This window comes from Bifidobacterium aesculapii (assembly GCF_001417815.1).
Lineage (GTDB): Bacteria > Actinomycetota > Actinomycetes > Actinomycetales > Bifidobacteriaceae > Bifidobacterium > Bifidobacterium aesculapii.
This window is the reverse complement of record NZ_BCFK01000010.1, coordinates 1-43,980: the sequence shown is the minus strand read 5'-3', so window position 1 is coordinate 43,980 and position 43,980 is coordinate 1. Positions and strand designations below refer to the sequence as shown.

Sequence of the window (43,980 nt, the reverse complement as noted above, 5' to 3'; positions counted from 1 at the left end):
TGCGCTCCAAGTAATCCTCCATCGAGCGGTCCGAGCTGAAGTAGCCGGAGTTCGCGACGTTGAGGAGGGCCTTGCGGTTCCACTCGAGCGGATCCTTGTAGAGCTTCTCAATCTCGGCCTGGATGTCGGCGTAGGCGGAGAAGTCGGCGAAGGTCATGAACCAGTCCTTGGTCAGCCAATCGGCGACGAGCGGCGCGTAGGCGTTGCGGTCGCCGTTGGAGAAGGTGCCGTTGGCGACGAGTTCGACGGCCTGCTTGAGGCGCGGGTCGGCCTCGTAGTACTTGGCCGGATCGTAGCCTTCGGCGTAGAGCTTCTCGACCTCGTCGACGGTCATGCCGAAGAGGAAGAAGTTCTCGGCGCCGACCTTCTCGCGGATCTCGACGTTCGCGCCGTCGAGGGTGCCGACGGTGAGGGCGCCGTTGAGGGCGAACTTCATGTTGCCGGTGCCGGAGGCTTCCTTGCCGGCCTGGGAGATCTGCTCGTCGAGCTCGGTGGCCGGGATGAGGTTCTGGGCCATCTCGACGTTGTAGTTCGGGAGCATGTAGACGGCGAGCTTGCCCTTGAGGTCCGGGTCGTTGTTGACGACGCGGGAGACGTTGTTGATGAGCTCGATGGTCATCTTGGCGAGGTAGTAGCCCGGGGCGGCCTTGGCGCCGAAGAACACGGTGCGCGGCTGGAGGTCGGCGAGCTTGGCGGTGCCGTTCTTGATGGCGGCGTACTGGGAGATGACGGCCAGGATCTTGAGGCTCTGGCGCTTGTACTCGTGCAGACGCTTGACCATCGTGTTGAACAGGGTGTTCTCGTCGATGTCGATGCCGTAGTGGCGCTTGGCGAAGGCGACGAAGTCGTGCTTGTTGGCGTTCTTGACGGCGGCGAACTTCTTGACGAACTCATCGTCCTGCGCGAGCGGGACGAGGCCCTGGAGCTTCTCGAGGTCCGCGACCCACGTGTCGGTGCCGAGGCCCTCGGTGATGAGGTCGGACAGACGCGGGTTGGCGAGCTTGACGAAACGACGCGGGGTGACGCCGTTGGTCACGTTGGTGAACTTGTCCGGGTAGACGTCGGAGAAGTTCTTCAGGGTGACGTCCTTGAGGAGCTGGGAGTGCAGCTCGGCCACGCCGTTGACGTGGGAGCCGCCGTAGGTGGCGAGGTAGGCCATGCGGACGGCGTCACCGGTGTAGATGCGCATGTCTTCGATGGTCTCGTCGGCCACGCCCTTGTCCTTGAGCTCGTCCTCGAACTGCTCGTTGATCTTCTTGATGATCTCAAGGTGACGCGGCAGCAGTTCGCCGATGAGGCTGGCCGGCCAGACCTCGAGGGCCTCCGGCAGCAGCGTGTGGCAGGTGTAGTTGAAGGTCTTCTGGGTGATGGACCACGCCTCGTCCCACTCGTAGCCGTACTCATCGATGAGGATGCGCATGAGCTCCGGGATGCCGATGACCGGGTGGGTGTCGTTGAGCTGGAACGTGATCTTGTTCGGGAAGGTGGTGAGGTCCGGCTTGTCCTGGCCCGGGTAGAAGACGCGGATGGCGTCGTGCAGGGAGGCGGAGACGAAGAAGTACTGCTGCTCGAGGCGCAGCTCCTTGCCGACCTTGGTGGAGTCTTCCGGGTAGAGGATCTTGGAGATGTTCTCGGCCTTGACCTGCGGCTTGACGGCGTCGAGGTACTCGCTCTTGTTGAAGGTGAGCAGGTCGAACTCGTCGTAGGACTTGGCGGTCCACAGGCGCAGCGTGTTCACGCGCTGGGACTTGTAGCCGGGCACCAAGTAGTCGACCGGCACGGCGCGCACGGACCACGCCGGCTTCCAGACCTTCTTGCCGTTCTCGGTGACGACCTCGCCGCCGAAGGAGACCTTCTGGGAGCGGTTGTAGTCGATGTGGCCCCACGGCTCCTCGTTGGTCAGCCAGTAGTCCGGAGTCTCCACCTGCTTGCCGTTCTCGTCGAACGTCTGCTTGAAGATGCCGTACTTGTACTGGATGCCGTAGCCGAAGGCCGGCACGCCGAGGGAGGCGAGGGAGTCGATGAAGCAGGCGGCGAGACGGCCGAGGCCGCCGTTGCCGAGGCCCGGCTCGTATTCGGCGTCGACGACGTCCTTGGGCTCGAAGCCGAGCGCTTCGACGGCGGCGTCGAACTGGTCGGTCAGGCCGGCGTTGAGCAGGGCGTTCTCGAGCTGCTTGCCCATGAGGAATTCGGCGGACAGGTAGCCGACGGCCTTGGTGTTGCCGTTGACGGTGTCGGCCTGAGTGGTGAACCAAGCGTCCTGCAGGTGGTTGCGCACGGCCTTGGAAACAGCGACGTACACGTCGGCCGCAGTGGCCTGCTCGACGGTGACGCCCTGGGTGTACTTGAGTTGTTCACGAATCTCGTCGGCGAACTGCTCTGCCGTGACGGGAGACTTCGGAGCGGTGATCTCGGTCATATTTCTCGTTTTCCTTCCGGGGAGGGACTTCCCTGACCATATTAGAGCTCGTCAACAGACGGAACCCAACCCACACATGAACAGTGCGTTACATTCGCACTGCATCGTGCATACGTTTTCATGGTCAACGATTCTCACCATACTACGTAGCCTGCACGAACGGAACTGCGCAAGGCTCGTCGCGGCACGACGCGGTGCGCCGGCGCACCGGCGACGCACGCGACAATGCCTCACGCGTGCATAATGGCGGTATGGCAGTGATTCTGGAGAAAGACCTGGCGCGCGGTCGCCACGCATACGACGCGTGGCGCGACGCGGCGCACGAGATGCTGGCCGAGGCCGGGACAGACGGCACGGACGCGGCGGCAATCGACCATGACGAGCGAACCGTTTCCGCACGACTGGCCATCGCGCCGCAACTCCCCCGCCCCACCATGGCGATGGCGGTACGCTACTCGCTGTTCCTGTTGGAACGCAAAGCGCCCGGACCGGGCGTGGAGGTGCGCGTGGCGCCATGGGGCGCCGTCAAGATTCTCGACGGGCCGGCGTCCGACCCGCACAACCTCACACCGCCGGACGTCGTCGAACTCGAGCCGAGCGTATGGCTACGCGTCGCCACGGGCGTGACTACGTGGGTGGAAGAGAAGGAGGCCGGGCATATCAGCGCGGTCGGAGAACGCGACGACTTGGGCTGGTTGCTTCCCCTGCACGATTGATGCGCGTTCAATCAGCACGCGTTCAATCAGCACGATCACACGTAATCGGAACGAGCGCACGACGCGATCAATCGGCACGTGCGAGAGGCAGCGGAACCGTCAGTCCTTCTTGCGCTTGAGCGCGCTGGGAACCGGCATCGGAATCGGCTTGTGCGGTTTCGGTGCCGCAGCGGCAGCCGGCTTGGCCGCGGGGAATTCGCCGCTGGTCGCCTTCGCCGCGGCTTCGGCCGCCCACTTGGCGTATTCGTCGAGATCATCTTCGGCAGGGGCGCCGGACACGGCCTCGGGCTGGCTCGCTTCATGGTCGTCGCCCGCTGCGGCGCCCACGTAGTGGCCTTCATAGTGGTCATCAAGATCGGCGAAAGGATCGACGGAACCAGTGCCCGGCTCCTGACCGCTTAATTCCTTGGCAAGCTCGTCGTAATCGGTGTCGGTTGTCAGATACTTGAGCTTACGGGCTATTTTCTGCTGTTTGGCTTTCTGACGTCCGCGGCCCATGTGACCCCCTGAAAATAATGCTTGCTATCAATTCATCAACTAAGTAGCGTACCACTTATCCATCCCCATGGGCTTGTCGGCTCGCGCTTTTACGATAAAAGCGATATTTTGCACGGTTTTGACACAACCCGCCCAGCCGGCCGTACGGCGAACCAACGCGACGGCGGCACCGGGCGGACTGCCACATCAAGTTCGAAAAGGACGACGAGTATGACGGACGAAACGCAGGAGCCGCAGATCACCGCGGCCGGCAACGAGATGAGCGCAAGCTTCCTGGCGGCGAAGAAACGCTCCGATGCGACGCTCGCCAAGCTTGAGGCCGACCCGGGCAAGTTCACGATGCTCACCGGCGACCGCCCGACCGGCCGTCTGCACCTCGGCCACTACTTCGGCTCCATCAAGGAGCGCGTGGCCATGCAGAACAAGGGCGTCCACTCGAACATCATCATCGCCGACTACCAGGTCATCACCGACCGCGACACCACCGAGCACATCCAGGACAACGTCCTCAACCTCGTGCTCGACTACATGGCCGCCGGCATCGACCCGAACAAGACGATGATCTACGCGCATTCCGCCGTGCCCGCCGAGAACCAGCTGCTGCTGCCGTTCCTCTCGCTCGTCACCGAAGCCGAGCTGCACCGCAACCCGACCGTCAAGTCCGAGATGGAGGCCTCCGGCCACGCGCTGACCGGCCTGCTGCTCACCTACCCGGTGCATCAGGCGTGCGACATCCTCTTCTGCAAGGCGAACGTCGTGCCGATCGGCAAGGACAACCTGCCGCACATCGAGATCACGCGCACCATCGCCCGCCGCTTCAACGAGCGCTATGCGAAGAAGCACCCGGTGTTCCCTGAGCCGGCCGCGATCCTCTCGGACGCCCCGGAGATCCCGGGTCTCGACGGCCGCAAGATGAGCAAGTCGTACGGCAACTCCATCATGCTGGGCGCCACGGCCGAGGAGACCGCGAAGCTCATCAGGAAGAGCCCCACCGATTCCGAGCGCACCATCACCTTCGATCCCGTGAACCGTCCTAAGGTCTCCGCGCTGCTCACCACCGCCGGCCTCGTCACCGGCCGTGATCCGAAGGAGATCGCCGCCGAGATCGGCTCCGCCGGTGCCGGCGCGCTCAAGGCGTACGTCATCGAATCGGTCAACGAGTTCCTCGCCCCGCATCGCGAGCGTCGTGCCGAACTCGCCAAGGACATGGATGCCATCCGCGACGTGCTGCACGACGGCAACAAGCGCGCCAACGCCATCGCCGAGGAGACCCTCGACCAGGTGCGCGAAGCCATGGGCATGAAGTACTGAGCGAAGTACTGAGCGAAGTACTGAAACACTGAACGCGGGCCGCCGCAGCGCCGATTCTTCGGCCGGTCTTCGATTCCGAAGGCCCGGTGTCGTCTGCACCCACGCTGATGACGGGTGCACACGACACCGGGCCTTGTCCGTTCGCTGCACGGAACGCCTTCGGCGCTCCCCCGGCACCGGTTCCCCGTTCCATCATCCCGGCCCTGATCATGAGGCCGGTTGCAGTAGCCCGTCTCGGGGCCGTCTCGGGGCCATCTCAACTTGAAGGGGTACATCGGAGGTCCGGTGAACACCCATCTGCGTTACAAGGGGTGCCGAGCGGGTCGTATCCCGGTGGAATATGCCGTTTATGAGCCCAATAGGGGCAAGTTCACCCCAGAGGGGAACCCCTCGAAGGCCACATAGAGGTTCGGAGCCGAGACGATGTACCCCTCCGAACGCAGTTAGCGACATGCAAGCTCGCCCTCGCCCGCTATACGCACCGTTTGCATCCGCACAAACGATACGGGCCACACAAGCCACACCCTGTACCGCCCCCGCACACACCAGGCCAACACATACGAACCACATGGCCGCCCCACGCGTCACACGCCGTACAAGCCATACACGCCACGCACGCATCATGTGCTTCGCACCCCGTACGGCCAAGCTATGCGTATTCATAGGCCACACCCTCGGAATCGGGCTCGACGGGCGAGACCGGCGCCAACGGTCTGAAGCCCATCCGCTCATACAACGGTCTGCGCCTCGTCGATCGGGCATCGCATACCTGCCGGATGGTCCTGCGCTTCGTCAACATGACTTCCCTGCCGGTTACTTCCCGCACATGTTTCGCAACCCTCCCGGCAAGGCGCTCCTCTTCGTCCGCTCCGCCGATGTCCAGCTTCGTCACCTGCACATACCGCCATCCGGCGTCCTCGATCAGTTGCCGTCTCGTCACATCGTTGAGCCACTGCCCCGCATGGTGCGAGCCCTCGTATTCGATGCAGATCATGAACTCGGGGTACGCGAGATCCAAATACAGGCGCCGCCCGTTGACGACGACCGGGTAATTCACCTGCGGCATGTCCAACCCATACCGCGGCATCACCAGTCGCGTTCGCGTCTCCATCGAGGAATCGGTGCCGCTTCTCGCCAGCCGCAATGCGCGGCGGCAATTCGCATAGCCTCGGAACAATCTACCGCTGCCGGCTTCGAACGCCGAATCCTGCGCATAGGATCGGGCGCCGTCGAGATAGGCGATCAGCTCCTCCACCGTCGTCCGGCGGAGACGACGGTCACGTCGCATCATAGAATCCGCGAGCACGATCAGTTCCTCCAGATCCAAGTACGCCGCGAACATCGCCCACGTGCAGGCCGGAGCGACGCAGACGAACCGCCGATCGATGCAGACCGTGTCCATCGGGAACGGCCATACCACAGCGGCGACACCGTCGACCCGGTATTTCCGATTCGCATGAGGCACTGCGACCATGATGCGCCGGTTCAATCTCGTATGACCGTACGGCAACCGGGGCATCTCTATGGCTTCGAGCTCCAATGCCGTCGTCAGCGCATACGGAGGGCGCCATGTGCTGCGCTTCTGCAGATCGGCGCATTGCCGCATCCGCTGATGTTTCACCTCGGCCAATGCCGCAACGGCCTTCGACTCGCCCATACGTCCACCCTTCGCCGTTCATCCATCGTCGCCGGGCACTCCGTCATGCCCGGGCTTGCCCTTCAGTGTATGCGGCATTCGCATTGTTGAGGAACCGGCTCACCTTCCGGCCGCTGATTGTGGATAATCCCGTGGATAACCGCTGAACCTGTGCTGGGACGCTCCGCCCGGGGCCGTACGCCAACCGACCGGATTGAGGTTCCCTGCCCGGTGCCGCGAGGGCCAGCCTACGCCCGACTCAAGTGCGGACTACGCCGGAGCCGAGCCAAGTGCGCATACACCAGAAGCCGCGGGCACCCCCTACCGCCCGCAGAATCATCGGGCCGCATATCGGTATCGGGCACGTCCGAGACAGCGCGACGGCAGGAATCGTGCCCATGGAACGAAAAACGCATGTGAACGCGCACAGTGCGGTGGCATGATATCCGGTATGACTACCGTACGTATCGCCAACGCCGGGATTCCCGGCACGTCGGAACGTGTGGACCTGCTTGTCCGTGACGGGGTCATCGCCTCCGTCACGCCGGCGGCCCCCGCGCCGACGACCCCCGCACCAGCCGCCGCGCCCGCCACCAACAACACCCAGCCCGCCACCAACAACACCAACGCCTCCCACCCCGGCACCAACACCATCGACGCCTCCGACCTGTGGGTCATCCCCGGCCTCATGGACTGCCACACGCATTTCACGCAATGGTCGAAAACCCTCGGCCGCCTCGACCTCATCGACGCGCGTTCCGCCGCCGAGGCGATGGCGATGCTGCGGGCGCATCTCGACGCCCGCCGCGCGGCCGGCACCCTCGATCCGAACACGTTCGTGGTGGGCATGCGCTTCCGCCACTCCCTGTGGGCGGATGACGCGCAGCCCACGCTCGCCGCGATCGACGCCGTGGCCGGTGAGCAGCCGGTGGCGCTGTCCAGCGCGGACATGCACTGCGGTTGGGTGAATTCCGCTGCGGCCCGCCGTCTCGGCGTGTATGCGGACTCGCACACCGGGCTCGTCGGCGAGCTCGAATGGTTCGACGCCTACACGAAGTTCGACAAGGCGCCGGGCGCCGCCGAGGAGACGAATCGGCTGCTGCGCGAGGCCGAGCGTGACGCCGCGTCCAAGGGCGTCACGGGCATCCGCGACTACGAGATGGCGGAGAACGTCGACACGTGGACGGCTCGGTTCGCCGCCGGCATCGACCGGCTGCGCGTGGCCGCCGGTGTCTACCCGGAACGGTTGGAGGCGGCGGTCCGCGCCGGCTGGCGCACCGGCATGCCTCTGCCCGGCAGCCGAGGCCTGGGCACGGTCGGCGCGATGAAGCTCATCGCCGACGGCTCGCTCAACACGCGCTCCGCCTACTGTTCGACACCGTATTCGGGCATCACCCCGGCGACGTACGGCAGGCTCAGCTACACGCCGAGCCAAATCGCGCGGTATATGCGTCTCGCCACGCAGCACGGTTTCGCCATCGCCTGCCACGCGATCGGCGACGAGGCGAACGCGATCGTGCTCGATGCGGCGGCGCTCACGCATGCGCATGGCTCCATCGAGCACGCGCAGATGCTGCGCCGCGAGGATATTCCGCGTCTGGCCGCGCTCGGCCTGGAGGCGAGCGTCCAGCCGCAGCATGCGGTGGATGATCGCGATGTGATCGGCCGGTTCTGGGCGCATCCGGCGGGCGTGCCGTACGCGTTCGGCGCGTTGCACGCGGCCGGAACGCGTCTGCGGTTGGGTTCGGACGCGCCGGTTGCGCCGCTTGACCCGTGGATGGCGATTGCGGCGGCGGTGTTCGGCACGGAGAGTTCCGCGCGCGAGCCGTTCCAGCCGGAGCAGCGTCTGCCGGTGCGCGTCGCGTTGGCCGCGTCGACGGCCGTCGGCCGCGACCGGCTGCGCGTGGGCGATGCGGCCGATTTCGCGTTGCTCGACGCCGATCCGTATGCGGCGCATACGCCGGAGGCGATGCGGGCGATGGCGCGGCATGTCGCGATGACGTTCCTCGCAGGGCGACGCACGTACTGACGCCGCCTGGCGCAGCCTGGCGCCACCGGGGCGACGCGGCTACTTGCCGCGCACCTCGGATTCCATGGCTTCCATCGGCTCGTCGACGAGGACGGAGCCGGAGGGCAGTGTGCCGGGCAGCGGGTCGTCCATGTAATGGTCGAATTCGTAGAGCATCTCGTCGCTCGGCCGGCGGGTGAGCAGCGAGACCACGACGATGCACAGCAGCGAGATGAGGAACGCGGGCAGCAGCTCGTAGATCGCGAACACACCGCCAAGCGGCTTGATGAGGTTGTGCCACACGAGCACGGTGGCGGTGCCGGAGATCATGCCGGCGACGGCACCTGCCTTGTTCGCGCGACGCCAGTACAGCGCGCACAGCATGAGCGGGCCGAAGGACGCGCCGAGGCCGGCCCACGCGTAGGAGACGACTTGGAAGATCGACGAATTCTGGTCGTAGGCGACGAGGATGCCGAACAGGAACATGACGATGAGCGTCAGGCGCGCGACGATCATCACCTGGCGGTCGGTGGCCTTCCGGTGGAAGAGCCCGCGGAAGATGTTCTCGCCCATCGCGGAGGCGCCGATGATCATGTACGAGGAACTGGAGCTCATCGACGCGGCGAAGATGCCGGAGACGACGATGCCGCACACGAAGCTCGGCAGCAAGGTCTGCGCGAGCACGATGAAGATGGTCTCGGCGTCGGTGGCGGTAAGCAGGTGCGTGGGCATCATCGCGCGGCCGACGAGGCCGATGCACACGGCGCTGCCGAGCGAGAGCACGCACCAGCCGGTGGCGATGATGCGCGACTTGCGCACCTCCTCGACGCTGCGGATCGACAGGAAGCGCACGAGCACCTGCGGCATGCCGAAGTAGCCGAGGCCCCACGCGAGCATCGAGACGATGGTGATGATGCCGTAGTCGGAAGGGGTTCCGAAGACCGCACGCCCGGCTTCGACGAGCTGCTGCCCCGAGGTCGGGTCGAGCTGCGGCGCGGCGACCTGCGTGCCGGACAGGAAGCCCGGAATCGAGCGCAGGAACGCGACGGTGTTGCCGATGCCGCCAGCGTTGGCGACGGTGCCGATGAACACGACGGCGAGCGCGAAGAACATGAGCACGCCTTGGATGAAGTCGGTCATCACGACGGACAGGTAGCCGCCGACGATGGTGTACACGAACACGACGAGCGCGCCGAGGATCATCATCAGGTGATAGTCGAAACCGAAGAGCGCGTGGAACAGTTTGCCGACGGTCACGAAGCAGCTGCCGACGTACACGCAGAAGAAGACGAGGATGATGAGCGCGGCGATCGTGGAGATGACGCCGCACTTGTCGTGGAAGCGCTTGGCGAAGAAGTCGGGGATGGTGATCGCGTCGCCGGCGACGACCGAGTAGCGGCGCAGGCGGCGGGCGACGATCTTCCAGTTGAGGTAGGTGCCGATGGCGAGGCCCAGCGCGGTCCACAGCGGGTCGGCGGCGCCGGTGAAGTAGGCGAGGCCGGGCAGTCCCATGAGCAGCCAGCCGGACATGTCGGAGGCTTCGGCGGAGAGGGCTGTGAGCCACGGTCCGACGCCGCGGCCGCCCGCGAAGTACTCCTTGGACGAGGAGTTGGACCGTTTCGAGTAGATGAATCCGATGGATAGCATGGCCGCGAAATAGATGACCATGGCCAGGAGGATCCAGAAATCGTTCGCCACCGCTAACCGCCTTCAATCGTGCATGCCGGGGCATGCCGTGCAAATCACATGGGGATGTCAGACATTCGACGTTCCACGGGAGTGCGGACAATCTCGCGAATCCGTCTCAGATGTTGGTCGGTCGGGGCCGCGCGCGACCGGCCGTGGCGGCGCCGTGCCGGCCGTGCGCGACGCGCCCACGGGCGTCCGTCAGATGCCCGTCAGATGACCGTCAGATGTCGTACCGCCACGATTTGTCGGTGAGGACGCGCGCCATCGCGAGACCGATCGGCAGGCAGATGATCACCATGAACGCGCGGAACGCCCAGTCGAGCGCGGTCTGGGTGTCGAAGGATCCGAGGTGGAACATGGCCTGGTACATGTACAGTCCGGGCACCATGATCACGATGGACGGCACAGTCAGGCAGATGCGCGGGTAGCCGAGGTGCGGGGGCAGCCAGCCCTTGCGCACCGAGGAGCGCCACGCGGTGGCGAGCAGGCCGGCGAGGAGCGCGCCGATGAACGCGGCGGCTTCGGCGGGCACGCCGCGGTCGACAATCTCCAACCGCAGCGTGTCGGTGATGGCGCCGATCATGGCGGCGGTCAGGCACATGCGCTGCGGCGAGTTGAACATCACGGAGAAGCCCCAGACGCCGAGGAACGCGAACAGGAACCGCAGCACGCCGTTCACCCACACGTTGAGGCCGAGCGGCTCGAATCCGGTGGGGTTGAGATGCACGATCGAGGCGACCATCCAGCCGGCGAGCGTGGCCATGAGCACGATGCAGAAGAAGTAGGCCAGTCGTTGGATGCCGGAGGGGAAGTCGATCTTCGCCATGTCGAGACCGCTGGTGATGAGCGGGAATCCGGGGATGACGAACAGCATCGCGCCGATGTACGCGGTGTCGTGGTTCAACGCGACCGGATCGTACAGTCCGATGAGGCGCAGCGTGCCGGTGCACACGAGCGCGGCGACCGCCACGCACACGAACGTGACGAAGAACTGGTTGAGATGGTGTTTGAACAGGCGGCGGCGCAGCCAGTGGCCGAGTCCGGCGCCGAAGAACGCGCCGACCATGTCGTACGGGCCGCCGCCGAGCAGGAACACGAAGGACGCGCACGCGATCGCGGAGGCAAGTCCGGCGAACGCGGGCGTGTAGAGCGGCTTGCGGTGTTCGATCATGTCGAGGCGGTGATGCGCCTGACGCACGGTGATGCCGTGGCTGCCGGACTTGCGGGGTTTCGCCGCCGCGGCACCCACATGGTCGAAATGCTCGGCGTATTCGCCTTTCGGGGGCTTGTGCGCGCGGACGCGCGGGCCGGAGGCCTTGGTGACGAATCCTTCGGCGTCCGCGGCGGCGGCCTTGCGCTCCTCGCGCGCGGACTTCGTGCGCAGGCGGTCGCGCAATTGTTCGAAATCGGGGCCCATCACCTCGGCCGTCTCCGGGCGCTCTTCGGCGTCCTCGCCGTCGCGCCGGTGACGTTCGCGGCGCTCCTGTTCGTCCTGTTTCTCCTGTTCGGCGCGGGCTGCGAGGGATTGCGTCATGGCGGACTGCGACCAGTCGGTCTCGTGCACGGACAGTTGCGCGGCGGTAGGCATGCCGGGATCGGTGTGTCGGCTGGCGATCTCGAGCGCGTCGAGCACGGCGTCCCGCCCCGCCTTGCCTTGTGCTTTCTCCGCTTTCTCCGCTTTTTCCGCCTGACGCAGCTGCTTGGAGAGGTCGGCGGACATCTGCGAGGCGTCCTTCGCGTCGAGGTGCTGCATGAGCCCGGATGACACTTCGGACGTGCTGTGGTACATGCTTTCCTCGCCGAGGTTCACGCTGAACCAGTCGGCGAAGTGCTCGAGCAGCCAGATGCGTTCGGTGTTGACGCCGGTGGTCGGCAGGTCGATGACCTCGGTGATGCGGTTCTTGCCGTCCGTGCAGGCGGCTTCGATGTCGGTGAGGTTCACGTCGGCGCGCACGTGCACGCCGAGCGGGTAGGCGATGCGGTGCATCATCTCGCGCACGCGGAACGATCCGGTGCCGGCGGACAGGTCGAGCAGGCCGACGCGCACGATGACGCTCGCCTTCGCGGCGATACCCGCTTCCGCGATGGGCTTGTCCCAGTCGCGTTCGATGTCCTCCATGTCCAGCGGAATGGAGTGCGTGTGGTAGTGCTGGACGGCGATGGCGCCATGCTCCTTGGCGTTCTTCAGGTCCGCATGACCTTGCGTCGGATGCGGATGGTCTTGCGCCGTTTCCGCGGACTGTTGCGATTGTTGCTGCGATTGTTGCGACTGCCGCGCCGGCTGTTGCGCCGGACGCTGCGACTGGCTTTCCTGCTGGCTCTCACTCACGCTGTCCATTACTACCCCGCACCCTGCCCGCCATACATGGCGCCCATACGTCGTCTCACCATTCGGACACCAAGCCGTCATAACCGCCGCCCCCACATCCCCCACCTCCTTCTCTGCGCGATTATGGTGCGCATATCCTGCGGATAGCGCACCATAATCGCGCAGAGGACGACGGCCGCGCGGCGACGTGCGCGCGGCGTGCGCGGGGCGACGCCGTCCGCATACGGAACCCGTAACGTAAATGGCGATTTCACGACGTTACAATGGCGACCACAACCACACAGCCACGCAGGGCTCTGGGTCCGCAACGGCCGGCCTCAACAACCATGGAGGAGCCATGGACGACCGGCAGACCGGACAACCCTCACCGTGGCAGAAGGAGGTCTGATGACAGATAACGATCAGCAGATCACGCCCGCCGACGCGACGATAGTCTCGACCGGCACCGGAACCAAAGGTCCCGAAGAGCGCCAACTGCCTGAATCCCTCGCCAGCGACATGGATCTGTGCCTGCGCATTCTGCGCGACGTGCTCGGCGAGTTCGACACCAAACTGCTCGCCACGTTCGACGAAGTGCGCCAGTACGCCGTCGAAGCCAGCGCCGAGCATTTCGAAGGCGTGATGGTCGATCCCGACCCCGATCACGACGGTCTGAAGAAGGCCGTGGAGACCATCGACAAGATGACCCTCCACGACGCCCAGCTGCTGGCCCGCGCGTTCGCCACCTACTTCCACCTCGCCAACCTGTGCGAGGAGGACTACCGCGTCTCCGTGCTGCACGCGCGCGAGGCCAAGGTGACCGAAGACAGCGCCGTGGACCCGATCAACGAGCTCACCGTCGCCTACCACCAGCTCATCAACGAGATGGGCCCGGCGAAGGCCAAGGAGCTGCTCGACCGCCTCGAGTTCCACCCCGTATTCACCGCGCACCCGACCGAGGCCCGCCGCAAGGCCGTCGAAGGCAAGATCCGCCGCATCTCCGAACTGCTCACGGCGAACAAGCTGCTGGGCGGATCGGACAAGAAGGAGAACCTGCGCCGCCTCTACAACGAGATCGACGCGCTGTTCCGCACCTCGCCGATCGCGCTGAAGAAGCCGACGCCGGTCGAAGAGGCGGACACCATCCTCGACATCTTCGACAACACGCTGTTCCACACGATCCCGGCCGTCTACCGTCGTTTCGACGATTGGGTGCTGGGCGACAAGGCCGGACTCGTCGAGCCCGTCTGCCCCGCGTTCTTCCACCCGGGCAGCTGGATCGGCTCCGACCGCGACGGCAACCCGAACGTCACCGCGAAGGTGAGCCGCCAGGTGGCTCGCAAGTTCTCCGACCACGTGCTGGGCGCGCTGGAAGAGGCCACCCGCACCGTCGGCAAGAACCTCACGATGGAGGCCGAGACCACGCCGCCGAGCGCCGAGCTCAAGGTGCTGTGGAGCCACCAGAAGGAGATGAGCGAGCGCCTGACCGACAAGGCCGCCCTGATCTCCACCAAGGAGCTGCACCGCGCCGTCATGCTGGTGATCGCCGACCGCCTGCACTACACGATCGAACGCGACGCCGACCTCATGTACCACACCTGCGACGACTTCATCGCCGACCTCAAGACCGTGCAGAAGTCGCTCGCCGACGCGGGCGCCAAGCGCTCCGCCTACGGCCCGCTGCAGGACCTCATCTGGCAGGCCCAGACCTTCGGCTTCCACATGGTCGAGATGGAGTTCCGCCAGCACTCCGTCGTGCACTCCCGCGCCCTCGCGGACATCCGCGAGCACGGCCTGCACGGCGAGCGCGGCGAACTGCAGCCGATGACCCAGGAGGTGCTCGACACCTTCCGCGCCCTCGGCTCGATCCAGAAGCGCAACGGTCTCAAGGCCGCGCGCCGCTACATCATCTCGTTCACGAAGAGCGCGCAGAACATCAAGGATGTCTACGAGCTCAACCGTCTCGCCTTCGCCCACCCGGAGGACGTGCCGACCATCGATGTGATCCCGCTGTTCGAGCAGCTCGAGGATCTCCAGAACTCGGTGGACGTGCTCGAGGACATGATCAAGATCCCGGAGGTCCAGGCCCGTCTGAAGGCCACCGGCAACAAGCTCGAGGTCATGCTCGGCTACTCCGACTCCTCGAAGGACGCCGGCCCGACCTCCGCCACGCTGGCCCTGCACTCCGCGCAGGAGCGCATCGCCAAGTGGGCGGAATCGCACGACATCGACCTGACCCTGTTCCATGGCCGCGGCGGCGCCGTCGGTCGTGGCGGCGGCCCCGCCAACCGCGCGGTGCTCGCCCAGCCGGTCGGATCGGTCAAGTGCCGCTTCAAGCTCACCGAACAGGGCGAGGTCATCTTCGCCCGCTACGGCAACCCGGTGCTGGCCATCCGCCACGTCGAGTCCGTCGCGGCCGCGACCCTGCTGCAGTCCGCGCCGAGCGTCGAGAAGCGCAACACCGACATGACCGCCAAGTACGCCGACATGGCGCACGAGCTCGACGAGGCCGCGCACGAGCGCTTCCTCGACCTGCTCCACACGCCCGATTTCGCGCAGTGGTTCTCCACCGTGACGCCGCTGACGGAGATCGGCCTGCTGCCGATCGGCTCCCGCCCGGCCAAGCGTGGTCTCGGCGCGAAGTCGCTCGACGATCTGCGTACCATCCCGTGGATCTTCTCCTGGGCGCAGGCGCGCATCAACCTGGCCGCATGGTACGGTCTCGGCACCGCGTGCGAGCAGTTCGGCGATCTGGAGACGATGCGTCAGGCCTACGAGGAATGGCCGCTGTTCTCCACGTTCATCGACAACATCGAGATGTCGCTGGCGAAGACCGACGAGCGCATCGCCAAGATGTACTTGGCGCTTGACGACCGTACGGATTTGCCGGAGAAGGTCATGCACGAGATGGAGCTCACCCGCAAGTGGGTGCTCGACATCGTCGGCGACAAGTGGCCGCTCCAGCACCGTCACGTGCTCGGCCAGGCCATCCGCATCCGCTCGCCGTACGTGGACGCGCTGTCCGTCACCCAGGTGCTGGCGCTGCGTTCGCTGCGTAAGAAGGTGGACAAGGAAGAGCTTTCCAAGAGCCAGCAGGCCGGGTTCATCTATCTCATCCTCTGCACGGTTTCCGGCGTCGCCGCAGGCCTGCAGAACACGGGCTGATTCCGGCCCGCGCCGCGATCATCGGGAAGCCCCGCAACCGTCATCAGGTTGCGGGGCTTCCCCGTTCAGCACGTCTTGGCGCGCGAAACCCCCGTAACGCGGAAAAGACCTCCGGACTTTGCAGAGTTTGTCATTTCCCGTCCGCCCGACCGGTGCAATCCCGCACTCCGCCTCCCATCCAACCGTCCGATGTGAACCATCTCACCGAAATTCCCCATCCCAGCCGCGAGTACCGAAACGCCACCCCGCTAGAATGCTGCATTGTCGGCTCCGACGAGAGCCAGCAGCGCCGATGAACCTTACACCAACGATGTTCGCATGTGCGGGCAGTACCGTCATGTGCCACGTAGGTTGGTGCGGATTCGGGTGAGGCGTCTCTTGCGGAATCGTCGGGCAACCGGCATCGGCAGTGAAAGGGGACATCCGCTTATGGCACGAATCGCTTCCGCCGGGAACCGCTGGACCAGCGCGATCATCCCGGCTCTTCTCATCCACATTCCAATCGGCACGGTCTACTGTTGGAGCGTCTTCAAACAGCTCATCGCCGACCGTCTCCACGCCGCGCCCGCCTCGGTGGAGTGGGCGTTCTCCCTCGCCATCTTCTTCCTCGGCATGTCCGCCGCGTTCGCGGGCCCGATGGTGGAGAGGAACATCAAGCGGTCCGCCTTCGTCTCCATGGTCTGCTTCGTGGTCGGCTTCGCCGGCACGGGCGTGAGCATCGCCGCCGGATTCCTGCCGGGCGTGTTCATCTGCTACGGCGCGATCATGGGCGTCGGACTTGGCGTGGGCTACCTCACCCCGGTCAAGAACCTGATGCTGTGGTTCTCCGACAACAAGGGCCTCGCCACCGGCATCGCGGTCGCCGGGTTCGGACTCGCCAAGGCCATAGCCAGTCCGCTGATGGAATACCTGATCGGCACGGTCGGTCTGGTGAGCATGTTCTTCGTGCTCGCCGCGGTCTACGCGGTCATGATGCTGGTCGGATTCCTGTTCATCCGCCGTCCGGCCGGCTGGACCTACGATCCGGCCACCTCGCACGTCAGCCGCGTCTCGATCTTGAAGAAGCCGGTGTTCTGGGGCATCTGGATCGCCTTCTATCTCAACATCACCTGCGGCCTGGCACTCATCAGCCAGGAAAAGGACATCCTGCACGACGTGCTGGCCGCCCTCCCGCAGTATGCCGCGTTGGCTCCGTCCGATTTCGCCGCCGCCACTGCAGGCGTAATCGGGCTGGTGCTCGCCATCGACTCCGTGTTCAACACGGCCGGACGTGTGGGCTTCTCAACGCTGTCCGATCACCTCAAGCGCCGTGAGACCGTGTATCAGGTGATCTTCATCATGTCGATTCTGGTATGTCTGCTGCAGGTCGCGCTCAACAGCATCGGCAACGCGCTGCTGTGGGCGGTGCTAGCCATGCTGTTCCTCATCAACGCGGGCTACGGCGGCGGATTCTCCACGCTGCCGGTGCTGCTCGACCAGCATTTCGGTACGAAAACCGTCTCCACCACGCATGGGCTGACGTTGAGCGCGTGGGCGTTCGCCGGCCTGTCCGGCAACCAGCTCGCCTCGTTCGTGGTCACCCACTCCCCCGACCAGACGCATCGTTACTCCGCACTGATTCCGGTGCTCGCCGTGCTGTTCACAGTGGCGCTGCTGTGCGCGACGCTCGTCACAGTCGCCGGCAAGCACGCAGGCCACGAACCAGACGCGCCACGAGTCTGATCAGCAGGGTCGCGGCGAGGCCGATGCAGCCGGAAGCGGCGAACAGCTCCATGAACCACCACACCTGCCCCAGACTGATCCAGTTCAGTATCCACGGGCCGACCTGCGTGCACGCGGAATTCACCGCGCAGAAATCACTCGCCACGGCAAGCATGAATATCAGCGGGAACGCGGGAAGCGCGGAGATCAGGGGGAACAGGAACGCACGCAAGGCACCGCGGACCGTCGCCCAGTCGGCCACGCGATGCGACGCCCCGGATTGTGGATTCGGCAGCGGCTCTGATTCCGGTTCCGGCAGGGATTGCGGTCTCAATCCGTATACGGCGCCCACGCCCAACAGCACCGGTGGAAACAGGAAGTTAATCATCAAGGCGGCGGCCATGGAGAATCCGCCGCGAGTCTCGTACGAGGCCCATGGCAACTCGCCCGCCGCCACGCACACCAGCAGCAGCGCATACAGGGCGCACACGGCCGCCGCGCATCCGATGCGGATCTGGTCCCGGTCATCATGCATGCGAGCAGTGTTCTTACGCAAGCCGGCCGCACTGCCCATCGCATCGTCGCGCATGTGAAGCTCCCTCCGCAGAGCCGTCGCCATTGATACACACCATGGTATCCGCAATCCTGGTTCGCAGGGGTACATCCGCCGTCCATCCGACACCCATCTGCGTTACGAGGGGTTGCCAACGGGACGTATCCGGCGAGTAAACGGCACATTCCGCCCCAATCATGGCGTGTCTACGCGAAACGGGCACCCCTCGTAAGCAGGATGGATATCCGGAGGCGGGAATATCCACCCCTGCAAACGCAGTTGGCAGCCGGAAACAGCCCTCGTCCTCCGACAGTCCCTCCTCCAACCTCCGCCAGCCCCTCCTCCGGCAGTAAAACCACAGCGAATCTTCCGCCGCCGAACCGGAAACGCCCGGTCGCCGGAATCCGAACCTCCGGCGACCGGGCGTGACCTGCGGAGTGCGGGCTACGCGCCGAGCAGGGCGAGCATCTGGGGGATGCTCTTCTTGCCGAATTCGACCTTCTGCTCGCCGTCACCATCCGCACCGGCACCCGCACCACGGTTGATGACGATGCAGGGCACGCTCATCGCACCATACTGGTCCTTGAGCTCCGGGAAGTGCGAGACGTCGTAGGCCTCGGCGCGTACGTTCGGATTCAGCGAGGCAATGCGCTGCGCGGACAACACGGTCTCCGGGCACATCGTGCAGGTGAGCGACACGAGGATCATCACATCGGTCGGCTCCGTGATGGCCTCCGCGCGCGAGCGCAGATCGTCGTCCAGAGGCTGGCCGGGGCCGGCCGCGTTGTACAGGCCCAGCACGAACGAGTTGAACTCGTGGCCGGATGGCACGCCGTGGAACGCGAGGCCGGTGAACACCAGCCGCCCGTCATCACCGGCGACGCACAGGCGCGCGGCCGGACGGGCGCCGGGCAGCAACCCGGCCGCATCGAATTCGGCGCGTCCAGTGTCGTCCAGCGTGCCGTACGTCGGCAGCGCGACGGCATCGCCGTCGGCCTGAGCCGGCAGCACGATTTGAGCCGGTTCGCCGACGACCAGCGATTCCGGCGCGGACGAACCGTCGACCGTCGTGACAAGTCCGGCCGCATCGATCGCCACGGAGTTCAACTTGCCATTGGACAGCGCGACCATCTCACGTACGAATCCCTGCAATTCCGCCGAAAGCGGGGTGTCGTCCAGTTCCAGCGCGAGCGTGACCGGGCGGGTCATGCGACCGAAGACCACGCCGAGCTGCTGCTTGATCGCCGCGGAGAACAGTTCGCCGGGTTTCTTCGCCGCGGAAGCGGCGGCAGCCGCATCCGCACTGCGCTTGACCGGCGCCGGCGCGGGCGTGGTGCCTGCCGCGGCCGTCGCCTTGGCCGATTCAGCCTCGGCCTGCTCGTATGCGGAGGCCGTCGGGCGCGGCGGCACGAGACCCGTCTTCTCGCTCATCGACTTCGCATACCGCTCCAGCTCGACGGCCGCGATCGCGCCGTCGGCAGTAGCAGTGACCACCTGACGCAGGTTCTTCACGCGCAGGTCGCCGGCCGCGTACACGCCCGGAACGGACGTTTCGAGATAATCGTGCGTGACCACGTAGCCGTGGTCGTCGAGCTCGACGACGCCGCGCACCAGATCGGTCGCGGGCACGTAGCCGGCGAACACGAACACGCCGAACGTGCCATCGTCGGCCGGCTTCCACGTCTCGGTCTCGCCGGATGCACGGTCAAGGATCGTCGCCTCGCGCAGTCCGCCCTGACCGGCGGTGACGCCCTTGAGCTCCACGCCGTAGCGCACCTCGATCTTCGGATTGTGCTTCGCCTCGGCCGCGACGGCCGCGTCGCAGGTGAAATCGTCCTCGCGCACGAGCACGGTGACCTTGCTCGCGTACTTGGTGAGGAAGACGGACTCCTCGGCCGCGGCGAACCCGCCGCCGACCACGAGCACCTCCTTGCCGGTGAAGAACTCGCCGTCGCAGGTGGCGCAGTACGCGACGCCGCGACCCGCGTACTCCGCCTCGCCCGCGAAGCCGAGCTTGCGCGGGGAGGCGCCGGTGGCGATGAGGATGCCGAAGGTCTTCAGGTCGCCGCGCGAGGTGTGCACGGTCTTGACGTCGCCGTCCACTTCGAGTCCGGTGGCTTCGGCGGAGAGGAATTCGGCGCCGAAGTCCTTCGCCTGCTGGCGCATGGTCTGCGTGAGGGCGCGACCGGTGGTGCGGCCCACGCCCGGATAGTTGACGACCTCGTTGGTGATGGTGATCTGCCCGCCGAAATCATCCTTCTCGAGGATGAGCACGCGGTAGCGGGCGCGAGCGAGGTACAGGCCGGCGGTGAGTCCCGCGGGGCCGCCGCCGATGACGACGACGTCGTAAAGGTTGTCCTGGGTTTCGGTCATGAAAAGCTCCTTATATCGAAAGGCCCCCTCGTCAGAGGGGGCCGAGATTGCGGCTGTTTGCGTTCCCCGCGACGCTCGCAACGCTACCGCTGCTCGCTGCTACAAACAGCCCACTGGGCTGTTTGCGTTCCCTGCGACGCTCGCAACGCTACCGCTGCTCGCTGCTACAAACAGCCCACTGGGCTGTTTGTCACAGCTGGCCGACGAGGTCGAGGCTCGGCTCGATGGTCTCCTCGCCCGGGGTCCAGTTGGCCGGGCACACCTGGTCGCCGTGCTCGTAGACGAACTGGGAGGCCTGGACGCGGCGCAGCAGCTCGTCGGCATTGCGGCCCACATTGGAGGAGGTGACCTCGTAGGCCACGACCTTGCCCTCCGGGTTCACGATGAAATCGCCGCGCTCGGCCATGCCGTCGGCCTCGTTGTAGGTGTCGAGGTCGCGGGCGAGCAGGGCGGTCGGGTCGGCCAGCATCGGGTACTGGATCTTGGCGATCTTCTCGCTGGCGTCGTGCCACGCCTTGTGCACGAAGTGGGTGTCGCAGGAGACGGAGTAGATCTCGCAGCCGATCTTCTTGAACTCCTCGTACTTATTGGCGAGGTCCTCAAGCTCGGTCGGGCACACGAAGGTGAAGTCCGCCGGGTAGAAGAAGAACACGGACCAGTGGCCGAGCACGTCGGCCTTGGTCACCTCGTGGAATTCGTCGTTCTGGAATGCCTGGACCTTGAAATCGGTGATTTCATGCTGCAGAAGAGTCATCATCGTTCCTTTCAGGATGCTCGTCGGCCCGGATGTTCCGCCGGTTCCCATCGCGGCTCGCGGCGCCCCCGGGCACTGCCACCATCGTATCCCGAACGGCGAGGATAGTGAATGGAGGCACGCTCAAAGCGTTGTATGAACAACATCACACCGGCAACCTACGGTGATGCCCGTGGCCTGCGCAGCCCCCGCCTGTCACTCACGCCCGGCGCCTTCTACACTGGAGCATGACGAATCCCAGACACAACCCGCAACCGCAACCGCAGCCCAAGGAGCCCACATGTCCGAATCGTACGAATCCCGCGAATCATCAGAATCCTACGAGTCCAAGGCGAACGCCGCGTGGAGCCGTCTGCTGCAGGGCAACCGCCGGTTCGCGGAGGGCGCCGCCGAACACCCGTGGCAGGACCGCGAGACCCGCGAGCGCCTGCTCGACGGACAGCACCCGGATGCGGCGGTGCTCTCCTGCTCCGACTCGCGCGTGCCGCCGGAGATCATCTTCGATCAGGGGCTTGGCGACCTGTTCGACATCCGCACTGCCGGCGAGGTGCTGGACGACGCCGTCATCGCCTCGCTCGAGTATGCGGTGGAGCATCTGGGCGTGAGCCTCATCGTCGTGCTCGGCCACGAGGGCTGCGGCGCGGTGAAGGCCGCGGTGGACGGCGTGGCCGAGCTCGCGAATCGTTTCGACGACTGCGATTGCTTCGACATCCCGGAGGGCGCCGCCCGTGCCGACGCGCACGCCGACCATCTGGAGGCGATGCTCGCCGCGCAGGATTCGCCGATCGTGCGCGAAGTGGGCACGTCGGTCGCGCAGGCGATGGAGGCGGATCTGGAGGACGCCGCCGATTTCGAGCGTGCGCACGTCGCCCGCACCATCGAGTTGCTCGCCGACGGCAGCGAAGTGATCCGTCTCGCCCTGGCCGAGGGCCGGCTGATGATCGCCGGCGCGCGCTACGTGATGCACGACGGTCTGGTCGAGGTGCTGTCGTTCTGAGTCACAGGGCAAACCACCGGCCGAGACCGCAGACGTCAGGCGCGCGGATCCGCCCGCGGCGGTCCGCGCGTCCACGCCTGCGGATTCCGCACACCTGCGGCATCTCATCGTGATAGAACTGTGAATGGAGAACATTCGCAGAAGAGATAGAGAACGGCCATGACCCTGCCATCCCTCACCGTATACATCGGCTCCGTAGGCCACGCCATCAACCCCACTCATCCGTCCGTGATCGGCCGCGCCGCCGATTGCGACGTGGTGGTCGCCGATCCGCACGTCTCGCACCATCATGCGAAGATCACGCCCACCGCCGACGGTTGGCTGCTGGAGGATCTGGGCAGCGCGAACGGTCTGACCGTCAACGGCGTGCGCGTCACGCAGATTCTCATCGCAAACACGACCACGGTGATGCTGGCGACGAACGTGCCCATCATCTGCACCGTTGCCGCGGTCGCGCCGCAACCGGCGTCTCCGCGGCCCGCGGCTCCCGAGCGGAACCGGATTCCGCAGGCCGCCCCGACGGCTCCGGTTCCAGCGCAGATCCCGCAGGCGCCGGCACCGCGCCCCGCTCCGGCGGCCCGTCCGGCCCCGGCGACGCAGCAATCCCCTCGCCCCGCCGCGCCGATTCCGCCGCAGCAATCCCCTCGCCCCGCCGGCAACGCCTCGTTCCCCGGCATCGCCAAGTCACTGCCCACACCGCCCGTCGCGAACGACGTCGACGTCCCTTCGCCCACCGGACTCTACGGCACCGTCATGGCCGGCAGCACGCAGGCGCAACGTCTCGAATCGCAGCTGAAACCGTCGCGCGTGCTCGGCGACTTCGATCCGAAACGCGACCGGACCGGCACAATCGGCCGCACCCCGAACTGCACGATCCGCATCAGCGACTATCTCGTCTCACGCAAGCACTGCTCGCTGGAGGCCACACCGAACGGCATCCTCCTGACCGACCTCGATTCCGCGAACGGCACGTATGTGAACGGCCGTCGCGTCGCCAAAGTGTGGCTCGAGGAAGGCGACGTGGTCACGGTCGGCAACACCGATCTGACCGTGGCCGGCGGCGTGCTGCAGGATCGCGCGCCGCTCGCCGGCACCGATGCGGTCATCGCCGAGAACATCGGACTGACCGTCGGCAAGGGCGTGCGTCTGCTCGACGGCATCGACGCGGTGTTCGCGAAGGGCACGCTCACCGCGGTGATCGGCCCGTCCGGTGCGGGCAAGTCGACGTTCACCTCGATCGTCGCGGGACTGAACTCGCCGACGGAAGGCCACGTGCTGTTCGACGGATACGACGTGCACCAGAACATCGAACTGTTGCGCAGCCGTATCGGATTCGTCCCGCAGGACGACGTCGTGCATCGTAAACTCACCGTCGACGCGGCGTTGGAGTACGCGGCGAAACTGCGCCTGCCCGGATCGTCGAAGGCGGAACGCGCCGAGATCATCGACAACGTGCTCGCCGAGCTGGAACTGACGCAGCGGCGCCACAACCGCATCGACCGGCTGTCCGGCGGGCAGCGCAAGCGCGTGTCCACCGCGATCGAGCTGCTCACCGGGCCGGAACTGCTCATCCTCGACGAACCGACCTCCGGCCTCGATCCGTCGCTCGACCAGACCGTGATGAAGATGCTGCGCCAGCTCGCCGACGCGGGCCGCGTGGTGCTCGTCGTCACCCACTCGCTGACGTACGTCGAGAAGTACTGCGACAACGTGCTCATGCTCGCGCCGGGCGGGCATCCCGCGTTCTTCGGCACGCCCGCGGAGATGCGGCAGGCGTTCGGCGACAAGGATTGGGCGGACATCTTCAACGACGTCACCGAGTCGCCGGAAGAGGTGCATTCGATCACCGACACGCATCAGCGCATGCTCGAGGCGCGCAAGAAGATCAAGCCGCATGAGGGGCATGAGAAACCGGCGAAGGTGTTCCGCTTCCGGCAGATGCTGACGTTGGTCATCAGGCAGATTCATCTGATCATCGCGGATCCGGGACTGCTCGTGTTCCTGCTGCTGTTGCCGTTGCTGCTCGGCATGCTCTCGCTCGTCGTGCCGGGCTCGCATGGTCTGGGCGAACCCGATTTCAAGGATGCGGCGACCGAGCCGAGCCAGCTGCTCGCGCTCGTGATCCTCGGCGCGTGCTTCATGGGTTCGGCGCTGTCGGTGCGCGACATCGTTTCCGAGCGCGCGATCTACGACCGTGAGCGTGCGGTGGGATTGTCGCCGAGCTCGTACACGGCGTCGAAACTCATCGTGATGGCGTTGCAGACGCTGCTGCAGGCGGCGATCCTCACGGTGGCGGTGAGCGTGGGCAAGCCGCGCCCGGAAAGCGGCGTGCTCACCGATTCCGGCGTGCCCGAACTGGTGCTGGTGGTGTGGCTGACCGCGTGGGCTTCCGCGATGCTCGGCGAGGTCGGTTCGGCGCTGGTCAAGTCGGGCGAGCAGACGATGCCGTTGCTGGTGATTCTCGTGATGGCGCAGCTCGTGTTCTCCGGCGGCATGATTCCGGTGACGGACCGCGACGGGCTCGAGCAGGCGTCGACGATCTTCCCCGGGCGTTGGGGCTTCTCGGCCGCCGCCGCGGACATCGGACTCAACAAGCTGCTCTACGGGCCGACGAAGGTGCCCACCTTCAAGAAGGACGACCTGTGGAAGAACACGCCCGACCAGTTCTGGTTCGACATCGCCGTGCTCGTGGCGATGGTCGTCGTGTTCACGCTCGTGCTGCGCGTGTGCGTGAGCAACTTCGTCGCGAAGCGGAGGAAGTAGGGGGGCGCCCCATCCGCGGGCCCGTCTTAGGGAAGGTGTGCCTGTGGCGTAAGCGCATTCATCATATTCGAACGCGAGTGCACGGATTTCAGCACCTTCGGGGTCTCCGCACCTTCGGAAGCCCGGCATCTTCAGGGGCGTCATCGCTCTGGTCTGCGGCGTGCGCAGGGTGCCTGCTCGTCCCGTAACTTCGCTACATCGTTGCACTCGCGTTGAGTGCGGGAATTCCCTTCGCCCTCGGCGGGATTATGGCGTGGCCCTTTGTTCAGGGGTGGTGAGAGTTGGCCCTCGATGAGGGGAAGCGCGTCATCGCCGTCGAGGGGCAGGATTTTCTGTCCCTCGACGCGCAAACATGTCGAATCCGCGTCGAGGGACAAGGATTCCGTGCAACCGGAGAAAACGTGCATTCGGAAACCGCCATTTTCCAACGATCGTCGCATCGATTGCGTGGACTTCGACGTTGGAACTCGTCCCTCGGCGTGGAATCATCGATAATCCGCGTCGAGGGACAAGGATTGTCGTCCCTCGACGCGGCATCGTCTTCGCCACATGCCAAGGGACGAACCGAAGCGGGCCGCCCGGCCATGGCGGAGACGCTGGAATCCCCGAGCGCGATCAATGATTCCAGCGACAGGTGCACGGCAAGCCCGACCGAAGTTGGCGAAGACCCGGCGGATATCCACAACTGCGACGGAAACGTCACGCGCGTTGCAGGATCCTGCTTCCTATACGGTCCCAGAACCCCGCATTCAGCAGGGGCACGGCCACCGTGCGGTTGAAGCAGTCGACCAGCGGCCCCATGCAGAACGCGGTGATCACGGTGCCGACGCCAACCACCGCGCCGAACGCGAACCCCACGCCCACGCACAACAGGTCGGTGCCGATGCGGCAGAACCGGAACGGCAGCCCAAGCCGCTGATGCAGCCCGAGCGCGCAGGCGTCGTACGCGGATACGCCGAGGTCGCCGGTGTAGTACAACGCCGTGGCGAAGCACTGCAGCACGATGCCCCCGGCGATGAGCGCGACCCGCGCCGCCAACCCCGGTTCCTCCAGCCAGAGGTCCAGCAGGATCATGCACCCTTCGGTGACGAATCCGCTGAGGAATATCGTGACCGGGGTGGCCAGGTCGATGTTCCGTCTGGCCGCCACCGCCACCACGGCGATGATGACCAGGTTGACCGCGGTGTACACCAGTCCATAGCGCAATCCGGTCGCATCGGTGACGCCCAGCACGAACGTCGTGAACGGGTCCGTGCCGAACGCCGATTTCGTGAACATCGCGATGCTGGCCGCGGTGAGCAGCACACCCACGCAGGACATGACGAACCGACGGGGAAGACGACGCCCCGGCGAATCAGCGGCGAACGCATCCTCCGCGCTCTTCGTATCCTTCATATCCTTCGCCATGGCGAGCACCGCCCGTCATTCGTCGATATTGGTCAGGATGCTGACGCCGCGGTTGGTGCGGGGGCCGAAGGCGAGCCCCTGCGGCTGGTACCAGTCGTACCGCACCATGCCCAGTTCCGATTCCCATTCCTCGGGGCAGTCGGTCAGCTCCCAATCGAGGGGGATGGCGTGTTCCTGCGGCGCCGCGGACATGGCGAGGATCTCGCGCAGGTCCTGCTCGTCCTGCGGGGCCATCGTGTGCGGTTTCGCGGAGAAGAACAGGGAGGTGCCGCTGCGCGCGATGGCTTCGGCCCATTGGCGGTTCTTCGCCCAGTCGATGGCGTCGCCGATGCCGACGCAGTCCGCGTCCGTGTCGAAGAACGTGCCGTGTTGCGGCAGTCGGAAGGCGAGCGTGTTGACGCCATTGAACCTTGTGCGTTCCCAATCGACGCCGCTGGTGTCGTCGCCGGTGCGGTCGAGCTGCATGAGACCCGCGCCGAGATGTCCGATGGTGTTGCAGCCGAGCACCATAGCCCCGTGCGCCTGCGTCACGTCGAAGATGGTGCGGTACAGCGCCTTCACCGCTTCGGCGCTGGTCACCGACCGGTCGTGGAGATGCCAGCCGTCCGCGGTGACGAACGGGTTCATCTGGAATCCCCATCTGCCGAAGAGGTCGAAGGTGGAGAAGTCGTGCTTGATGAGCTGATATCCCCAGCGGCACAGGGTTTCGGCGTCCTCGCGGATGTACGCCATGGCGTCCGGGTGCGTGGGGTCGAGGCATCCGTTGTGTGGAAGCCTCCACTCGTCGGGGATGGATTCGTCCTCGTTGAGCAGGAAGCGCACCCAGATGCCGGGGCGCACGCCGCGCGCCTCGATGCCGGCGGCGAGCGCGGCCATGTCCGGGAACCTGTCGTTGCCGTTGCGCCAGGGGCCGCCGTTGTAGTCGTCGAGCCGGTGATGCTCCTGCCAGCAGTCATCCACCACCATGAACGGCCGGTTGGCGTTGCCTTCCGTGAGTTCGGCGAGGTAGTCGGCGTCGGCGAGGATCTCCCGTTCGCTGCTGTCGCCGTAGGCGTAGTACCAGTTGTTGCTGCCGTACACGGGCGCATCCGGGAGCACGGGATCGTCGCACATCGCGCGGCAGAATTCGCGGGCGGCGTTGAACGAGTCGACGTCCTCGTATGTGACTGCGACGATTTCGGCGAGGTCGAGCCGCCTGCCGCCGAGGAGCACGCCTTCGCCGCCGTTGCGCACGTCCAGCACCAAGGTGATGCCGGCGGTGTCGACCTGCCAGAGGCACATGGCGTTGGGGCGCACCTTCACACCGTATCCGGTGGTGGAGGGGCCCTGCACGACGAGGAAGTACCACGGCATGATGCGATTGGGGAGCATGCCGTGGAAGCCCATGGTCCCGTAGCTGCGCTCCCATTCGTCGGCGAGGTAGCGGGCGTCCTTGGGCATCGGACGCGTCCAGCGCAGTTTGACCGTGCGCACGGCGGTGGTCCGCGCGGAGAGGGAGACCACGGTGCCTCCCGAGGCGTTGTCCGCCACGTCGACCGCCACGTCCTCCGGCAGCGTCTCACGGCGCGCGAACGGCGCGACGTGGCTGCCGTCGTCGGTGACAAGCGTGATCCAGGAGGGGGTTCCGAGGGTGAAAGAGGTGCTGTTCATGAATGATCCCTGACTTCGTTGTGGGGAGAGGCGGGGCGCATGCGACGGCGCATGAGCGATGACGAGAGCAATGACAATGGCGATGACGAGGGCAGGAACGGTGGTGCCGGAACATCCTGGCGGAGATTCCGGCACCCGGACCAGAGGAAGGAAAAGGAAGGAAGAACCTCTGGACGCTTACTGTTCCCTGACGATGTCGACGAGTCGAATCGTCTCGGGGCGGCACCGCGGGAAGCGGATGCCGACGGTGGCGAGGTAGCGGCCGGTGGCCTTCGTCTCGCCCATGGGCCCGAACGCGTCGAGCGATTCGAGCGAGGCGGAGGGCGGTTCCGGTCCGGTCCACTTGAGCGTGTATTCGGCGGCGGGGTCAAGGCCCGGCACGCGCAGGTACACGCCGCGGTTGGTCTGCGACTCCTCGTACTGCACGTGGGCGATGATCGCACGGCTTCGGTCCTCGGCGACGACGCCGTAGCCGAGCACGGCCGGGTCCGGCACGTCGAGGCGCACGGAGCGTCCGGAGTGCAGGAGGTCGCGGTTCGTCTTGTACCAGTCGATCCACGCGGCGAGTTCGTCCAGTTCGGCGTCGTTGGCCTTGGTGATGTCCCATTCGATGCCGAAGCTGTAGAACACGGCGGTGGCCGCGCGGAACGCAAGGCTGAAGGTCCTGCCGCTCTACTGCGAGGACGGCTGCGAGATGTGCGCGCCGATGTATTCGGGGGCGATGGTCTGCAGCGTCCAGCGCTGGATGCGCTGGCGGCTCAGGGCGTCGGTCATGTCCGATGTCCAGAAGCGCTTGACCTTCTCGATGACGCCGACGTCGATGCGGCCGCCGCCGGACGCGCAGGATTCCCATTCGACCTTCGGGAAGCGTTCGCGCAGACGGTCGAGCAGACGATAGTAGGCGAGCGTCTGCTCGTGGACGGCGGGAGCGCCGCCGCGCTGGTTGGTGCCGCCTTCGAGGACGAAGCGGTTGTGATCCCACTTGACGTAGTCGATCTCGTACTCGTCGAGCACCTTGCACATGGCGGTGAACACATGGTCGAACGCGTCCGGGTTGCTCAGGTCCACCACCTGCTGGTGGCGCTGTTCGATCGGCGTGCGACCGGAGGCCTGCAGTATCCATTCGGGGTGCTCGCGGTACATGTCGGAGTCGGCGTTGACCATCTCCGGCTCGAACCACAGGCCGAACTGCATGCCTTGCCCGTGGACGTAGTCGACCAGCGGATGCAGGCCCTCCGGCCACACGTCCGTATCGACCCACCAGTCGCCCAGGCCCGCGTAGTCGTCGCGGCGCAGATGGAACCAGCCGTCATCGAGCACGTAGCGTTCGACGCCGATGCGCGCGGCCCGTCGTGCGATCTCCTTGAGCTTGTCGAAGTCGTGGTCGAACATCACGCCCTCCCACACGTTCAGGGTGACGGGCTGGCACGCCGGATGCTCGGGCAGCGTGCGCTCCCACGCGTGCAGGCTGTTCATGGCGCCGTCGAGGCCTTCGTCGGAGGCGGTGACCATGACCCACGGCATCGTGTAGGTCTCGCCCTCCTTGAGGGCGATCTCGCCGGGGAGCAGCAGCTCGCCGGCCACGATGCCCGTGGTCTCGATGGTGTCGCGGTCGACGGCCAGCACGCTGTTGCCGCTCCACGCGGTCTGCACGAGCAGTACGGATCCGTGGTGGAAGTCGAAGCCCTTGGTGCCGGCCACGATGACGGAGCCTTCGAAGTTCGGGCGTCCCTTGCGGAACTCGCGCAGCCACATGCCGTCGGCGATCTCGTGGCGCTGCGGGGCGCGCTCGTTCTCGTGGCGGCCGGTGAAGTCGAGGATCTCGCCCATGTCGTCGCCGACCGGCACGTGGACCTCGAGGCCGTCGAGCACGTATTCGCCTTCGCCGATGTTCTTCACCGAGTGGCGGATGCGCAGGGTGCCGCCGGGCAGGGACTGCGACTCGGTGACGAGTTCGAGGCCGGCCGCGACGTCCTGGGCCACGGTGCGCAGGGTGCCGTCGTGGACCGCGGGCGGTTCGGTGACGGCGAAGCGCGGCGACCAGCCGAGGCCGGTGGCGACGCCGTCGGCGGTCACGGCGAGACGCTGGCCCCGCAGGCCGGGGCGGGTGAACACGTCGAGCGCGTGCTCCACGAGCAGGGGGCGCGGATGGTGTCCCTGGTCGGGCGCCGCGCCGAACGCGGCCGGATCGTCCGCGGCGAACACGCCGACGGCGTTGGGCAGGTCATCTCCGACGGCGACGTCGGAGAGCGCCAGGCAGGTCACGACGGAACCGTCGGGCGACTGGGAAGGAAACAGCATCGTTTTCTCCTTGGGATTGGTTTGTCGGGTCGGATGCATGTCACTTCACGGATCCGGCGATCATGCCGGCGATGAAGTAGCGCTGCAGGAACAGGTAGGCGATCACCATCGGCGCGGCGGCGATGAGCGCGGCCGCTGCGGCGATGCCCAGGTTGTTGGTGTTGGCCGAGAAGAACGAAGCCACGCGCGGGGCGATGGTCTGCACTTCGGGATCGGTGAGGATGTAGCTGGACAACGAGTAGTCGTTCCACACGGTCGAGCCGGTCATGATGACCACGGTGGCGGTCACCGGCTTGAGCATGGGCAGGATCAGGCGGATGAACACCTGGAACTTGTTCGCGCCGTCGATGGTGCCCGCCTCGTCGATGGCGCGCGGGATCGCGCGGATGAACGCCGTGTAGAGGAACACCGACAGCGGCAGGTTCGTGGCGGTCAGCACCAGGACGACGCCCCAGTAGGTGTTGGCGCCGTTGAGCTTGACGAGGAACGAATACAGCGGGACCAGGATGCTCAGCGGCGGGATCATCATCATCGACAGGATGAACGCCGACACGAATTTGTTGAGACGGGTGGTGCGGCGGGCCAGCGGGTAGGCGGCGGCCGCGCCGAGCACGCAGACCAGGATGGTCGTGCACACGGTGACGATGATGCTGTTGACCACGGAGGTCAGGATGCCGCCCTCGGTGACGGCGCTGACCCAGTTGTCCCACGCGAGATCGGAGGTGCGCGGGATCAGCGCCGAGGACATGTCGTCCGCGGGCTTGAGCGACGTGGTGATCGCCAGGTAGAACGGCAGCAGCTGGCACAGCATGACGATGCCGAGGAACAGGTAGATCGCCCAACGGCCGCGCTGGAAGTCCTTGCGGGAATAGACGACCTGACCGGATGATTGCTTCTTACCCATGGTCACTCCCAATCCAGTTTCTCAAGGCCCTTGTTCACGAGGAACGTGACCACAACGATGAGGATGAACAGGAACACGCCGATCGAGGAGGCGTAGCCGGCAGCCTGGTTGTCGAAGTAGACCGTGCTGATGTACGTCGACAGCGAGTTCGTGGAGTACCCCGGGCCGCCGTTGGTGAGCACCTTGATCATGTCGTACAGCTTCATGCCGCCGATGAGGTTCAGCACGACGCTGGTGGTGAAGGACGGCGCGAGCAGCGGCAGCTGCACGTGCCAGAACTTCTTCCATCCATAGGCGCCGTCGACCTCGGCAGCTTCGAGCACCTCGGCGTCCATGGTCTGCAGGCCGGCGAGGTAGATGATCATCGAGATGCCGACGAACTGGATGGAGTTCACGATGACGATGATCGCGATGGAGAACTGCGTGTTGTTGAACCACGCGACCTTGTCCATGCCCATCCAGACGCGGATCTGGTTGAGCGCGCCCTGCTGGTACTGGAAGATGAAGTAGTACATGATGCCCATCACCACGGGGGCGACGAGCGCGGGCAGGTAGATGATCGCCCTGATGACGGTCTTGCCCTTGATACGCGCGTTGAGCAGCAGCGCCAGAGCGAGGCCGAGGATCTGCTGGACGACGGTGCTTCCCACACCGTAGATGAACGTGTTGGCCACGATGGCGGGGAAGTTGCCGTCCGTGAACATCGACTTGTAGTTGGCCAGGCCCACGAAGGCCTTGTCGATGTTGTAGCCGTCCCAGTTGGTGAAGGACAGGCCGATGCCCGAGATCAGCGGGTAGATGATGAACAGCACCAGCAGCAACAGCGTCGGCACATAGAAGAGATTGACGAGAGAGCCCCTGAAGGGGTTGCCCCCGCCTCGGCGTGAGGCGCGGGCAACGTTGTTGTTTTTGGCCATGATGGCTTCCTTTGGCGAGGGCGCGTCAGGACTTCTGGCCGTACAGGCTGTCGAAGGAGGTCTTGACCTGGTCGGCGGCGGCCTGCGGGGTGAGCTGTCCGGTGATCAGACCGTCGGTCGACTTGGACAGGGTGGTGTACATGCCGTTGGGCAGGTAGACGCGGTCGAAGAAGGGCACGGTCTGGGTCTTCTTCTCGTTGACCCAGTAGTCGTAGGTGTCCTGGAACTGGCCCAGCGCGGAGTCGACGCCCTCCAGGGCGGAGTCGTTCATGGCGGTCTTGACGAGCTCCTTCATGTTTTCGGGCTCGGCGAGGAAGTCGATGTACTTCAGGGCGGCATCCTTGTTCTTGCTCTTCTTGGAGACGCCGAAGGCCATGTCCTCACCGACGGAGAAGTAGGGGTCACCCACCTCGGACGGCACCGGGAACATGCCGAGCTTCACATCCGGGTTGAAGGACTCCATCAGCTGCGCGTTGCCGTTGGCGCGGAAGTAGAACGCGGCCTGGTCGGAGGCCATGGCGCGGGCGAGGTCGTCCAGGGAGGCGGAGGTGTAGTCCACGTTGAAGTAGCCGTCATCGGTCCACTGCTTGATCATGGTGGTGTACTTCTGGTAGACCTTCGTGTCGAACTTGCCGCTCTTGAGGTTCTTCAGGTCGCTGTCCTTGTACATGCCGGGCAAGATGTAGTCGGCGAGGTCGCCGTCCGGACCGATGTCCTTCGGGGACAGGAGGATCGGCGTGATGCCGGCGTCCTTGATCTTGTCGCAGGCCTGCTCGAACGCGTCCCAGGTCGTCAGCGTGGTCGGATCCACGCCGACCTTCTCCAGCACGGTCTTGTTGTACATGATGCCGGACACCTGCACGTCGACCGGCAGGGCGTAGAACTTGCCGTCGGAATCCTTGAAGACGTCGTCGCCGATGGACTTGAGCTTCTTGGCCCACGAACGGTCCTGCAGCGGCTCGAGGAAGTTGCCGTAGCGGTCGCGGGACCAGCCGTGGGTGGCCCAGATGTCCGGGGCGTTGTTGCCGGCGAGGCGCACCTTGATGTCGTTCTCGTTGCTGTTGGTGCCCGGATCGAGCTTCACCTTGATGTCCGGATTCTCCTTCTCGAACTTCGCGGTCAGGTCCTTGAGCGCCTTGAGCTGCGGGGTTCCGGACGCCTGCATCGTCATGAATTCGATGGTGGTGCCGCCGGAGCTGGATCCGCCGCAGGCCGCGAGGGGAACCAGCATGGCCGCACAGCACAGTCCGGCCAGGACAGACTTCATCTTTACCATTGATCCACTCCTTCGTGTTTCCGTTCTTCACCGGCCGAAACATCCGACTCCGATGTCCCGCCGACCGGTGAGACCAGATGTTACACGAGTAGATTTATGCACTGCAAGCCGATTGGGCCACCCCCCCCGCACACGATTTCCGTGCGCGTTAACACTATAAGGAATATGCCATTTCTAAGCTTTTGAAAGAAATTCCAACCAAGCTCATTTACCGGCGTGTCGTTTATCTACTCACGTAACTTTCCGCGATTTGCACCGACGACGTTTCGCGATACGATGGGTGCATCGCCGACAGCGACGTCACGGCGGCAACCCCGGTGACGACGCCTTGGCGACCACGACCGCGACGCGACCGCATTCCAACGAAGGAGCAACGCCATGACCGTTCCGCAACGAGTGCTCGACATCATGCATTCCCCGGGCATCTACTTCTGCGACGACCCGGAGATGGCCGCGGCGCAGAAGGAGCAGCTCAACCTGCTCTACGACTTCAACACCACGCGCCCCGGCGACCCGAAGCGCCGCGAGATCGGCGAACGGCTGTTCGCGGAATTCGGCGAGGACGTCTACCTCGAACCGCCCGTGCACGCCAATTGGGGATGCAGCACGCATTTCGGCGCGCATTCCTACGCGAACTTCAACCTCACGCTCGTCGACGACGGCGAGATCTTCATCGGCGAATACACGATGATCGGCCCCAATGTCACGCTTGTGACCACCGGCCATCCGATCCGCCCGGATCTGCGCGAACGCGTCGCGCAGTTCTCGGAGCCGATCCATATCGGCCGCAACGTGTGGATCGGCGCGAACGTGACGGTGCTGCCCGGCGTCACGATCGGTGACAACGCGGTCGTCGGCGCGTGCAGCCTCGTCACGCGCGACGTGCCCGCGAACAGCGTGGCGGTCGGCACGCCGGCACGCGTCGTGCGCGAGATCGACGACCACGACCGCGAATACTACTGGCGTGACAGGCGCATTCCGGAGGATATCTGAACGACCACCGCCGACCATTCCACAATGTGGCGAATACGGACGCAAAACCGAGTCGTTGCAAGCCTTGACGCCATATTCGCCACTAGAATGGAAAGGCGTTTCAATCCACATAGACGAGGACAACCATGGCCAAGGAAGCACCGCATCAGAGCAAACCGCAGCGCGCGACCCGCGCCGACGTGGCGCGCCTCGCGCAGGTCTCCACCGCGGTGGTGAGCTATGTGATGAACAACGGGCCGAAGAACGTCGCCCCCGCGACCTCGCAGCGCGTGCGCGAAGCGGCCCGTGCGCTGAATTACCGCCCCAACTCCGCGGCGCGCGCCCTGCGCAAGGGCGCCTCCGAGCTGTTCGGCGTCATCGTCCCGGATTTCCGCAACCCGTATTTCGCCTCCATCAATGACGCCATCGAGGTGGAGGCGTCGCAACACGGCTATTCCACGATGTTCCTCGCCTCGCACGCCAACCCCGATTCGGAACGCGACTGCATCGAGAAGCTCCTGCTGCGCGACGTCGACGGCATCTTCATGGCACCGGCGCAGAGCTACGACCAGCTGGCGTCCATGGAACGACGGGACTGCGCCTTCATCCTGCTCGACAACCGCAGGGGAGCGCCCGGGTACAAATGCGTGGCCTCCGATTTCGTCGACGGCGTCGATCAGGTGGTGCGGCACTTCGCCCTGCATGGCCGCACCGACACCGCCATGCTGTTCGGCGGCGAGACGCCGTCCGTGGACGGCCGTATCCAGGGCTGGTACCAGGCCCATCAACGGCTCGGGATCCCGGCCGGCCCCATCCACCGCTCCTACTTCACCAACGACGGCGCCTATCAGGCCGTGAACGCCATGCTCGACGACGGCGAGCAGCCGAACGCCATCTTCGCGGGATCCGATTTCGAGGCGATCGGCGCGCTGCGCGCGCTGCACGAGCGCGGCATACGCATTCCCGAAGACGTCTCCCTCATCTCCTTCGACGGCACGTTCATGTGCGAGAACACCTGGCCCCAGCTCACCTCGGTGCACCAGAACGTGAAGGAGATCGCCAGGACGGCGGTGGCCGCCGCGCTCGACCCCGACGCCCCCGATGCGCAGCAGATCCCCGTCACGCTCGACATCCGCCAATCCTGCGGATGCCCCGTCGAATAACCCCGTCGGATGACCACACCTCCATCCGCGCCCGCGTTCATCGAATGTTCATTGGGGGAGCGGGGCGCACGAGCCGCACGGTCGTACCGTGGAAACGGAACGCGATGCGAACGTGCGGCAACGGCTGACGACCGTGCGGCAACGGCTGACGATGGCGAGGAATACGGATGAACGGTTCACGCGACGAGGCTCAGGTGCCCTTTGACCAAGGCGGCTCGGACGGGACGCCTTGGGATGATGCGTCGCCCGATACGACCGTCACGCAAGCCGACGGGACGACCGCGGCAAACGCGAACGATACGGCGGCCACGGACCCGGAGGCCGTATCCGCCGCCGGCACGTCGGCCACAGGGCGCCATGCCGCCCCCAAGGAGCCTTCCCCGTTCCGGGTCGCAGAGAACGACCCTGCGCCCATCCGCATCCTGAAGCGCGTCGGGTACGTCGTCTTCGCCATCGTCAAGGGGATCGGCATCGCGTTGATGGCGATTCTCGGGTATCCGCTCGCATTGATGGCGGTCATGCTTCCCTTCATGCTGCCGTTCATGATGTCGGACACCAACGGCAGTTACGACGAGAACGCGATGGATCTCCGTCTGGGCGTCGCGGTGCTGTATCTCGCTGCCGGACTGGCCGTCATCATCGTGATGATGATCCGACGACGGCGCAACGGCGGATCGGGGAAGACCACGCTCGCCATGATCCTCGCCATCGTCGCGGCCGGCTACGGCGCGGTCAACACGGCCTCGTACGCGACGGCGATCATCGCCGGACCGAAGACGATGGCCGTGGACCGACCGACGGTGACGCGCGAAACGAAATCAAGCGACGACGGCGACTATCAGGTGTGCGCGTGGAAGTTCACGCAGGACCTGTCGTTCAGTGCGGGATCATGCGAGGACGACGGCAGCGTCAGCGCGAACAACCGCATCGCGCAGGACCTGCTGCACACGCACTCCGACCACGTGGTGCTGCGTTACTACGACACGATCTCCGGTCCCATCTACGTGGGACTCGAGGACGATCCGAACTATTCATGACGCAACGGCCCGTGCGCTGTCATGTTTCACGTGAAACGCGACAGCGCACGGGCCGCAGTGGAGGAGGAAAGGAAGGGAAAGAGGAAGAGCAGGTCAGCGCGGGCGACGGAACTTGCGGTCGCCGACGGACGGGAACGGCTTGTGCGGTTCGGACTGGTACCAGTAGGCGACGGTCGCCACGTCGTCCTGACGCTCGAAGTTGCCGCCCTCCTCGGTGCCGATCTGCTGCCAGGTGACGCGCAGGTTCTTCTCGAAGTACATCGGGTCGGGCAGGTGCCAGCGGTACAGGCCGCGCGTCACCGGGGTGGCGGTGTCCCAGTAGCGGCTCTCGCGGCCGGCGAGGTTCTGCGAGTAGAACGGGAACCCGAGGTACGGGCCGGTGAACGTCTTCTCGTACATGCGGCCGTCCTCGTCGAAGTCGGCGAAGCTCCACGCGCCGCCGAAGTAGTCCTCGGCGCCGGTGCTGCACCACGTGGGGTATTCGCCGTCGTCGTCGATGTAGAACTTGAACTCGCCTTCGCCCCACCAGCGGCTTTCCAGCGCGGTGAGCGCCAGATAGGTGCCGACGTACGTGCCGTGGCCCTCGACGCCGTCGAGCACGACGTAGTCGCGGCCGAGTTCGGTGACGCGCTCGCGGCGCCACTGCGCGTGGAAGCGCATCGCATCGGCGGGCAGCTCGTCGTATTCGGTGTAGTCGATCTGGTAGAAGAACGCGGGCACGTCCTCGTTGTGGTCGCTGCGCAGCACGATGCGCGCGTGTTCGAACGGCATCGCGAAGTAGCAGTTGAAGCCGCGGTTCGGGTTCACCATGATCGGGATGGAGTTGATGTCGCACGACTGCGCGTGGCCGCAGCAGAAGAAGTCGCCGATCGGGCACTGCACCGAGGGCGCCTCCTCGCCGTCCCAGTAGAACTCGAGGATGAGGTTGCGCAGCACGTCCGGTCCGGTGGGGGAGGTCTTGTCGGTCACGGTCATCCAGATGTGGCGGATGACGCCCGGCCCGTCGACGTCCATCAGCGTGACGGATTCGCCGGCCTTGACCGTGCGGATGCACGGGCTGCCCTTGCGCGAGGGGCCGAGGTCGCTGGCGGCCATCGCGGCGCGCCCCTTGCCGCCGTTCGGGTTTTCGGCGTTGATGCAGCGGGTGCGGCCCTGGGACCGCATGGTCACGGCGTCGAGGGCGCCCTGGCCGAATCCGAGGTTCGCGTTTGCGTTGAACATGAGTTCACTTCCTTCCGTAGGGGGCCACGACCCGTTCCGTGCGCCGCGTCGCGCGTATTCCCAGGCAGATCGCGGAACGGGTCGTGGCATGTGTTTGGGTGGTGTGGATACGTCGCTTCCGTGCGACCGTCACTTCACGGCGCCGGCGGTGATGCCCTGCGAGAGCTTGCGCTGGAAGATGATGAAGAAGATGATGGTCGGGACGATGCTGAGCAGCGAGGCGGACGCCAGGGTGGTGGCCTCCATCGTGTGCTGGCCCTGCAGGGTGGCGAGCGCCAGCGGGATGGTCTGCACGTCGTCGCCCATGAGGAACGCCATCGGGATCATGTACTCGTTCCAGGTCCACACGAAGAAGAACACGAACAGCACGCTGATGGTCGGCCAGGAGATCGGCAGCACCACCTTGCGCAGCACCTGCCAGCGGGAGGCGCCGTCGATGGCGGCGGCCTCGAGGATGGCCTGCGGGAACGTGCCGTACACGCTGGAGAGCAGGTAGGTGCCGTACGCGCTCTGGATGATCGTGAAGATGATGATGATCGCGAGCTTGGTGTTGTACAGGCCGGCGGCCTTGAACATCGTGTACAGCGGGTAGAGGAGCGCCTCCTGCGGCATCATGTTCGCGAGCATGATGGCGAGCACGATCCACGTGTTGCCCTTGACCTTGCCGATGCCCAGCGCGAAGGAGTTGAGCACGGAGAGCACCACGGCGGCCACGGCCACCACGAGCGAGATGATCAGGGAGTTGAAGAACTTCAGCGGGAACTTGGTCGTGGTCCAGAAGGAGACGATGCCTTCCATGGTGAAGGTCTTCGGCAGGCTCAGCGGGCCGGCGGCGTTGTAGTCGGCCTGCGTCTTGAATGCGTTGACGGTGAGCACCAGCAGCGGGAACAGCACGACGAGCGCGGCGACGATCAGCAGGACCAGGGTCACCCAGTCCCCTGCGGAGCGTACGTGCTGCGTCTTGTGCGATGCCCTCTTCGCCGCGGCGGCGGTCATTGATTGCGACATGGTTCAGCCCTCGGTTTCAGTCGTTTCGGTCGTTTCGGTCGTTTCGTTGATTGCGATGCGATGATTGCGTTCGATGCGGCATCGCGGTCAGACCAGGTTCTTCTCGACGCGCTTCTGGATGATGGTGAACACCACGGAGAAGACGATGATCACGGCGGTCAGCGCGGTGGAGATGGCGGCGCCGTAGCCGACCTGCTGCACCTGGAAGAACTGGTTGTACGAGTAGTAGGACGGCACGGTGGTCGCGGTGCCGGGGCCGCCCTTGGTGAGCAGGTAGACCGGGGCGAAGGTCTTCAGCGCGCCGATGGTGGCGGTGAGGATGACCACGAGCAGTTCGGGGATGATGGACGGCAGGGTGACGACGCGGAACTTCTGCCACCAGTTGGCGCCGTCGAGGCTGGCGGCCTCGTACAGCTCCGGGTCGACGCGCTGCAGGCCGGACATGAAGATGACGATCGGGTAGCCGAGCTGGATCCACACGAGGATGAACATGAGCACGGGCAGGGCGCTGTCGGGGCTGCCGAGCCAGTTGTGGGTCAGCGAGCCGAGGCCGATCTGTTCGAGGAGCGCGTTGACGGCGCCGTCCTCGGGGCGGAAGATCCAGCCCATGATGATCGCGGCGACGGCGACCGGCAGCAGCTGCGGCAGGTAGAACAGGGCGCGCAGGAAGGACGCGGTCTTGCCGCCGAACTTCTTCTGGATGACGTCGGTGAGCAGGGAGGAGATGAACAGGCCGAGGATGGTCGGGATGACCACGATGGCCACGATGATCCAGAACGAGTTGAGGAAGGAGATCCAGAACGTGGAGTCCTTGAAGAGGCGCTGCCAGTTCTGCAGTCCGATGAAGCGGACCGGGCCGACGCCGCGCCAGCGGGTGAAGCTCAGGTAGATGTTCCAGACGAACGGGACGATGACGATGATGGTCAGGCCCAGGATGCCCGGGATGAGGTAGGGCACGAATCGCGAGGATTTGTTGCCGGGAAGTCGCGACAGCGATTCGTGATGAGCATGCTTGCGGTTGCCTGCCATTGCTCTCTACTCCTTATGTGCGATGACGATGTGCGATGACGATGTGCGGTCAATGCGATCGCGGTGGTGTGCGCCGCGGGGAACGGATATGAGGAACGGATTGGATGAGGAATGAATGGGGGATGAGTGAGGAGGAGGGGGAGGAACGGGCGGGGTGCAGGAAGGGGCGCACGCGCCCCGCCACGGATGGTCGTTCGGGGGAGGGCCGTTCGCGATGGGATCGGCCCTCCCGGCCGGGTCGGGATCAGTTGTTGGAGAAGCCCATCTCCTCGACGCCGGAGTCGTACTTGGAGTGGATGTCCTTGAGCACGGCGGCGGAGTCCTTGGTGCCGTTCACGAGCTCCTGGAAGGAGGCCGGGATGGCGTCGGTGAGGCTGGAGGCGGCGTAGTCGGGGTAGTAGCTGAGCTTGCTCTTGCTGGCGTAGGAGTCGTACTCCTCGATCATGGCCTTGCTCTTCTCGTCGGTGATCTTGTCGGGATCGGCGACGACGGGGATGCCGCCGGCGTTGCCGAGGAAGTTCTGGACGTCATCGGAGAGCACGTAGTTGATGAACTTGGCGGCGAGGTCCTTGTGCTTGGAACGCTCGGGGATGACCAGCAGGTTGCCGGCGCAGCCGGCGGCGTACTCGGAGTCGGGCATGACGGCGGCGGTCCAGTCGAAGTTCTTGATCTGCTTGGCGAAGCGGCCCTGGTTCCAGGTGCCGGTCTGGTAGATCGGGTACTCGCCCTTGATGAAGGCCTGGGTGGTGTCCTCGGCCTTCATGCCGGTCGCGTTCTTGGAGATGAAGCCCTTGTCGAGCCAGTCGCTGATGGTGCTGGTGGCGCCGGTGAGGGTCTTGGAGTTCCAGTTCACGTTGCCCTTGTACAGGTGCCAGGCGTCCATGAACTTGGCGTCGGCGTTCTTGGAGACCAGCTGCCACCACAGCCACATCACGCCGTATTCCTGGGCGTCGGCGGCGATCGGGGTCACGCCGGCGTCGACGAACTTCTGGCAGGCGTCGACGAACTCGTCGTAGGTGGTCGGGATCTCGATGCCGTACTTGGCGAACAGGTCCTTGTTGTAGTAGACGCGCTGGAACTCGGCGTAGCTGGACATGCCGTACCAGGTGTCGCCGCCCATGATGCCGTTCTCGTCGTACTTGGCGGTCTCGGCGTTGGAGCCGGTGACCTTCTTGTCCCAGCCGTACTGGTCGACGTAGTCGCCGAGGTCGGTGAGCAGGCCCATGGTGGAGAGCACGCCGGCGGAGCCGTTGCCGCGGTTGGATTCCATGAGGTCCGGGGCTTCGTCGGAGTTGAGGAACTGGCTGCCGTTCTGCGCGATCTGGGTGAAGGACTTGCGCTCGAAGTTGATGGTGACGCCGGTCTCCTTCTTGAACATTTCGGCGGCCTTCTTCCACGCCTGGGTCTGGCCGGCGTCCTCCTCCTCGTAGTACCAGAAGGACAGGCTGTCCGGGGTGCCCTCGTCCTGCGCGGTGTCGCTGCCGCACGCCGCCAGCGCGGTCACGGACATGGCCGCCACGGCCAACGCTGCGAGGCCTCGTTTGATGTTCATGGGATTCTCCTTTTCCTTGGTTATTGCTTGCGCAACAGCTGCTGTGTCGCCAGTCGAATCGTTTCGATTGGCGGGACGGACACCGGGCTCCTTTCATACCCGATATCGTGATGGCCGGCCTTGCGGCCGGGGCGGCCACGGTGTTTATCGAATCGTTTCGATTACCGTGATGGCGAGAGTGCGGCGTGTTCCTTCATCGGCGTCACGCCACGCTCTCCGCAAGGGAAGTCATTGAATAGGGGGGGGGGACGTCAAGTCCCGCCTCATCGGTCGGGTCCACCGTGCGGACCGAGCCATGCTCCTGGACCTGCGGAAGCACGAACTCGCCGGCGGCGGCGATGTCGGCGCCGCCCTCCACCGCGGACAACAGCAGTCCGACGGCCTTGGAGCACAGCAGCCTCGGCATCAGGGGGATCTCGGTGACCGGGCGGACCACCAGGTCGTTCTCGAAGAACGTGCCCACCGACAGCACGGAGATGTCGGAGGGGATGTCCATGCCACGCTCGACCAGCTCCTGCATCACCATGTTGAGCACGGTGGCGCCGGCCTGGTTGACGATCGCGGTGGGACGGGATTCCATGGCCAGCAGGTCGTGGACGAACGCGGCGGCGTCGAAGCTGCCCGCCTCGTTCCTGCCGGACTCGACGACCCGCATGTCCAGCTCGCCGGCCCGCTCCAGCATGCGCTGGCGCAGCGTGACCACATAGCCGGAACCACGCGTGTAGTCGCGTTCGTTGTCGCGCAGCAGCGCCACGGTGCGGTGGCCGCGCTCGAACAGGTAGTCCATCGCCATCGCGCCGGCGGCGTCGAAATCGACGTCCACGCACGCGCAGTGGCCGCGATGCGTGGGGTAGCCGATGGCGACGCACGGCTTGCCGTACGAATCGGCCTGCATGACACGGTCGTCGTCCTCGACGATGTCGAGCAGGACCACGCCGTCGACCATGTTGCTGCGGGTCACGCGCTGGATGTCGTCCACCGCGTCCTCGCCGGTCAGCAACAGCACGTCGTAGCCGGCGTTCTTCGCCTGCCACGCGGTGTGGAGGAAGTACGCGTTGTACTTGGCCTCGTTGATGTCGCCGCGGATCGGCTCGCTCACCGCCAGGATCTGGTTGCGGCGTCCACGCATCTTCTGCGCCGACGCATCCGGGGTGTACCTGAGCTCCCGGACCGCTTCCATCACCTTGCTGGAGGTCTTCTCCGAAATCGCGCGCTTACCCGACAGCACATAGGACACGGTGCTGACCGAGACCCCGGCGGCACGAGCCACGTCCTTGATTCCAGCCATCATCGCCTCCTTTCCACGGTCGCGCAACCACGCTGACGGCACTGTCTTCGATGATATTCCTCATCGAACCCGTTCGCAGCCGATTCCGCCCCGACATGTCGCTCTCGTCGCCATGTCGTTGCGGTTTCGTCCGCGTCATTCCGTTCCGATCTTCTTCGTCGAAACGTTTCGCCAACATCATACGTCGAATCGTTTCGACTTGTCAACCGCACGACACGCCGCGCAGGACGGCGACCATTCCATCGAAAGCGCCAGAGACAGGAAGCACGACGACTCATGGCCGGGATGATCCGGTTCCTGAATCACATCCGCGGCGCATCATTCATACCGCACGTACACTCGGCCGCATGACTGCGCCGCTCCTTCGCACACCTCGCCACAATGGCGCCTCCCCGAATCGCGATCCAAGGAAACGGCCACCTCACATCAAGCACCACCTGAACGACATGAGCCCGACCGAATGGCGACGGCCACTCGGCCAGACCGCCCGACCTGCCACGCTTGACGCTCATCAAGCACAACGCAATGCCGGATTCCCACCGCACCCCATCCCGCCACAGCATGCACCCCTATGCCATGGATTGTGCTTCTGTTCCATGGCCTGTGCCCCTGTTCACAATATTGCCCACCACAACGCCCCCCTGCGCCATGGATTGTGCCCCTGTGCAACAACGCGCCCTTGCGTCATGGCTCATGCCCCGTCCGCAACACTGCCCACCACAGCACGCGCCCCGTGCCATGGTTTGTGCTCCTGTGCGCAATACTGCCCGCCATGGCCTGTGCCCCTGTTCGCAATCCTGTGCCCCTGTTCGCAATATTGACTACTTCAAGCCACCGGGGGCACGCCCCCTCCCGAGCCGATTTTCGCGCGGTTAGCACAGAATGGCGGAATTCCAACGTTTTGCCAATCCGATACCGTACCCCTGTTTCGCTATGTATGTTCGACGCGGTTACGGGGGCACACGGCCGTGCCCCCGTTCGGCCATACACGTCCAATACGGCGACCGTGGCACAAAACCGTGCCACCGTGACCAAAATCGCCCGCATATGCGAATCAGGGGCACGTCATCGCGTCCTATGCACCCGGACATCTCCTTAAGGATGCAGAATGGCAAGCGCAGGGAAACATTGCGCCTCATGCGTCCGGATATATCCCATGGCAAGCCGGAACGCCCGCCCCGACATCCCGGCAAATTGGGAGACAGTGCCATCCACTCCACCTACTCCAGACACCCCAGACATGCCTCCCATCCCATCCCGCCATCCATCCATCCACCCCAGCAAGCCACCCCAGCAAGCCACCTCAGCAAGAACACCCCCAGGCGATCATGCCCTCCTACTCCCGCCGCATATCCTTCCCACAT

Annotated in this window: 29 protein-coding genes and 1 pseudogene; 10 read left to right on the top strand and 20 right to left on the bottom strand. The window is 65.1% G+C overall.

Going from position 1 to position 43,980, the window contains the following annotated elements; translation table 11 throughout:
- A partial coding sequence (locus BFAL_RS01580) for a glycogen/starch/alpha-glucan phosphorylase (protein WP_055426701.1) occupies nucleotides 1-2,419 on the bottom strand: 2,419 nt, incomplete at its 3' end.
- Between the two features lie 251 nt (nucleotides 2,420-2,670).
- Between BFAL_RS01580 and BFAL_RS01575 the strand changes: the two genes are divergently transcribed.
- On the top strand, nucleotides 2,671-3,135 hold the full coding sequence (locus tag BFAL_RS01575; protein WP_055426700.1) for a sterol carrier family protein: 465 nt from the start codon (nucleotides 2,671-2,673) through the stop codon (nucleotides 3,133-3,135).
- A gap of 99 nt (nucleotides 3,136-3,234) precedes the next feature.
- Here BFAL_RS01575 and BFAL_RS01570 read toward each other — a convergent pair whose 3' ends face one another.
- Nucleotides 3,235-3,633 (bottom strand): DUF3073 domain-containing protein, encoded by a 399-nt coding sequence (locus BFAL_RS01570; RefSeq protein ID WP_055426699.1) that lies wholly within the window; start codon nucleotides 3,631-3,633, stop codon nucleotides 3,235-3,237.
- 210 nt (nucleotides 3,634-3,843) lie between these two features.
- Here BFAL_RS01570 and trpS point away from each other — a divergent pair, with 210 nt between their 5' ends.
- Nucleotides 3,844-4,944, top strand: a complete 1,101-nt coding sequence (gene trpS / locus BFAL_RS01565; RefSeq protein WP_055426698.1) for a tryptophan--tRNA ligase — start codon at nucleotides 3,844-3,846, stop codon at nucleotides 4,942-4,944.
- Between the two features lie 649 nt (nucleotides 4,945-5,593).
- Here the strand turns inward: trpS and BFAL_RS01560 are convergent.
- The gene (locus BFAL_RS01560; RefSeq protein ID WP_055426697.1) at nucleotides 5,594-6,601 is read right to left on the bottom strand and encodes a putative endonuclease domain-containing protein; all 1,008 of its coding nucleotides are present in this window, start codon (nucleotides 6,599-6,601) and stop codon (nucleotides 5,594-5,596) included.
- A 430-nt stretch (nucleotides 6,602-7,031) separates the two neighbouring features.
- Here BFAL_RS01560 and BFAL_RS01555 point away from each other — a divergent pair, with 430 nt between their 5' ends.
- On the top strand, nucleotides 7,032-8,609 hold the full coding sequence (locus BFAL_RS01555) for an amidohydrolase (protein ID WP_370696045.1): 1,578 nt from the start codon (nucleotides 7,032-7,034) through the stop codon (nucleotides 8,607-8,609).
- Nucleotides 8,610-8,648: 39 nt separating this feature from the next.
- On the opposite strand, the gene BFAL_RS01550 is transcribed toward BFAL_RS01555, so the two are convergent.
- Together BFAL_RS01550 and BFAL_RS01545 are read right to left on the bottom strand one after the other, a co-directional pair.
- A complete protein-coding gene (locus BFAL_RS01550; RefSeq protein WP_152973467.1) occupies nucleotides 8,649-10,286 on the bottom strand; it encodes a sodium/proline symporter in 1,638 nt (545 codons plus the stop codon).
- A gap of 211 nt (nucleotides 10,287-10,497) precedes the next feature.
- On the bottom strand, nucleotides 10,498-12,396 hold the full coding sequence (locus BFAL_RS01545) for a threonine/serine exporter family protein (RefSeq protein ID WP_152973469.1): 1,899 nt from the start codon (nucleotides 12,394-12,396) through the stop codon (nucleotides 10,498-10,500).
- Between the two features lie 597 nt (nucleotides 12,397-12,993).
- On the opposite strand from BFAL_RS01545, the gene BFAL_RS01540 reads away from it, so the two are divergent.
- Both BFAL_RS01540 and BFAL_RS01535 read left to right on the top strand, forming a co-directional pair.
- Nucleotides 12,994-15,750, top strand: coding sequence for a phosphoenolpyruvate carboxylase (locus BFAL_RS01540; RefSeq protein WP_055426696.1), 2,757 nt, complete (start codon nucleotides 12,994-12,996; stop codon nucleotides 15,748-15,750).
- 429 nt (nucleotides 15,751-16,179) lie between these two features.
- Complete coding sequence (locus tag BFAL_RS01535; RefSeq protein WP_055426695.1) at nucleotides 16,180-17,472, top strand: OFA family MFS transporter; 1,293 nt, start codon at nucleotides 16,180-16,182, stop codon at nucleotides 17,470-17,472.
- Here BFAL_RS01535 and BFAL_RS01530 read toward each other — a convergent pair.
- The 3 genes from BFAL_RS01530 to ahpC form a co-directional block, all read right to left on the bottom strand.
- Nucleotides 17,420-18,040, bottom strand: a complete 621-nt coding sequence (locus BFAL_RS01530) for a hypothetical protein (RefSeq protein WP_152973466.1) — start codon at nucleotides 18,038-18,040, stop codon at nucleotides 17,420-17,422. The genes BFAL_RS01535 and BFAL_RS01530 overlap by 53 nt on opposite strands.
- A gap of 408 nt (nucleotides 18,041-18,448) precedes the next feature.
- Nucleotides 18,449-20,377 (bottom strand): FAD-dependent oxidoreductase, encoded by a 1,929-nt coding sequence (locus tag BFAL_RS01525; protein WP_055426693.1) that lies wholly within the window; start codon nucleotides 20,375-20,377, stop codon nucleotides 18,449-18,451.
- Nucleotides 20,378-20,567: 190 nt separating this feature from the next.
- Nucleotides 20,568-21,131: an alkyl hydroperoxide reductase subunit C gene (gene ahpC, locus BFAL_RS01520; RefSeq protein ID WP_055426692.1), complete on the bottom strand. Its 564-nt coding sequence runs from the start codon at nucleotides 21,129-21,131 to the stop codon at nucleotides 20,568-20,570.
- A gap of 280 nt (nucleotides 21,132-21,411) precedes the next feature.
- Here ahpC and BFAL_RS01515 point away from each other — a divergent pair, with 280 nt between their 5' ends.
- The gene (locus tag BFAL_RS01515) at nucleotides 21,412-22,128 is read left to right on the top strand and encodes a carbonic anhydrase (RefSeq protein WP_055426691.1); all 717 of its coding nucleotides are present in this window, start codon (nucleotides 21,412-21,414) and stop codon (nucleotides 22,126-22,128) included.
- 159 nt (nucleotides 22,129-22,287) lie between these two features.
- Nucleotides 22,288-24,891, top strand: coding sequence for an FHA domain-containing protein (locus BFAL_RS01510; RefSeq protein WP_055426690.1), 2,604 nt, complete (start codon nucleotides 22,288-22,290; stop codon nucleotides 24,889-24,891).
- A 699-nt stretch (nucleotides 24,892-25,590) separates the two neighbouring features.
- Here BFAL_RS01510 and BFAL_RS01505 read toward each other — a convergent pair.
- The 7 genes and pseudogenes from BFAL_RS01505 to BFAL_RS01480 form a co-directional block, all read right to left on the bottom strand.
- Nucleotides 25,591-26,286 (bottom strand): YczE/YyaS/YitT family protein, encoded by a 696-nt coding sequence (locus BFAL_RS01505; RefSeq protein WP_152973465.1) that lies wholly within the window; start codon nucleotides 26,284-26,286, stop codon nucleotides 25,591-25,593.
- A gap of 27 nt (nucleotides 26,287-26,313) precedes the next feature.
- Nucleotides 26,314-27,948: a glycoside hydrolase family 36 protein gene (locus BFAL_RS01500; RefSeq protein WP_055426688.1), complete on the bottom strand. Its 1,635-nt coding sequence runs from the start codon at nucleotides 27,946-27,948 to the stop codon at nucleotides 26,314-26,316.
- A 177-nt stretch (nucleotides 27,949-28,125) separates the two neighbouring features.
- The gene (locus tag BFAL_RS11485; RefSeq protein WP_269082752.1) at nucleotides 28,126-28,428 is read right to left on the bottom strand and encodes a GH36 C-terminal domain-containing protein; all 303 of its coding nucleotides are present in this window, start codon (nucleotides 28,426-28,428) and stop codon (nucleotides 28,126-28,128) included.
- Between the two features lie 45 nt (nucleotides 28,429-28,473).
- A pseudogene (locus BFAL_RS01495) lies at nucleotides 28,474-30,249 on the bottom strand (alpha-galactosidase); the annotation flags it as partial.
- A 40-nt stretch (nucleotides 30,250-30,289) separates the two neighbouring features.
- The gene (locus BFAL_RS01490) at nucleotides 30,290-31,153 is read right to left on the bottom strand and encodes a carbohydrate ABC transporter permease (protein WP_055426687.1); all 864 of its coding nucleotides are present in this window, start codon (nucleotides 31,151-31,153) and stop codon (nucleotides 30,290-30,292) included.
- 2 nt (nucleotides 31,154-31,155) lie between these two features.
- Nucleotides 31,156-32,070 (bottom strand): carbohydrate ABC transporter permease, encoded by a 915-nt coding sequence (locus BFAL_RS01485; RefSeq protein WP_055426686.1) that lies wholly within the window; start codon nucleotides 32,068-32,070, stop codon nucleotides 31,156-31,158.
- A 25-nt stretch (nucleotides 32,071-32,095) separates the two neighbouring features.
- Nucleotides 32,096-33,346 carry an ABC transporter substrate-binding protein gene (locus BFAL_RS01480; protein WP_055426685.1) on the bottom strand — a complete coding sequence of 417 codons (1,251 nt, stop codon included), beginning with the start codon at nucleotides 33,344-33,346 and terminating at the stop codon, nucleotides 32,096-32,098.
- A gap of 378 nt (nucleotides 33,347-33,724) precedes the next feature.
- Here BFAL_RS01480 and BFAL_RS01475 point away from each other — a divergent pair, with 378 nt between their 5' ends.
- The 3 genes from BFAL_RS01475 (at nucleotide 33,725) to BFAL_RS01465 (ending at nucleotide 36,518) form a co-directional block, all read left to right on the top strand.
- Nucleotides 33,725-34,339 (top strand): sugar O-acetyltransferase, encoded by a 615-nt coding sequence (locus BFAL_RS01475; RefSeq protein ID WP_055426684.1) that lies wholly within the window; start codon nucleotides 33,725-33,727, stop codon nucleotides 34,337-34,339.
- 125 nt (nucleotides 34,340-34,464) lie between these two features.
- Complete coding sequence (locus tag BFAL_RS01470) at nucleotides 34,465-35,481, top strand: LacI family DNA-binding transcriptional regulator (RefSeq protein WP_055426683.1); 1,017 nt, start codon at nucleotides 34,465-34,467, stop codon at nucleotides 35,479-35,481.
- 167 nt (nucleotides 35,482-35,648) lie between these two features.
- Nucleotides 35,649-36,518, top strand: coding sequence for an ABC-2 transporter permease (locus tag BFAL_RS01465; RefSeq protein ID WP_055426682.1), 870 nt, complete (start codon nucleotides 35,649-35,651; stop codon nucleotides 36,516-36,518).
- Nucleotides 36,519-36,611: 93 nt separating this feature from the next.
- Here BFAL_RS01465 and BFAL_RS01460 read toward each other — a convergent pair whose 3' ends face one another.
- The 5 genes from BFAL_RS01460 to BFAL_RS01440 form a co-directional block, all read right to left on the bottom strand.
- Nucleotides 36,612-37,739 carry a glycoside hydrolase family 172 protein gene (locus BFAL_RS01460; RefSeq protein ID WP_055426681.1) on the bottom strand — a complete coding sequence of 376 codons (1,128 nt, stop codon included), beginning with the start codon at nucleotides 37,737-37,739 and terminating at the stop codon, nucleotides 36,612-36,614.
- Between the two features lie 129 nt (nucleotides 37,740-37,868).
- Nucleotides 37,869-38,747 (bottom strand): carbohydrate ABC transporter permease, encoded by an 879-nt coding sequence (locus BFAL_RS01455; RefSeq protein ID WP_055426680.1) that lies wholly within the window; start codon nucleotides 38,745-38,747, stop codon nucleotides 37,869-37,871.
- Between the two features lie 87 nt (nucleotides 38,748-38,834).
- Nucleotides 38,835-39,776 (bottom strand): carbohydrate ABC transporter permease, encoded by a 942-nt coding sequence (locus BFAL_RS01450; protein WP_055426679.1) that lies wholly within the window; start codon nucleotides 39,774-39,776, stop codon nucleotides 38,835-38,837.
- A gap of 244 nt (nucleotides 39,777-40,020) precedes the next feature.
- Nucleotides 40,021-41,328, bottom strand: coding sequence for an ABC transporter substrate-binding protein (locus BFAL_RS01445; RefSeq protein ID WP_055426678.1), 1,308 nt, complete (start codon nucleotides 41,326-41,328; stop codon nucleotides 40,021-40,023).
- 202 nt (nucleotides 41,329-41,530) lie between these two features.
- Nucleotides 41,531-42,616: a LacI family DNA-binding transcriptional regulator gene (locus tag BFAL_RS01440; RefSeq protein WP_082440251.1), complete on the bottom strand. Its 1,086-nt coding sequence runs from the start codon at nucleotides 42,614-42,616 to the stop codon at nucleotides 41,531-41,533.
- Nucleotides 42,617-43,980: the final 1,364 nt, after the last annotated feature.

Coding starts and splice junctions, on each gene's coding strand:
- BFAL_RS01575 (WP_055426700.1), top strand. CDS start 2,671: ATGGCAGTGATTCTGGAGAAAGACCTGGCGCGCGGTCGCCACGCATAC.
- BFAL_RS01570 (WP_055426699.1), bottom strand. CDS start 3,633: ATGGGCCGCGGACGTCAGAAAGCCAAACAGCAGAAAATAGCCCGTAAG.
- trpS (WP_055426698.1), top strand. CDS start 3,844: ATGACGGACGAAACGCAGGAGCCGCAGATCACCGCGGCCGGCAACGAG.
- BFAL_RS01560 (WP_055426697.1), bottom strand. CDS start 6,601: ATGGGCGAGTCGAAGGCCGTTGCGGCATTGGCCGAGGTGAAACATCAG.
- BFAL_RS01555 (WP_370696045.1), top strand. CDS start 7,032: ATGACTACCGTACGTATCGCCAACGCCGGGATTCCCGGCACGTCGGAA.
- BFAL_RS01545 (WP_152973469.1), bottom strand. CDS start 12,396: ATGGAGGACATCGAACGCGACTGGGACAAGCCCATCGCGGAAGCGGGT.
- BFAL_RS01540 (WP_055426696.1), top strand. CDS start 12,994: ATGACAGATAACGATCAGCAGATCACGCCCGCCGACGCGACGATAGTC.
- BFAL_RS01535 (WP_055426695.1), top strand. CDS start 16,180: ATGGCACGAATCGCTTCCGCCGGGAACCGCTGGACCAGCGCGATCATC.
- BFAL_RS01530 (WP_152973466.1), bottom strand. CDS start 18,040: ATGCGCGACGATGCGATGGGCAGTGCGGCCGGCTTGCGTAAGAACACT.
- BFAL_RS01525 (WP_055426693.1), bottom strand. CDS start 20,377: ATGACCGAAACCCAGGACAACCTTTACGACGTCGTCGTCATCGGCGGC.
- ahpC (WP_055426692.1), bottom strand. CDS start 21,131: ATGACTCTTCTGCAGCATGAAATCACCGATTTCAAGGTCCAGGCATTC.
- BFAL_RS01515 (WP_055426691.1), top strand. CDS start 21,412: ATGTCCGAATCGTACGAATCCCGCGAATCATCAGAATCCTACGAGTCC.
- BFAL_RS01510 (WP_055426690.1), top strand. CDS start 22,288: ATGACCCTGCCATCCCTCACCGTATACATCGGCTCCGTAGGCCACGCC.
- BFAL_RS01505 (WP_152973465.1), bottom strand. CDS start 26,286: ATGAAGGATACGAAGAGCGCGGAGGATGCGTTCGCCGCTGATTCGCCG.
- BFAL_RS01500 (WP_055426688.1), bottom strand. CDS start 27,948: ATGAACAGCACCTCTTTCACCCTCGGAACCCCCTCCTGGATCACGCTT.
- BFAL_RS01490 (WP_055426687.1), bottom strand. CDS start 31,153: ATGGGTAAGAAGCAATCATCCGGTCAGGTCGTCTATTCCCGCAAGGAC.
- BFAL_RS01485 (WP_055426686.1), bottom strand. CDS start 32,070: ATGGCCAAAAACAACAACGTTGCCCGCGCCTCACGCCGAGGCGGGGGC.
- BFAL_RS01480 (WP_055426685.1), bottom strand. CDS start 33,346: ATGGTAAAGATGAAGTCTGTCCTGGCCGGACTGTGCTGTGCGGCCATG.
- BFAL_RS01475 (WP_055426684.1), top strand. CDS start 33,725: ATGACCGTTCCGCAACGAGTGCTCGACATCATGCATTCCCCGGGCATC.
- BFAL_RS01470 (WP_055426683.1), top strand. CDS start 34,465: ATGGCCAAGGAAGCACCGCATCAGAGCAAACCGCAGCGCGCGACCCGC.
- BFAL_RS01465 (WP_055426682.1), top strand. CDS start 35,649: ATGAACGGTTCACGCGACGAGGCTCAGGTGCCCTTTGACCAAGGCGGC.
- BFAL_RS01460 (WP_055426681.1), bottom strand. CDS start 37,739: ATGTTCAACGCAAACGCGAACCTCGGATTCGGCCAGGGCGCCCTCGAC.
- BFAL_RS01455 (WP_055426680.1), bottom strand. CDS start 38,747: ATGTCGCAATCAATGACCGCCGCCGCGGCGAAGAGGGCATCGCACAAG.
- BFAL_RS01450 (WP_055426679.1), bottom strand. CDS start 39,776: ATGGCAGGCAACCGCAAGCATGCTCATCACGAATCGCTGTCGCGACTT.
- BFAL_RS01445 (WP_055426678.1), bottom strand. CDS start 41,328: ATGAACATCAAACGAGGCCTCGCAGCGTTGGCCGTGGCGGCCATGTCC.
- BFAL_RS01440 (WP_082440251.1), bottom strand. CDS start 42,616: ATGGCTGGAATCAAGGACGTGGCTCGTGCCGCCGGGGTCTCGGTCAGC.